Source organism: Clostridium saccharoperbutylacetonicum N1-4(HMT) (genome assembly GCF_000340885.1).
In the GTDB taxonomy this organism is placed as follows: Bacteria; Bacillota; Clostridia; order Clostridiales; family Clostridiaceae; genus Clostridium; species Clostridium saccharoperbutylacetonicum.
Map to the genome: position 1 here is coordinate 1,266,371 of NC_020291.1, position 57,671 is coordinate 1,324,041.

A 57,671-nucleotide genomic window follows, 5' to 3' on the forward strand; every position below is an offset into this window, starting at 1 on the left:
TAAGAGAGTGAATAGACTCTTAGTTTCTATATTTTTTTGATAAAAGTTCTAATATTATATTTATTTTTTGATAAATTGCAAATTGAGAAGGTTTATATTTAATAAATTACTACGATAATTTGTGTTGAATTATAAGATAAAATGTGCTATTCTTAAATAGTAAGATAATTCAAGATTTAATCAATACTGCACATTCGCCTCTGTTTCAGAGATTGGGTCAAGTATCAGGTTATAATCTTTGGAAAAAGGGAGGATTTTTATAATGGAAGATAGAACTTTAGTATGTAAAGATTGTGGAAAGGAATTTATTTTCACAGTTGGAGAACAAGAATTCTACAAAGAAAAAGGATTTGATAACGATCCAGTTAGATGTCCAGATTGTAGAAAAGCTAGAAAGCAACAAAGAAACAATAGAAACTTCGACAGATAGTATGCTATTGGGTCATAAGAGTAATCTTATGGCCCTTTGTTTTTTTTGTGTTGAAATTTAGTAAAAGAATTTAGGTGTTGTTTTATGGAAAGCAGAGTAATTAATAATAAACATTCAATAAAAAAAATACTTGAGGGAAGAAAAAAATTAAAATTTAAATTAGTGATGCAATCAGCAGCTATTGGAATAATAGTTGGATTAATTATAGTATGCAATAGGATTTTGATTTCAAAGTTAAATAGTGTTGCTGAATATTTGTATGAATACGCTACATTTAGTGTGGTGAGATTAATATTTTTATTTGTTGGACTTGCCTTAATAGGAATTGGGATTGGTCATTTAGTTAGAAAAGATCCAATGATTTCAGGTAGTGGGATACCACAGGTTGAAGGTATTTTAATGAAAGAAATTAAAGTTAATCCTCTTAGAGTGTTAGTATATAAATTTATTGGAGGAACTATAGCTTTAGGTGTGGGATTATCTGCGGGAAGAGAGGGCCCATCTGTTCAAATGGGAGCGTGTGTAGGACAAGTCTTTTCTAGGTTTTTTAAGAGGAATACAACAGAAGAGAATTACCTCTTAACAAGCGGAGCTAGTGCAGGGCTTGCAGCAGCTTTTAATGCACCAGTGTCTGGAGTTATGTTTGCTCTTGAAGAAGTTCATAAAAATTTTTCGCCTTTAGTGCTATTATCAGCGATGGCAGCTTCAATAATGGCGGATTTTGTATGTAAGGAATTCCTGGGAATACAACCAGCATTAGATTTTACTGGTGTAAAAGTATTTCCGCTTGCCTATTACTTTTCTCTACCTATTTTAGGTATTATACTTGGGATTTTAGGAAAGATATTTAATAAAGGAATCTTGAAAAGTCAAGAAATATATGCACTGCTTAAAAATATGCCCGTGGAATTAAAAGTTGCAATCCCATTTTTGATTACAGGTATTGTTGGTGTTAATTCGCCAATTTTGCTTGGTGGTGGTCATGAATTAATAATGGCAATGTCAAAAACAAATTTCACGTTGAAGATTTTAATAATTTATTTGATAATTAAATTTATCCTAACATTAGTATGTTTTGGGTCAGGTGCACCAGGGGGAATATTCTTCCCACTTTTATTACTAGGAGCATTAGCTGGAAATATTTTTGGGGTGTTATTTTGCAAAATGAGTAATTTGCCACAAATTTATATTATTAATTTTATAATATTTGCTATGGCAGGGCATTTTGCTGCTACAGTAAAAGCACCAATAACTGGAGTTGTATTAATTACAGAAATGACAGGTTCTTTTGAACATTTACTTGCATTAACCATAGTTGTAATAACGTCATACTTAATTTCAGAATTTATGAATTTAACTCCAATTTATGAAAGTCTGCTTGAACGACTGCTTAAAAAGAATAGTAAAGATAAATCTGAAGAAGAGCTGAAATGGAATGGAAAAACAAAGACTTTATTAGAGATTTCTGTTTGTATGGAAAGCTATATGGAAGAAAAGCTGGTTAAAGAAATACAGTGGCCAGAAAATAGTTTATTGGTTGCTATAAAAAGAGGAGATAAAGAAATAATTCCTAAAGGTGATACCCAAATATTAAATGGAGATTATTTAGTTGTTATGGCAAATGAGTTTGAAGCAGCGGAATGTCTTAGAAAAATTAAGTTATTAGCTGCAGAAGAGGTTTGATGAAATTGAATTCTTAGGAGGGCAGGGAGTATGTCAAATACTTATTTCGGAGGATTAGTAGCATTAATAACAGCTATATGCTGGGCTATTTCACCTATAGCTTTTGAGTATGCAGGAAAAAAAGTAGGATCATTATCGGTAAATTTTATAAGATTAATTGTAGCCTTTATATTTATAGGAATATATACTTACTTTTCACGAGGAATGTTTCTTCCATTAGATGCTACGATGAATAATTGGATTTGGTTAATTATTTCGGGAATTATTGGTTTTGTGCTTGGAGATTTTTTTTTATTTGAAGCGTATGTTCAAATAGGGGCACGTTTGACAATGCTTATAATGGCAACGGTGCCTATTATATCTGCTATAGCTGATTATATTATTGTAGGACAAAGTCTTACATTGAGGGATATAGTGGGCATGCTTATAACTATGTATGGAGTGGCAATTGTAATTTTGGTTAAAAATCAAGATAGTAATACTATTAAGTTTTCTAAACCATTAAAAGGTTTGTTTTATGCTTTAATGGGAGCAGTAGGACAAGCAGTTGGACTTATTTTTAGTAAGATAGGTATGGAAAATTATGATGCTTTTGCCTCAACTCAAATTAGAACTATTGCGGCAATTATAGGATTTTCAATAATAATTACATATTCAAAGGAGTGGGGGAATGTATTTAAGACCTTTAGAAATATAAAAGTAATGAAGTATATAACTTTTGGTTCATTTTTTGGACCATTTCTAGGAGTTTCCTTCTCATTACTAGCGCTTCAATATATTGCTACAGGTATTGCGTCAACTATTATGTCAATTTCACGTATCATAATTATACCAGCTTCAATAATGATATTTCATGAAAAAGTTACTAAAAAAGAAATACTTGGAGCTGTCATTAGTATAGTTGGAGTTTCTATATTATTCATATGATAAATTTAAATAATAGTACTGTCTTAAAGCATATTTTTGTTTTGAGACAGTTTTTTTATTGTATAAAATAGCAACTCAATTGATAGTTTAATATCAAAACTTGAGAAAAAATACAATAAACACGAATCATATAAAAATAATAGCAATATATAATTCGTTAAAACATAAATTAAATCAAATTTTAACACAATATAAGTTGACAATGTCCGTCTTTAATGATAATCTAAAAACATCGATACGAAAGTTAGCGAGATGTTGTTAAAAAGCATTCGCCATTACAAAGAGGTAGTGATTAAGCTAAATCTTATAATATTTTTGGAGGAATCAAGATGTTAGATATTAGAAGCGTATTCGTTGAAAAGAAAAATGGATTTAATGTTGAAGCCCAAAGTTTATTAAATGATTTTAAAGAAAACTTAGGGATTTTTGCATTGGAAGATGTAAGACTTGTAAATAAGTATATTATTTCAGATATATCTGAAGAATATTATAAGAAAGCATTACATACAATTTTTTCTGAAGCAACAGTAGATGTGGTTTATGAATCAAAGTTACCAGTAAATGAGGGAGAAGTTGCTTTTGGAGTAGAATACCTACCAGGTCAATACGATCAAAGAGCAGATTCGGCTTCTGAATGTTTAGCTCTTTTAACAGCTGAAGATAAGGTTGAAATTAAATCAGCCAAGATATTAATCTTAAAAGGAAACCTTTCACAAGAGGATATAGAAAAAATAAAAAAATATTATATCAATCCAGTCGATTCAAGAGAAGTTGATATAGATAGTAAAGAATTATCAGTACCTTCAAGCATACCTAATGATGTTCAAATCTTAGAGGGATTTATCAATAAGACATTAGAGCAATTACAAGCTTTCCATAGTGAACAAGGCTTAGCAATGAGCATTGATGATCTTCTTATGATTCAAGATTATTTTAAAGAAGAAAAAAGAGATCCAAGTATAACTGAAATTAAAGTTATAGATACATACTGGTCAGATCATTGTAGACATACAACCTTCTCTACCATATTAGAGGATGTTCAAATTGAAAATAACATATATACAGCTCCTATAAAAGCAAGTTATGAAGAATATTTGAAATCAAGAGAATATGTTTATGGTGAGAAAGAAAAAAGCAAAACTCTTATGGATATGGCAGTAATTGCTATGAAGGAACTTAGAAAAAGAGGGAAGCTTGATGATTTAGATATTTCAGAGGAAATAAATGCTTGTTCAATAAATGTAAGGATTGAAACTGATAAGGGCTTAGAAGATTATTTGGTAATGTTTAAGAATGAAACACATAACCATCCAACAGAAATTGAACCTTTTGGTGGAGCAGCAACCTGTCTTGGTGGAGCTATAAGAGATCCATTATCAGGTAGAACTTATGTATATCAAGCAATGAGAGTTACTGGGGCAGCTGATCCAACAGTTCCAGTTAAAGATACTTTAGAAGGAAAACTTCCTCAAAGAAAAATAACCCTTGGAGCAGCTCATGGATATAGCTCATACGGAAATCAAATTGGTCTTGCTACTGGACAGGTACAAGAAGTATATCATCCAAATTATGCAGCAAAGAGAATGGAAGTTGGGGCAGTAATCGCAGCAGCACCTAAAGAAAATGTAGTAAGAGAGGAACCAAAACTTGGAGATGTAATTATCTTACTTGGTGGAAGAACAGGAAGAGATGGTGTCGGTGGAGCTACAGGTTCATCAAAGGAACATACAGTAGATTCAATAAATGAATGTGGAGCAGAAGTTCAAAAAGGTAATGCACCTACTGAAAGAAAGCTTCAAAGATTATTTAGAAATGCAACAGTAGCTAAAATGATCAAGAGATGTAATGATTTCGGTGCAGGTGGGGTTTCAGTTGCAATAGGAGAACTTTGCAGAGGTTTAGATATAGATTTAGATAAAGTTCCAAAAAAATATGAAGGTTTAGATGGGACAGAACTTGCGGTTTCAGAATCACAAGAAAGAATGGCGGTTGTTGTAACCAAGGAAAATGCAGATGAATTTATAAGACTTTCAAACGAAGAAAATTTAGAAGCTACTTTAGTTGCAAATGTTACTGATACAGATAGACTTAGATTATTCTGGAGAGGAAAAAACATTGTTGATTTAAGGAGAACTTTCTTAGATACAAATGGAGCTACTCAAAAGACTAATGTTAAAGTTACTGCACCATTAGCTTATCCATATACAGTTGGAGATGTTAAGGTTAATGAAGAATGGATTAATAACTTAAAGAAATTGAACATTTCTTCACAACAAGGCTTATCTGAAAGATTCGATGCAACAATAGGACATGGAACAGTACTTATGCCATTTGGGGGTAAATATGCAAAAACTCCAGCAGAAGGTATGGCAGCTAAGATTCCAGTTCTAAATGGAGAAAGTTCAGATGCAACATTAATGACTTTTGGATTTAATCCAGAACTAGGTACTTGGAGCCCATATCACATGGCATATTATGCAGTGATTGAAAGTATAACTAAACTTGCAGCTATGGGTGGAGATTACAAAAAAGCTAGACTTACTTTCCAAGAATACTTTGAAAAATTAGGTTCAGAAGCTTCAAGATGGGGGAAACCATTTGCAGCATTACTTGGTGCTTATGAAGCTCAAATGGCCTTTGAAACAGCTGCAATTGGTGGTAAAGATTCTATGTCAGGAAGCTTTGGAGATTTAGATGTACCTCCAACTTTAGTTTCTTTTGCAGTAGGAGTTGAAAAAGCTAAACATGTAATATCACCAGAATTTAAGGAAGCAGGATCAAGCTTAGTTTTACTTCAAACAGAAAAGCTTGACGATGGAACTATAAATATAGAAAAGCTTAAGAAAAATTTAGAAGTATTACACAAATTAATTCAAGATGAAAAGGTAATTTCAGCATCAGCTATAAAATACGGCGGAGTTTCAGAAGCAATTACTAAAATGTCACTTGGAAATAGAATTGGTGCAGAGCTTGATAATTTAACAAAGGATGAATTATTTGGGTTTAACTATGGAACTATATTATTAGAAGTAAAAAATAGCATTAATGTAAAAGATGAATTCAAAGAGAGTTTATATAAAGAAGTTGGTAAGACAATAGCTTCAGCATTTATAATTTCAAAGGAATATGATTTAAATTTAGATATTGCAGCTTTAGAAAAAACATATGAAGAAAAATTAAAATCAGTATTCAAGATTAAAACTAAAGATGTACAAGAAAAAGTTGAAACTGTTTTATATGATAAAAAATCAACACTTTCACCTAAAGTTAAAGTTACTAAGCCAAAGGTTGTAATTCCAGTATTCCCAGGAAACAATTGTGAATATGACTGCGCTAGAGCTTTTGAAAAAGAAGGAGCTGAAGTAACTCAAGTAGTATTTAGAAATATTACTAAGGAAGCACTTAATGAATCAATAGAAAGACTTGCAAAAGAAATCAGTACAGCACAGATTCTTATGGTTCCGGGAGGATTTTCAGCAGGAGATGAGCCAGATGGTTCTGGTAAATTTATTGCAAATGCTCTTAGAAATGAACAGATTAGCAATTCAGTAATGGAACTTCTTAAAAATAGAGATGGATTAGCATTAGGAATTTGTAACGGCTTCCAAGCTTTAATTAAATTAGGTTTAGTTCCATATGGTGAAATAGTTGATATTAAAGAAGATATGGCGACATTAACTTATAACAATATAAATAGACATATGTCTTCAATAATAAGTACAAAAGTAGTTTCTAATAAATCGCCTTGGTTTAGCGAAGTTAATTTAGGAGATATTCATTCAGTTGCGATTTCTCATGGAGAAGGAAGATTCGTTGCACCTGAAAGCTTAATTAAAGAATTAATTGCAAATGGGCAAGTAGCTACTCAATATGTAGATTTTGATGGAAATGTATCATTAAATATGCCATTTAATCCAAATGGATCGATGTACGGAATTGAAGGTATAACTAGCCCTGATGGAAGAGTTCTTGGTAAGATGGCACACAGTGAAAGAATAGGAACTGACCTTTATAGAAATATTCCTGGAGACTTTGATCAAAAGATCTTCAAAGCAGGAGTTGGATATTTTAGATAACAGTTTATGCCCTTTAGGGTACCCAGTGGGCAATTTACAGCTATTGATAATTGAAAGGATGTTAGAAAGAAATGCAAGTAGCAATATTTTTTGGAAGTAAATCTGATACAGAAGTTATGAGAGGAGCTGCAAATGCTTTAAAGGAATTTGGAATTGAATATAAAGCTTTTGTACTTTCAGCTCATAGAGTACCAGAAAAGTTAGAAGAAACATTAGAAGAAATACAGGCTCAAGGATGCCAAGTTATTATAGCAGGTGCGGGTCTTGCAGCACATTTACCAGGAGTCATTGCTTCAAAGACAATACTTCCTGTAATTGGAGTTCCAGTTAAAGCAGCTCTTGAAGGTGTTGATGCATTATATTCTATAGTACAAATGCCAAAATCAATTCCAGTTGCGACAGTTGGTATAAACAACAGTTATAATGCAGGAATGCTAGCAGTTCAAATGTTATCAGTTAATAATAATGAATTAAAAAATAAATTAAAAGAATTTAGATTAAATATGAAGAAAAAATTCATAGAGGAAAATGCGGAAGGAGTAGAACTATAATGGAAAAATTAGAAATGATGTATGAGGGAAAAGCAAAGAAGATTTACGCGACAGATAAGGCTGATGAAGTAATTATATATTACAAAGATGATGCAACAGCATTTAATGGAGAAAAGAAAGGCCAAATAGAAGATAAAGGTGTTATGAACAATGAAATCACTGCTATTTTATTTGAACTTTTAGAAAAGAAGGGGGTCAAAACTCACTTCATTAAAAAATTAAATGATAGAGAACAATTATGTAAAAAGGTTGAAATTGTACCACTTGAAGTTATTGTAAGAAATGTGGCTGCAGGAAGCATGGCTAAGAGATTAGGGCTTGAAGAAGGATATAAGCTTAAGACTACAGTATTCGAATTTTCTTATAAGGATGATGAATTAGGAGATCCATTAATTAACAGTTATCATGCAGTAGCAATTGGAGCTGCAACTTTTGAAGAAATAGACGTTATTTTAAAAATGACAGCTACAGTTAATGATGTATTAAAAGAAGTATTTGCAGCACAGAATATTAACTTAATTGATTTCAAGATTGAATTTGGTAGATGTGCAGATGGAACAATAGTATTAGCAGATGAAATTTCACCTGATACATGTAGATTCTGGGATGCAACAACTGGTGAAAAATTAGATAAAGATAGATTTAGAAGAGACTTAGGCAATGTTAAAGATGCTTATGTTGAAATCTTAAAGAGAATTTCTAAATAATAATTCACAATTATTCAATGCACAATGTACAATTTATGAGGAAAAATAAAATTTTATCAATAATTGTGCATTGTGCATTCTCAATTATTAATTGTAAGTCTTAAATGTTAATGCACTGACCATTAATAATTGACAACTGGGCATTGATTAAAAAATTAAAAGACGAAAGGATTGTATAAATGAATAATTCAAATTTTGAATTAATAATGGATCCAAGTAATGATAAATTTAAAGATGAATGTGGAGTTTTTGGTGTTTATGCCAATCAGCCAATAGATGTTGCAACTATGACCTATTATGGACTTTATGCTCTTCAACACAGAGGACAAGAAAGTGCTGGAATAGCTGTTGCAGATGGTGAAAAAATAGATATTCACAAAGGTTTAGGTCTTATTACAGAAGCTTTTAAACCAGAAGATCTAAGTAAACTACAAGGTCATATAGCTGTAGGGCATGTTAGATATTCAACTGCTGGAGGAAAGGGTATAGAAAATGCTCAACCTATAGTAAGCACTTCAAAAATCGGATCAATTGCTATGGCTCATAATGGAAATCTAGTAAATGATGATGTTATAAGAGAATTGCTTGAAGATGCTGGACAAATTTTTCATACATCTACAGATTCAGAAGTAATTGCTTGTCTTATAGCAAGAAGTGCAAAAAAGGGGCTTGCAAAGGCAGTTGTAGATGCAATGTCAGCTATTAGAGGGTCTTTTGCATTAACTATTATGTCAAAAGATAAGTTGATCGGGGCTAGAGATCCACACGGAATAAGACCATTGTCATTGGGGAAAATTGAAGAAGGTTATATACTAACTTCAGAAAGTTGTGCTTTAGATGCAATAGGCGCTGAACTTATTAGAGATATTGAACCAGGGGAAATAGTAATAATAGATGCAGATGGAATACAATCATATAGATATTCTGAAAACACTAAGTGTCAAACCTGTGCATTCGAATATATATATTTTGCTAGACCAGATTCAAGAATTGATGGGCTTGAAGTTCATACAACAAGAGTAAAAGCTGGTGAACAATTATTTAAGGAACATCCATTAGATGCAGATATAGTTATAGCAGTTCCAGATTCAGGAATACCAGCAGCTATAGGATATGCAAAGGCATCTGGAATACCTTTTGATACAGGATTTATAAAAAACAGATATGTTGGAAGAACTTTTATATCTCCATCACAAGAAATAAGAGAAAGAGCAGTTGCGGTAAAATTAAATCCATTAAAAGTAAACTTAGAAGGTAAAAGAGTTATTCTTATTGATGATTCTATAGTTAGAGGAACTACTTCAAAACATTTAATTGAATCACTTAGACGTGCAGGAGTAAAAGAAGTTAACTTTTTAATTGCATCACCAAGTGTTAAATATCCATGTTATTTTGGAATAGATACTCCTTATAGAAGCGAGCTTGTTGCTGCTAATCATACTGTTGAAGAAATTAGAGATATGATTGGAGCAGATTACTTAGGATACTTAAGTGAAGAAGGGGTTTATAGAAGCTGCGGCGATAGAGACGGATTCTGTATGGGATGCTTTAATGGCATTTACCCAGTAGCAACACCAATAGAAGAAATATCAAAAGATCTTGAAAGGTAGGTTTAATAAATGATTACTTACAAAGAAGCTGGAGTTAATATTGAAGAAGGATATAGATCAGTTAAATTAATAAAGGAATATGCAGCAAAAACTATGAGTCAATATGTATTAAATGGACTAGGTAGCTTTGCAGGTATGGTTGAATTACCATCAGGTTATGAAAAACCAGTTTTAGTTTCAGGAACTGATGGAGTTGGAACTAAGCTTGAAATAGCATTCAAAAATAAGAAATATGATACTGTTGGAATTGATTGTGTAGCTATGTGTGTAAATGATATTTTATGCCATGGAGCAAAACCATTATTCTTTCTAGATTATATAGCTTGTGGAAAACTTGAAGCAGAGGTTGCTTCGGATTTAGTTAAAGGAATATCAGATGGTTGTATAGATTCTGATTGTGCTTTGATTGGTGGAGAAACTGCTGAAATGCCAGGTTTTTATTCAGAAGGTGAATATGATATGGCAGGCTTTGCGGTTGGTATTGCTGATAAAGATAAGATTATTAATGGAAGCAATATTAAAGAAGGAGATAAATTAATTGGGATAGCTTCTTCAGGGGTTCATTCTAATGGATATTCATTAATTAGAAAAGTATTTCCTGATTTAAATGAAGAATTTAAAGGAGAGGAAGTATGGAAGACATTAATTACTCCTACAAAAATATATGTAAAACCTGTGCTTAAGCTATTAGAAAGCTATGAAATAAAAGGAATGGCACATGTTACTGGTGGAGGTTTCATTGAAAATGTACCAAGAATGTTTAATGGAGGAAACTTCACAGCAGTAATTAATAAAGATTCATATCCACTTCCAGCTATATTTGAAAGAATTATTGAAAAGGGTGTAGATAAAGAGCATATGTATAATACTTTTAATATGGGAATTGGATTTGTGCTTGCTGTTAACGAAAAGGATGTTGCACCTATTATAAAAGCATTAGTAGAAATGGGCGAAAAGGCTTATGAAATAGGATATGTAACATCTGGAGGTGAAGGTATTTGTTTAAAATAGCGGTCTTGGTTTCTGGGGGAGGAACTGACCTTCAATCTGTTATAGATGCCGTAGAAAATAAAGAACTTAATGTAAAAATAGAAATGGTTATTGGAAGTCGTGATAATATTTATGCTTTAGAGAGAGCAAAAAAGCATGGTATTGAAACTTTTGTTATAAGTAGGAAAGAATATGGGGAAAAAGCTTCAGATAAAATATTAGAATTAACTAAAGGAAAGGTTGATTTAATAGTTCTTGCAGGATTTTTAGCAATTTTAGATGGAGATATATTAAAGGAATTCGATAACAAGATAATTAATATTCATCCATCTTTAATTCCTTCTTTTTGTGGGGCTGGTATGTATGGATTAAAAGTTCATGAAGCTGTAATAAAAAGTGGTGTTAAATTTTCAGGATGCACTGTTCATTTTGTAAATTCAGAAGTAGATGGTGGAGCAATACTTCTTCAAGAAGTAGTTCCAGTATATTTTGAAGATGACGCGGAAACACTTCAAAAAAGAATTTTAGAAAAAGAGCATTTAATATTGCCAGAAGCTATTAGATTAATCAGTGAAGGTAAAGTTGAATTTGTAAACGGAAAAGCGAAGATCAGTTAACTGAGAAAGGTGATTTTATGAAAAAGAGAGCTTTAATAAGTGTATTTGATAAAGATGGAGTTTTAGATTTTGCTAAATTTTTAGTATCTAAGGATGTTGAAATTGTATCAACAGGAGGGACTTATAAATATTTAAAGGAAAATGGAGTTGAAGTTATTGAAATCAATGAAGTAACAAATTTTCCTGAAATGCTAGATGGTAGAGTTAAGACTCTTCACCCATTAGTTCATGCAGGTATTCTTGCTATAAGAGATAATGAAGAGCATATGAACACATTAAAAGGAAGAGATATTCATACTATTGATTATGTTGTTGTAAATTTATATCCATTCTTTGAAAAAGTTAAAGAAGATTTAGAATTTGAAGAAAAGGTAGAGTTTATTGATATTGGTGGTCCTACAATGCTTAGAGCTGCTGCTAAGAATTTCCAAGATGTAGTAGTGATTTCTGATAAAAACGATTATAATGTTGTTATGGAAGAAATTAAAACAAATGGGGAAACCTCTTTAAAAACTAAGAAGAGATTAGCAGGGAAAGTTTTTAATCTTATGAGTGCTTATGATGGAGCTATTTCAAACTTTTTACTAGCTGATGATGAAGAAGAATATCCAGAGTATCTTTCAGTTTCATATAAGAAAATGCAAGGACTTCGTTATGGTGAAAATTCACACCAAACAGCAGCAGTTTATTCAGCAACAATGCTTGATGGGGCTATGAATACCTTTGAAGTATTAAATGGTAAAGAATTATCTTATAATAATTTTAAGGATTGTGATATAGCTTGGAAATGTGCTAATGAATTTGATGAACCAGCTTGTTGCGCATTGAAGCATAACACACCATGTGGTGTTGCTGTTGGGAAAGATTCCTATGAAGCTTATATGAAGGCATATGAAGTGGATCCAACTTCAATATTTGGTGGAATTATTGGATTTAATAGGAAAGTTGATAAGAAGACAGCAGAAGAAATGGTTAAAATTTTCTTAGAAGTTATTGCAGCTCCAGAATATGATGAAGATGCTTTAGAGGTGTTAAAGACTAAGAAAAATTTAAGAGTTCTTAAATTTAATAACAAACCAAAAGCCGACAAATACATGGTTACGGTTGATGGGGCAATGCTTATTCAAGAAGAAGATAATAAGTTAATAGAAGAAATCAAAGTAGTAACTGATAAGAAACCAACTGATGAAGAAATGAAAGATTTATTATTTGGAATGAAAGTTGTTAAGTATGTTAAATCAAATGCTATCGTTGTTGCTCATAACGGAATAGCACTTGGAATTGGTGGAGGTCAAGTTAATAGAATCTGGCCAACAGAAGATGCTTTAAAGAGAGGAAAAGGAGCTACAATCTTAGCTTCTGATGCTTATTTCCCATTTGGAGATGTTGCAGAAACAGCAGCAAAGGCTGGTATAAAAGCAATAATTCAACCAGGTGGATCTATTAGAGATCAAGAATCAATAGATGTTTGCAATAAATATGGAGTTGCAATGGTATTTACAGGATATAGACACTTTAAACACTAAAAACCAGTTTACAATTTACAAGGCACAGTTTACAGTTAAGGAATAAACGCCAACGGCGTTTAAATATAAAAAATTCCGTAGGAATTTTATCCACAACTGTAAACTGTAAATTGTGACCTGTAAACTGAACAAATTGGAGGTATGTAAATGAAACTTCTTTTAATTGGTTCAGGCGGTAGAGAACATGCTTTAGCTTGGAAATTGGCTAAAAGTGCAAAAGTAGAAAAAATATTTGTTGCGCCAGGTAATGGCGGAACAGCGATTGAAAATAAATGTGAAAATGTAAACATAACTGATATTGATGAATTAGTTAAATTTGCACAAAAAGAAATTATAGATCTTACAATAGTTGGACCAGAAGATCCTTTGACAAATGGAATTGTAAATAAATTTAAAAAAGAAGGCTTGAAAATCTTCGGACCAGCTGAAAGTGCTGCACAGCTTGAAGGTAGTAAAAGTTTTTCTAAAGAATTTATGAAAAAGTATGGAGTTAAAACTGCTGAATATGAAACCTTTACTAATGTAGAGGAAGCGCTAAAATACCTTGAAAAATGCCCATATCCAACAGTTGTTAAGGCTGATGGCTTAGCTGCTGGAAAAGGTGTTGCAATTTGCGAAAATAAAGAAGAAGCAGTGACAGCAGTAAAATCGTATATGGTAGATGATATATTTAATGGAGCAGGACAAAAAATAATAATAGAAGAATTCCTTGAAGGTGTTGAAGCTTCAATTCTTTCTATTACAGATGGAAAAACAATTATTCCGTTTATATCAGGAAAAGACCATAAGCAAATATTTGATGGTGGAAAAGGCCCTAATACAGGTGGAATGGGAGTATTAGCGCCAAATCCTTACGTTACAGAAGATGTAATGAAAGATTTTGAAGATAACATAATGGCTAAGACTCTAACTGGAATAAGAGAAGAAGGTTTTGATTATAAAGGAATTATATTCTTTGGTATTATGATTACTAAGAAAGGAACTTATCTTTTAGAATATAACGTTAGAATGGGAGATCCAGAAACACAATCAGTTCTTTACTTAATGGAAAGTGATTTTGTTGAAGTAATAGAGGCGGCACTTCACGAAGAATTAGATAAGACTATTATCAAGTGGAATGATGGGGTATGTATAAATGTAGTTTTAGCTTCAAAAGGATATCCAGGAGAATTCACTAAAGGTCATGAAATTACTATTGATGAAAAAGTAAAAGATAAGGTATTTTTAGCTGGAGCAAAGGCAGAAGATGGTATTTTAAAAACAAATGGTGGTAGAGTATTATCAGTTATTGGTTTAGGAAAAACTTTAGAAGAAGCTAGAGAAGATGCTTATGAAAATATAAAATTTGTTACTTTTGAAGGTGCTTATTGGAGAACGGACATAGGAACACATAAATAATTTTAGATATAGAGTTGTTGCAAAGCAATATGATAGTTTTGTAACAGCTCATTTTTTTATATAATTAATGTGAGTTCTTAATTGAATTCACATTAATTATATAAGATAATATATTTGTATTAAGTGGAAATCTATTGCTTCAAAATACGTTCTTTAGCTATTAACTGAATAATAATTTATTCAGCATCAGTCATTACATAGGATTCTATATTTTGGCTCTTTATTAAATCATAGCTAATCCAGCCATAACCGTTGATTCCCCAGCTTGTACCCCATGAATTTATTATTTTTACTGCTCTTTTACTATCATCATAGCCGATTACACATAATGCATGGCCGCCTCTGCTTCTTCCATAAATTTTATCATAAATTGGATTGCTAGCACTCAAGTTATCAAAATCGGGATATACTTCTATACCAATAACGACAGGATTACCGCTTGCTAGTTGTGCCTTTATTGCACTATAATTACCATCTGGAAGCTGGCTCCAGTCTGCAGCTTTATATTTAGCAGCATTAGCTTTTTGGCTAGCTGTAGGAGTAGTTTCCCATGCATATTCGCTTCCGTCATAAGGCATATCAGTTAATGTAGTGCAGCCTTGTGTCTCTAAAATATTAAATGCATCTGAAAAATCAGAACCACCACCATCTGCTGAATTATCTGCATGTATTTGACTATATATATATGCAGGACTAAAGATATGTGAGTTTGTGTTTAGAGACCATTTCCATTCTTGTCCTTCTTGATAAGACTTATCAGCATATCCAGTTGCCCAGGTAACACAACTTCCTAAATCTCCTTGATTACCTACTTTAGGAAATTGATTTGTTAAGTCAACTTTAGCAGGTAATTGCACTTTGCTATCTGAATTCACAACCATTTTAATTCCTGGTATTTTTTCATGTAAGTGATTTAATCCAGTTGGATGCAAAGTAGCTGCATATGAATTTTGATTTGGAATTAAAGCCCCTAAAATTGCAAGTGAACATGCTAAAAATTTGATACTAGTTTTGTTAAATTTCATTTTTATCCCTCCCAATTTTTTTATTATCAATAGTTATCTTATGCCTAGCCACTGTAACGTGTAATTTTAAATTTAGATGGAAGATGATAGTAGGCCACTGCATAAATAATTTATAATAAAAGTCTCACTATATACTGCTTGGACAAAGTTTACTTATTGTACATTTCACCTCATTTCGTGTAAAGAAATATATCCAACTTAGGAAATAGAAACTTTTATTCTATAAATTTTTAATTATGGTAAAATATTATTGTAATTGTAGTTTGATTCAATTAAAAAAACAATATTAAATGATCTAAATGTCTATTTTAGAGCATTAAAAGATTATTTTTATTAAAATATTTCTTTTTAATGCAGATTTTATATGTTTTAAGACTTGCCTTTCAGGAAAGAAATTGAGAAGGAAGCACTTAATAAAAGATTATTTTAGATTAGTTCAATTTAGGTTATAATGAAATTAGGCAAAAGAAATGGAAGTGTATTTTAGAGAGAATGAGGTAAGAGAAATATGATTAAAAAATTAGTTTGTAGTGTTATTGCTACAATATCAATAATTATGCTAATACCAATTGGAGCTTCTGCAGAATGGAAAAGTGATAATCATGGCTGGTGGTATACTGAAGGAAGTTCATATATAACTGGCTGGAAGCAAATTAATAATTTGTGGTATTATTTTGGGGCTGATGGTTATATGCAAAAGGGTTGGATTAAAGATGGAGCTTGGTGGTATTACTTAAAGGATAATGGAGTTATGGCCACTGGAAAAATTTCAATTAAGGATAAGACGTATGAATTTTATGACAATGGAAGATGGAAAAATAATTATCTTCCTAGTAGAGAATCGTTAAAAGATAATAGTATGAAGCCATCAGCAAAAACATTAGAAGAAACTTCTGATTTTAGCTGGTTCGAAGAGCATGGAAATAAATATTTCAAAATTTTAGGTGGTATTTATGCCTATGGCGGATGGAATATAGATGGTGATTTGTATGTATTTGATAAAAATGGAGTGTTACAGAAAGGTGAATACACTGGACAAAGCGGAAACAAATATCTTTTAGGTGAAGATGGTAAATTTGTAAAGGGAATTACTTATCCAGAGGATGAATTGTGGGTTGAAACTGCGTTAACAACTAAGTCGACCACAGATAAAAATGATGTTAAATTAGATGATAGTAATATGATGAATTTAAATGATCCATATTCTAAAGATCTCGCCGCAGGAAATGGAACAACAATTTTACAAGCACTAGATTACAAGCTAGAGAATAAAAAATCAAAACCTAAAATTGAAGGTAAAACTTTATACTGCAAGGTTAAACAATCTATATATTTGGGAAATATTAAAGTTAGCAGTGAAAATTCTAAAAGTTCAGCACTTCCAAACTTAATGGTAATGGCAAGTAGTACAGATGAGAATGTTGTTTATTCAGCAGTTGATTTAGGTTTAGAAGATGGATTCTATAAAAATATTTATCCAAAAATAGAGGCATATAAAGCAGGTAAAGCAACTATAACAATAAGCGTAAATGGAGCAAAAACCACATTTGATGTTATTGTAACTGAATAAAAATGCAATTATTATATGAAGATAAAATTAGGAAGAGATCTTGGAGAAAAGCAAGATCTCTTTTTTGCGCAGAAATATTTTTGAGAGGGAGAAAATTATAAAAACTAGACATTGACAATATATTCTACAAGTTGTAGTATGAAAATATACTACAGTTTGTAGAATAAGTTTGAGGAGGCGATATTCATAAGAATTGGAAAGATTTCAGATGCTGAAATGGAAATAATGAAAATTATTTGGAATAAGAATAGGCAAGTTACTACAGCAGATATTTTAGAAGAATTGCCGAAAGAAAATTCATGGAAGATAACAACAGTGATGACTCTTATATCAAGGTTGACTGATAAGGGGATTTTAAAAGTAGCTAAATTAGGAAAGTTAAATAATTATTCAGCCAAAATTACTGAAGAAGAATATAAAGCAATTCAAGCCGATAATTTTCTTGAAGATATGCATAACGGTTCTGTTAAAAATTTTATAGCAACTTTGTTTAATAATAAAAAAATAAGCAAAGAAGATATATCAGATTTAAAAAAATGGCTTAAGGATGTGTAGAGGCTATGGATATTTTTAAGATTCTCTTGCAAATTACCTTAACTGGAAGCTTATTGTCTTTAATATTATGCTTATTTAAGCCATTTACTAAAAAAGTTTTTAGTGCAACTTGGAATTATTATATGTTAGTTATAACATTATTATTTTTTATTATACCAATAGGAAGTTTTATTAAATTTCCAGAAATAGTAGTTTACAAGGGAACAGTTCCTATTGAAACTACAAGTAAGACATTACAGTTAGATAATAAAAAGATTTCACAAGGTGAGAATAAAGATGATATACGAGTATTAAATGATAAGAATGAATTGGTACCTCTAAATACAAATGAAATTACTTTACGAGAAGCAAAACCAATTAATGAGATACTAAAAAAAGAGATATTAATTTATATTTGGGCTATAGGTATAATAATATTTATAGCTAAGGAAGCTTATAATTATAGATCCTTTTATAAAAAGCTTAACATTGCAAGTAATATGATTGAGGATGAAATAATTATTAATGCTTTAGAGACATCTAAGAAAAATTTAAATATAAGTAAAAAAATAATTTTTTGTGAATGTTCATGCATTAAAAGCCCTATGATTACAGGAATATTGAAACCTACAATAACTATACCTAAAAGGGAAGAAAATTTGGACAAACTAGAGATAATTCTTACTCATGAATTACTTCATTTCAAAAGAAAAGATTTATGGATAAAAATAATGGCGCTTGTAGTCAATATAATTAATTGGTTTAATCCTATTGCTTATATTATTAGAAGTAAAATAAATGTTGAATGTGAATTATCTTTAGATGAGCATTTAATTAGGAATATGGATAAATCAAAAAGAAAGTACTATGGAGAAATTATTTTAGAACAAATAGAATACTCTCAAAATAAATCTTTAAGTTTAGGAGCATCAGTTTGTAAAGGTAGAAAGGAGCTTGAAACAAGATTGAAAAATATAATATTTTTTAAAAAATCAAGAAAATTAATTGTAGGTATATCATTTATAGCAGCTATGTTTTTCACGTTTACCAGCCTATTTACTGCAAATGCAGTTTTTGCTGATAATAGTAACTTGGAAAAGAATAATAAAACAGCAGAATTTGCTGCTTTTGTAGCAAATGATGGCTTATATATGTCAGAATTGAAAGAAAATAATTCAATTCTTCTTGATAAAAGCCAGAAGATTAAAAAACCATTAATATCAAAGAATGGATTGTTTGTTGCATATACAAAGGAAGAAAATTTATATGTATGTAATATAAAAACTCGTGAAATAATGGAAGTATCTAAAAATATAGAGTCATACGATTGGAATAATTCAGGTGATTTAATTTATTATAGTAGTAATTCTGGAATATCCATGTATAATGCTGAAGATAAAAATTCAAAAACACTTATAAGTAATGAATATGATTATTACAACATTAACTGTGATAGCAAAGGGAAAATATATGCGAATAAAGAATTAAAGTATTCTGAAGGAAATGACAAAAAAATAAAAACTATGGGCATAATTTGTTATGACTTAAATACTAAAGAAGAAAAGGTTATTTTAGCAAGTAAAGAAGGTACCAATAAAGAAATTAATGAGAAATATACAATTTCTGAGTTATTTGAATCAATTGGTTCAACACCTAATGTTTCAAAGGTTTCAACCGATGATAAATACTTGTATATCTGGAATGGACCTAAGTCAGGGTCATTGTCAGCTGATGCTACTGAATTTTCAGTATATGATATTTTAAATAATAAATTTATAGAAAATAATAATATGATAGCATTAGCTTATAGAGATAATATTTCACAAAATCCAGTAGATAGCAATCTTGTTGCAGTAAATAATGGTGAATATAGAGATATGTATTATAATAAAACATTAGGTATTTATAATGTAGATAATAATAGTTTTACAAATTTACTTCCGCAAGATCAAGTTTCTATGACACCAGATTATTCTGCTGATGGAAAAAACATAGTATATTCAGGAACCAATAGCATAAAAGATTCTAAATTGATAAGTAATAAAGAATGGGAAAACCAAGCGCACCATATTTATGCAGTAAATACAGATACAAAAAAAGTAATACAAATAACAAATAGTAAAGCTTTCGATTTTATGCCTAAATATTTATTAAATAATGAAATATTATTTGTACGAGAAGATGGTAATTCTTATAGTCTGTGGAAGACAAAAGATGGAGTAGAAACAAAGCTTGCAGATAATTTGAATTTTAAATCTAATTCATATACTAATACTTGGTACTATGGTCATTATGAAACTGAGCAAGTTGTAGATTTGTTTTTGGGATAATAGGTTACTATATATAATTGTAGTAAAAATGTATTAAAGTTGTGGATAAAAACTTCACTAAATTAATAATTTAGTGGAGTTTTTATTTTAAGGATAGGTCATATAGGATATAATATTAGATGGTTAGTGTAGACTTTGATATTAAAAATTATGATAAACGTATATTATAGAAAATTGAAAAGAGATAATTAATTTGAGATAAGAAAAATGAATGGATGAAATGATAATATGGAAAATAAAAATTATTTGTATAATAACTATTTAAATATGGCAAGGAACTTAAGAACTGAAAACAACTTATTAAAGGCCATGAGTTTCTATAAAAAAGCATATGCGCTAGATATAGGCAAGTTTGATATAGAGTTACTTATGGATATGGCATTGCTATATGATCAAATTGGACTTTCAAGTGAGGCAGAAAGTAAATACTTAGAGATTATTAAGCTAGATAAAGATGAAGCCATAGCATATTATGGTTTGGCTATTATATATAATGAAAATGATGAATTAGAGAAAGCTAAAACATTTTATAAAAAAGCAATAGAAAAAAATCCTAATTATGATAAAGCATATTTCTTTTTAGCAAATATATATGATGAAATTGGGCAAAAAGAGAAGGCAATACTTAATTATAAAAAGGTTATTGATATAAATCCTTATGATTTATGGGCCTATGCAAACACTGCATGTATTTTAGAAGAACAGAATAAGAATAGTGAAGCTTTGGAATATATAAATAAAGCATTGAAAGTAGATAGGAGACACTACAAGATACTTTTTAATAAAGCCGTTATTTTAAATAAGCTTGGAATGATAGAGGAAAGTAAAGAATACTATAATAAATCAATTAAAGAAAATCCAAGATATCCATTTAGTTTTCTAAATTTAGCGGTTATATATAGGGAAGAAGGAAATTTTGAAAAGGCTATTGAGATAATAACGGATGGAATAAATGAAAATATGGAAGAAGGATTTTTATATTATAATAGGGCTTGCTTTTATGTAAATATAAATGAAAATTTAAAGGCTATTAATGACATTAAAAAAAGTATACAATTAAATGAAGATTTTTTGGGGTATATGAAAAAGGATAGGGAATTAGATCCAATACGAGGAATTAAAGAATATAAAGAAATTGAAGGTACTTCAAAACAATAAAAATACAAAAGAGTTAAAGAAAAATATTTAGGAGGAACCAAAATGGAATTTATTATTGACAAGGTTAAAAGAGAGGATTTTGATGAAATAGTTAAAATATATGAACAAGGAATAAAAACTGGAATTTCAACGTTTCAAACTAAATCACCAACATATGAGGCATGGGATGAAGGACATATTAAAGAATGTAGATTAGTAGCAAGAAGTGGTGATAGAGTGTTAGGTTGGGCTACTTTAGCTAAAATATTTCAAAGACCTGTATATGATGGTCTTTTAGAATTAAGCTTATATATTGCTGAAGATGCTAGAGGTAAAAAGGTTGGACAAACATTGCTTAATGCATTGATAGAAGAATCAGAAAAACATGGAATCTGGTCAATTCAATCACTTATAATTAAGGAAAATAAAGCCAGTATTGCACTTCATGAAAAATGCGGATTCAGGCATGTAGGATATTGGGAAAAAGCAGGAAAGATGTCACATGATAATTTATGGTATGATGTTGTTATTATGGAAAGAAGAAGCACAATAATATGAACTAATAAGTAAACAAAGTTCATATAAAATAATTTTAATACTAAAAACTTAATAGAAGCTTGTCCGATGTTTGCTTACTAAAACTTTATGTTTAGAGCAAGCTAAAGGGTGAACAAGCTTCCATTTAATATTTTATGTAGTTTTTTATAATCAATGCTTTTACTTTTATAGATTGTAAAATTAGTTTCTATATTGAACTTCAGATAGATTTGATACATGTTCGTATTCTATTTTTTCATTGTTATATAAGAATTTTACCCCATCTATCCATTCGCCTCTAGATTTATTATTAGATTGAAGAAAATTCTCAATTAAAGTACCAGAAGTCACAGAACCACCAGTGGAACCTTGGAATTTTGATATCCATTTCTTATTGTTAGCGTCAGCTAAATTTATGGTGGCAACTTTTTTACCGTTAACAGTATCTATAGATTTAACTTCAATAGGTAGGTTATCAAATTTCTTTTCTGATAATGCTTTTGATAATTGTTTTAATTTATCTTCTAAGGTCGAATTTTCGTTTACTTCAATATTGCCTGATTGGTCAGGTTCTAAAGAATTTTCATCAATACTATATATATTAATTTTAATTTTATTTACCTTTGGCTCACTTTTTGATTGAGTATCATTTGATTTAGTAGCATTGGAGTTATCTTTATTTTGTTCCACAGTAGTGTTGCTGTCTGCTTTTGAAGTTGTGGTATCATTTGCTTTTTGAGTACAAGAAACCATTACAATGCTTAATAATAATACTGTAGATAAAATTAATTTTCTGATCATAATATGTACACCTCCTGAGTCTATAATTAATATACACTATATTACAATTATAAATTTACAAATAGGATTTTTTATTCTTTAGGAATTTATAGTAAAGTTAAATCTGTGGATAACTTGTTGAAAAGGCCAATTAAGTAAGTTTTATGTGTCAAAAAGAATAAAAAATAAATCTTATTCGCCTGCATAAAATGTTCTCATATGCAGCATAGCTGCTCTTTATAAGGTGCAGATTTTTCTCACATGCGTTCGAAAAGGCAGATGCGCACCTATAAAAAGAGTGCGAAGCACAATACGGAACTTAATATTAAAAATCTCCGGCTCCACAGTCGCTTGCGATTTTTTTATTAATTAATTGTAAATATATATTATTAATTGAGTAAATTATATCATATCATAGTATGTTTTTAAAGCATATGATAAAATGGGAAAAAATGAAAAAAGTTTGACATTATATTTTTGTTATAGTATATTTTGATTATCAAACTATTTGATTTTAAAACTTTTAATTCCATATATATTCAAAAGATAAACTAATTAAAAAGCTATTTTTTTAATTAGTATTGAATTTCTATGGGTATTTTTTGTATGTCAAGGTGGAGAGTGCAGATGAATGGATAGTACACTTATAATGATCAATGAACTTTTAGTACAGTTGTTTAATGATGTTATACAAATAGAAGAACAGAGTTTAAAAAATGGCGTACTTTCAGATATTTCAATTACTGAGATTCATACGATCGAAGCTATTGGAATGTATAAGGAAAGTACAATGTCTGAAGTAGCACAGAAGTTAAAAATTACTGTAAGTACTTTAACGACGGCTATTAATAAATTGATAAAAAAAGGATACGTAGAAAGAAAAAGAATAGAGGAAGATAGAAGAGTTGTTTTAGTTAAATTAACGAAAAGAGGAAAGTTAGCCTTTAGGCTTCATGAAAGATTTCATAGGGAAATGGTAAACACAGCTATAGACGGATTAAATTTGGAAGAAGAAGAAATTTTGATTTCGTCTTTAAATAAAATAAATCACTTTTTTGTGAAAAAATATAAATTGGAATAATGAAGGAGAAAATTATGAACAATGTTAAGATTGCTAGTATTGGGGCATATTTACCACCTTTAGTAGTTACAAATGATAAAATAAGTGAATTTGTTGATACAAATGATGAATGGATAGTACAAAGAACAGGAATAAAGGAGCGAAGAATTTCGGAGGGAGAAAATACATCTGAAATCTCTACTAAAGCAGCCCGAATTGCTCTTGAAAGAGCTGGAGTTGATCCAAAAGATTTAGATTTAATAATAGTTGCAACTATTAGTCCAGACAAATTTATACCATCAGTTGCTTGTTTAGTCCAAAGCAATTTAGATGCTGATAAGGCTGCTTGCTTTGATATAAGTGTTGCATGTTCAGGGTTTGTATATGGATTAGAAATAGCAAGAGCACTTATGAATACAATGAACTATAAGAATGCACTAGTTATTGGTGCAGAAGTTCTTTCAAAAGTAATGGATTGGTCAGATAGAAGTACATGTATACTATTTGGGGATGGAGCAGGCGCAGCTGTATTAAAACAAGATGAAAAACAAGGAATAATCAAATCATATTTAAGATCCGATGGAAAAAAAGGGGAAGCATTGACTATAGGTGCTACTGATTTTGATACACCTTTTACTAAAGAAAAAACAGTAAGTGATAGAATTATCAAAATGAATGGTAGAGAAGTACTTAGATTTGCAGTAGGTGCAATTGATGATGCTGTTAAAGAAGTTTTAAAGGATACCGATATTTCAATAGATGAAATTAAATATGTAGTACCTCATCAGGCAAACTATAGAATTATAAAATTGGCAGCAGAAAAATTAAATTTAAGTGAAGATAAATTCTATTTGAATTTAGATAGAGTAGGAAATACATCAGCAGCATCAGTTCCTATAGTTTTAAATGAAATGTATGAGAAAGGTTTATTTAATAAAGGAGATAAAATCATTTTAGTTGCATTTGGTGGTGGCTTAACTTATGGTGCGACATTAGTTGAATGGTAAAAAACAAGGTTTAATAACAAGGCATTATAAAAATAACAATTATTTATATAAATATGAACTTATTTTTAACTTTTAGGTTATTTCATTGATAACTAAATACTATATATAGTAAAATTATTTATCATGTTAAAGTTATTTGTCTACAATTGATTCCAAAAGAGTTTATTGATGGGCATAAAGATGATTAAGGATTTGATTATGCTGGGAGGAAATTATTGTGAAAAAAAGTAGAGTGTGTGAACTATTAAAAATAGAGTATCCTATATTTCAAGGTGCAATGGCGAGAATTGCAGATGCATCTTTAGCTTCAGCTGTAAGCGAAGCAGGAGGACTTGGAATAATAACAGGAGCAGCACCAACTGAATGGGTAAGGGAACAAATACAAAAAACTAAGAAGTTAACTGATAAACCTTTTGGAGTAAATATAATGTTAATGTCAGAAAATGCTGAAGAAATAGCTGAGTTAGTTTGTGAAGAAGGAGTAGCAGTAGTTACAACTGGGGCAGGAAGTCCAGGAAAGTATATGGAAAAGTGGAAGGCTCATGGGATAAAAGTTATACCAGTAGTAGCTTCAGTAGCTTTAGCTAAAAGAATGGAAAAGGCAGGTGCTGATGCTATTATTGCAGAAGGAACTGAATCAGGAGGACATGTTGGGCAGTTGACTACAATGGCATTAGTGCCACAAGTTGTTGATGCAGTTGAAGTCCCAGTTATAGCAGCAGGTGGTATTGGTGATGGAAGAGGCGTAGCTGCATCATTCATGCTAGGAGCTGAAGGAATTCAAGTTGGAACAAGATTCTTAGTAGCTAAAGAATGCACAATACATCAAAATTACAAAGACAAGGTATTAAAAGCTAATGATATAGATACTGAAGTTACAGGAAGACCAACTGGTCATCCAGTTAGAGTTCTTAGAAACAAACTTGCAAGAACTTATTTGAAGTTAGAAAAAGAAGGAGCATCTGTTGAAGAGTTAGAAAAACTTGGAGCAGGCGCGTTGAAAAAAGCTGTTGTAGATGGTGACGTTGATAATGGATCACTTATGTCGGGGCAAATTGCAGGTCTTATTAATAAAGAAGAGACTTGTAAGGAAATGATTGAAGAATTATTCAATGAAGCGAATGAATTATTTGGAAAATTTGGAGGAAACCATGAATAGTACTAAAACTGCATTTCTTTTTCCAGGTCAAGGGGTTCAAACAATAGGTATGGCAAAAGAACTTTATGAGAACATACCAGAATGTAAAGAAATTTTAGATAGAAGTGAAGAAATTTTAAAAATGCCAATTAAGCAAATGATGTTTGAAGGACCAGAAGAAGTTCTTACAGCAACAGAAAATGCTCAACCTACAATTCTTGTAGCATCCCTTATGGCATTAAAAGCTCTAGAGATAAATGGAATAGAAGCTGATTATACAGCTGGTCTTAGTTTAGGTGAATACGCATCTCTTATATATGGAGGAGCTCTTTCTTTGGAAGATGGATTATTGCTTATAAAAGAAAGAGGAAGAATAATGGGAAGTGCATTACCTGAAGGGTTAGGTACAATGGCTGCAATATTAAAATTAGATGATGAAAAGTTACAAGAATTATTAAAAAGAGCAAGTGAATTTGGAGTTATAGAAGGTGCTAATTTTAATTGCCCTGGGCAAGTATCGGTTTCAGGAGAAAATAAGGCTGTAGCTGAAGCAGTAAAAATAGCTAAGGAACTTGGGGGACTTGGAATTCCATTAAAGGTAAGTGGGCCATTCCATAGTTCACTTCTTGAGCCAGCAAGTGAAGAATTCTTTGATACAATAAAGGAAGTAAACATTAAAGAGCTTAATAAAACAGTATATTCGAATGTTAAAGGTCTTCCATATGAACCACAAGATGATATTAGAGAATTATTAAAGAAACATATAAGATCATCTGTGCTTTTTGAAAAGACTATAAAGCATATGTTAGATAATGGAGTAGATACATTTATAGAAGTAGGTCCAGGAAAAGCACTTAGAGGATTTGTTAAGAAGATTGATAAGACTGCAAAACTTTTAAATGTTGAAGATATAACTTCATTAAATAATGTGATTGACAATAATCAATAAGCAATAGTTGATTATTAATACACTGCCAAGCATTGATAGCTGATTATTAAAAATTGACAATTGAATGGAGGGAATTATATGTTAAAAGGAAAATGTGCAATTATTACAGGTGCATCAAGAGGAATAGGAAAAGCAGTAGCGTTAAAGCTTGCATCTCTTGGAGCTAACATTGTTATAAATTATAGAAGTAATGAAAAAGAAGCTTTAGAAGTTGAAAAGGAAATACAAAACATGGGAGTTGACACGTTGTGTGTTAAAGGAGATATTTCTAAAGCAGAAGAAGTGGAACATCTTATTACATGTGCTAAAGAAAAGTTTGGAACTATAGATATTATGGTTAATAATGCTGGAATTACAAAGGATACATTAATACTTAGAATGAAAGAGGAAGACTTTGATAGTGTTATTGATGTAAATTTAAAAGGAGTATTTAATTGTTTAAAGGCGATTACTCCAATTATGGTTAAACAAAAGCAAGGAAAGATAATAAATCTTTCATCAGTGGTTGGTATTTCAGGAAATGCTGGTCAAGTTAATTATTCAGCATCTAAGGCTGGGGTTATAGGAATGACAAAGTCACTAGCTAAAGAAGTTGGATCAAGAGGAATCACAGTAAATGCTGTAGCTCCAGGATATATAGAAACAGATATGACGGAAACTTTAGGAGAAAAATATAAAGAAGAAATGAAGAAGAATATTCCACTTAAGAGACTTGGAACAGCAAAAGATGTGGCAGAAGTTATAGCTTTCCTAGCAAGTGAAAGTGCTGATTATGTTACAGGTCAAGTTATCCAAGTTGACGGCGGAATGTTAATGTAATGGAGGAAGAATAGGGTTATGGAAAAAAGAGTAGTTATCACAGGTATGGGGGCTTTAACTCCAATTGGAAATGATGTTAATTCATTTTGGGATAATGCTAAGAGTGGTAAATTAGGGATAGATTATATTACTTTAATTGATACAGAATTGGTTGATGTAAAAATTGCAGCTGAAGTTAAAGATTTTGATGCTGATACGTTAGTTGGAAAGAAAGAAGCTAAGAGATTAGATAGATTTGCACAATTTGCTTTGGTTGCATCGGATGAAGCTATAAAAGATTCAGGAATAGATTTGGAAAAAGAAGATTTAGAAAGATTTGGCGTAATGTTAGGCTCTGGAATAGGTGGATTCCAAACAATAGAAGACGAATGCTCAAAACTTGCAACAGGAAAATCAAAAAGAGTATCTCCATTTTTCGTGCCAATGGCAATTATAAATTTAGGAGCAGGAAATGTTGCTATTAAGTATGGCTTAAAAGGTCCATGTACATCAGCTGTAACTGCATGCGCAACAGGAACAAATAACATTGGAGATGCATTTAGAGCAATAAAGCATGGATATGCTGATGTTATGCTTGCTGGTGGAGCAGAAGCACCAATAACTAGACTTGGGGTTACAGGTTTTAATAGTATGAAAGCTTTAAATACTGACAATAATCCAACTAAAGCTTCTATTCCTTTTGATAAGGATAGAAGTGGATTCGTTATGGGAGAAGGTGCAGGAGTTGTAATTCTTGAATCTTTAGAACATGCACAAGCTAGAGGAGCTAACATACTAGGTGAAATTGTAGGATATGGTTCAACTTGTGATGCATATCATATTACATCCCCAGATCCAGAAGGAACTGGAGCAGCAAGAGCTATGAAGGAAGCTATACAAGAAGCTGGAATTACGCCAGGAGAAGTTTCTTATATAAACGCTCATGGAACTTCAACACCATTAAATGATAAATTTGAAACATTGGCAATCAAAAAAGCATTTGGAGAAGATGCATATAAAGTTCCAATATCATCAACAAAATCTATGACTGGACATCTTTTAGGTGCAGCAGGCGCAATTGAAGCTATAATATGTGCAAAAGCACTACAAGAAGGTTTTATTCCGCCAACAATTGGATATGAAACAAAGGATGAAGAATTAGATTTAGATTACGTGCCTAATGAAGGAAGAAAGAAAGAATTAGAATATGCATTAACTAATTCATTAGGTTTCGGTGGACATAACGCGACTTTATTATTAAAAAAATGGAAATAACATCAGTTTGCAGCTAACAACGAACAATTAACAACTACAGTTTTAGAGAGAAATTCTTTTAGAATTTCTTCTGTAAACTGTAAATTGTAAACTGTAACCTGACACAAGGAGGATTATTATGGACTTTGAGAAAATTAAAGAGCTTATTAAATTAGTAGATGCTTCAAGCCTAGCTTTTTTTGAGCTTCAAAATGGCAATGATCACATAAAAATGGATAAATCATTAGTTAGAGGGATAGCTGATAATACTGTTAAATCAAGCGGTATTAATCAAGTGACTAATATTCCAGCAAGTGCTGAAACTACTGTTATTAAAGAAAAAACTGAAACTCATATAGTCGAAAGTGAAGAATTAAAAACTACAGAAAAGGAAACTATTGTAGATGATAAAGATATTAGTGTTATAACTTCACCTATGGTAGGAACATTTTATTCAGCAGCTTCACCAGATAGTGCACCTTTTGCGCAAGTGGGAGATACAGTTGCTAAAGGTAAAATTATATGTATAATTGAAGCTATGAAACTAATGAATGAAATAGAAAGTGAATATAATGGAGTAATAGTTGAATGTTTAGCTAAAGATGGTGATATGGTAGAATACGGTCAACCATTATTTAAGGTTAAGGGGGAATAATAAATGCTTGATACTAATCAAATAAAAGAAATTATACCTCATAGATATCCAATGCTATTAATAGACAGAGTTCTTGAAATGGATATTGAGGAAAAATTATTTGTTAAAGGGTATAAAAATGTATCTGCTAACGAAGCATATTTTCAAGGACATTATCCACAAGAGCCAATTATGCCAGGAGTTTTGCAAATTGAAGCATTAGCTCAAACAGGAACAGTGGCTATTCTTTCTATGGAAAAATTTAAAGGTAAAACTCCTTTATTTGCAGGAATTAATAAAGCTAGATTTAAAGGAAAAGTTGTGCCTGGTGATAGATTAGATTTATTTTGTGAAATAATAAAAATCAAGGGGCCTATAGGGATAGGTCACGGAATAGCATCAGTTGATGGAAAAACAGTTTGCGAAGCAGAAATACTTTTTGCATTGCAGTAGGATAGGTGAGAATAATGTTAAAGAAGGTACTAATTGCCAATAGAGGCGAAATTGCAGTTAGAATAATTAGAGCTTGCAGAGAAATGGGAATAAGTACAGTTGCAGTTTATTCAGAAGCAGATAAAGAAGCTCTACATACTCAATTAGCTGATGAAGCTGTGTGTATTGGTCCTGCAATGCCTAAAGATAGCTATTTAAATATAACAAATATTTTAAGCGCATGTGTTTTAACAGGAGCTGATGCTATACATCCAGGCTTTGGATTTTTATCTGAGAATCCAAAATTTGCAAAGATGTGTAGACAATGTAACATAAAATTTATTGGGCCTGATTATGAAACAATAGAAATGATGGGAAACAAAGCAGAAGCTAGAAAGATAATGAAAATATCAGGAGTTCCTGTTGTTCCTGGATATGAGGGCGAAATAAGAGATGAAAATCATGCCTTAGAAATAGCAAAAGAAATTGGATATCCAATAATGATAAAAGCATCAGCTGGTGGTGGTGGAAAAGGAATAAGAATTGCTCATAATGATGAAGAATTTTTATTAGGCTTTAAAACTGCTAAAGCAGAAGCAAAGGCTTGTTTTGGGGATGATTCTTTATATATAGAAAAATTTGTTCAAAAACCAAAGCATATTGAATTTCAAATATTAGCAGATGAACATGGAAATGTAATTCATTTGTGTGAAAGAGAATGTTCTATGCAAAGAAAAAATCAAAAGGTTTTAGAAGAAGCTCCATCTAATGTACTTACGCCAGAATTAAGAGAAAAGATGGGTGAAATTGCAAAAAAGGCAGCTCTTGCAGTAGATTATAAAAATGCAGGAACTATAGAATTCTTATTTGATAAAGATAATAATTTTTATTTTATGGAAATGAACACAAGAATACAAGTAGAACATCCAATTACAGAAATGATTACAGGTATTGATTTAGTTAAGCAACAACTAAAGATAGCAGCAGGAGAAAAACTTGAATTTACTCAAGATGATATAAAAATTAAAGGTCATGCAATAGAATGTAGAGTTAATGCAGAAGATCCAGACCATGACTTTAGGCCTTGTCCAGGAAAAATAGAAGAACTTTGCATTCCAGGTGGAATGGGAGTTAGAATTGATTCGGCAATATTCTGTGGTTATAAAATACCCCATTGTTATGATTCTATGATGGCTAAGGTAATTACCTTTGGAAATGATAGAAATGAAGCTATTGTCAAAATGAATAGGGCATTAGCAGAATTTGCAGTAGGTGGAGTAAAAACAAATATTGATTTTGAATTATCAATACTAGAAAGTAAAGAATTCTTAGAAGGGGATTATGACACTTCATTTTTAGCAGAAAAGATGGTGAAGAAGAATGCTTAAGGATTTATTTAAAAAGAAGACATATGCAACTGTTAAGTCTTCAAGCATAAAAAAGAATATTTCTGAAGAAAAACCTAATATTCCATCAGGTATGTGGGTTAAGTGTGACAAATGTAATGCCATGATTTATGGCGAAGATTTGGAAAATTCTAAATATGTTTGCTCGACTTGTGGGTATCATTTTAGATTAAATGCAAAACAAAGAATAAGAATGTTTTTAGATAAGGATACTTTTAAAGAATTTTGGAGAGAATTAAAGACAACGAATCCTTTAGAATTTGAAGGCTATGAAGAAAAATTAAAAAGTGGAAAAACTACTAGTACTGAAGCAGTTGTTACAGGCGTTGGACAGTTAAATGGCTTAAGTGTCGCATGTGCTGTTATGGATAGTTTTTTTATGATGGGAAGTATGGGAACTGTAGTAGGAGAAAAAATTACGAGACTTGTTGAATATGCTACTGAAAATAAACTTCCAATAATAATTTTTACAACATCAGGTGGAGCTAGAATGCAAGAAGGTATATATTCTCTTATGCAAATGGCAAAAGTGAGCGCAGCTCTTGCAAGACATGATGAAGCTGGTCTTTTATATATTACTGTATTAACAGATCCGACAACAGGAGGAGTAACAGCAAGCTTTGCTATGGAAGGTGACATTATATTAAGTGAACCAAATGCTTTGGTTGGATTTGCAGGAAGAAGAGTAATTGAAAATACAATTAAAGAAAGTCTTCCAGACGATTTTCAAAAGGCAGAGTTTTTACTTGAAAAAGGATTTATAGATGCTATTGTAGAAAGAAAGAACATGAGGGCTTGTATATACAAAATTCTAGTTTTACATGGGGTGAGAAATAATGGATAAGGACTTTATAAAAATTAATACGACACCATGGGAAAATGTTGAAATTGCAAGGCATAAAGATAGGCCAACTGGCAAGTATTATATAGAAACTATTTTTAATGACTTTATTGAATTTCATGGAGATAGAAGCTTTGGAGATGATAAATCCATAATTGGAGGAATTGCATCAATTGGTGATACAAATGTGACAGTTATAGCAATCACTAAAGGTTCAAACACTAATGAAAATATAGAAAGAAATTTTGGAATGCCAAATCCAGAAGGATATAGAAAAGCATTAAGACTTATGAAGCAAGCTGAAAAATTCAAAAGACCTGTGGTTTGTTTTATAGACACGCCAGGTGCATTTCCAGGAATTGGAGCAGAAGAAAGAGGTCAAGGGCAAGCCATAGCTAATAATCTCTTTGAATTAAGTAGATTAAAGACGCCAATAATATCTATTTTAACAGGTGAAGGTGGAAGTGGTGGAGCTTTAGCACTAGCAGTTGCAGATAAAATTTTCATGTTAGAATATTCTATATACTCAATTCTTACTCCAGAAGGGTTCGCATCTATTTTATGGAAAGATGCTAGCAGAGCAAAAGAAGCAGCATCAGTTATGAAAATTACAGCTAAAGATTTAAAAGATTTTAATATAATTGATGATATTATAAAGGAACCTAGAGGTGGAGCACATAGAAACCCAGGTAGAACAGCGGGATTGATTAAGAAAGTTATTTTAGACTCATTACAAGAATTAAAAGATAAAAATTTAAATGAATTAGTTCAAGATAGATACAATAAATTTAGACAAATGGGAAATTTTTATTAATGGAATTATAGTTTTGGATTTTTCTAATATATAAACTCAAAAGATATATAAATGTATAGACTATAGAGTAAAACTCTTTAGTCTTATTTTTTTTGTTTAATTGAGATAAGTTATGGGATATAATATAATAAGTAAAATAAAAATTGGTGATAAATATAGAGTTAAGGGTAAAATACTTAATAGTATATGGGATGCGCTTATAGAAAACATTATATTTAAGTTAATGCATAGAGGTGAAATATGGAGAGTAATAGTACAAGAGTTGCAAAGATTGCAACAAAGATGGCTATATGTGATAGACATGAAGAAGAGCAATTAAAAAAGTATTACAGCGAAAAAGGAATAAAAGTAACAGCAGTAAATATTGGTGGAAATATTAATTCATCTATAACGAAGATACTTGAAAGTGCTTTAGTTGCTGCAAAAAGAAATGAGTTAATAAGAGAAGAGCATTTACATGAAGGGGCTGTTATAGGAGCAACAAGAGATGCAATAATGCAGATTGCCAATAGAGCAAATGGATTGAATGTAGGTGGAAAAATAGGAATAGCAAAGAGAGGGGAGCATATATCTGTTTGCATATTTCTAAATATAGGATTGTTACATTTAGATGAAGTAGTTATAGGAATAGGACATAGGTCTTTGCCACAGTAATAAAATATCAGATGTATTCATAGGTTTTGAAAAATTCCTATGAATTTTTTTATTAATATTTAAAGCTTTATAATTGGAACGCATATTTTATATAATTTTTGTAGTGAAATATTAAAGAATTATTCAAAAATAAGGATGATCAACTTTACAAAAAATATAAAATATGATATTATAACTTAAAAGTTTTATAATTTATTATCAATTTTATTAAGTAATTATCATAAATATATTTGTATATTTATAAAATTAATTATAGAAGGTTAAAAGAGATCAAGTAGTATAGTAGGAAATTGATAATAGCAAATAACAGGAGGATAGAATTATGGTAGGAAAAAGAAAATTAGCTATTTTGTTATGTACGGTTTTAGTTGGAGGAATTCTTGGAGGCTGTGGAAATGGGGGAGCAGATTCTAATAAAGGAAGTAATGCTTCAGCACAGGTTAAGAATATCGGTATTTTACAATTAGTTCAACATGATGCACTAGATGCTGCTAATAAAGGATTTGTTGATGGTCTTAAGGAAAAAGGTTTTGAAGATGGAAAGAACATCAAGATAGAACAACAAAATGCTCAAGGAGATCAAGGTAATGCGCAAACTATAGCAAAACAATTTGCAGATTCTAAAAAAGATTTGATTTTTGCAATTGCTACACCAGCTGTACAAGCTGCATATAATTCAACAAAGGATATTCCAATAGTATTTACTGCAGTAACAGATCCAGTTAAGGCAGAAGTTGCAAAAGATTGGAAGAGTTCAGGTACTAATGTTACTGGTACATCAGACAAGGTTCCGGTGGACAAGCAAATAGAATTATTGAAAAAATTAATTCCAAATGCAAAAACAGTAGGAGTAATTTATAATACTTCTGAAACAAACTCTGTAATTCAAGTTGATGAGCTTAAGGCAGCAGCAGAAAAGGCTGGCTTAAAAGTAAAAGAAGTTGGCGTTACTAATGTAAATGAAATTAATCAAAATTTATCAAATGCTTTGGGTGAAATGGATGTATTGTATACACCAACAGATAACACAGTAGCTTCAGGTTATTCTTTAGTAGGAAAACTTTGCTTAGATAAAAAAGTTCCTATAATAGGAGCTGAAGAAGCAATTGTAAGTAAAGGTGGTCTTGCATCAATTGGAATAGATTACTACAAATTAGGTAAGGAAGCAGGGGCTAAAGCGGCAGATGTATTAAATGGAAAGAAGCCTTCAGAAGTTGAAATAACTACTTTAAGTGATATGGCATTTACTATAAACACAGACACTGCTAAAAAATTGAATGTAACTATACCAAAGGAAATAGAAGATAAAGCTAAGAAAGTGACTGGAGGCGCTGAATAGTGGATGTTTTAATTAATGTTTTAGAACAAGGGTTACTATTTTCACTTGTAGCAATAGCAGTTTATATAACCTATAAAATATTGGACTTTCCAGATATGTCTGTTGATGGTACTTTTCCAATGGGAGCAGCTATTTCTGCAGCTCTTTTGATCCAAGGTGTAAATCCTTGGATTAGTCTTATAGCAGCAGCTATTGGAGGTGGAATAGCTGGGTCAATAACAGGCTTTCTGCATGTTAAATTTAAAATTGATAATTTAATGGCTGGTATACTTATGATGATAGGTTTATATTCTATAAACTTAAGAATAATGGGAAAAGCTAATATTCCTTTATTTAATGCTAATCATGTCTTTAAATTAGGAATACCGGCTATGGGAATTATTATTGCAATGCTTGTAGTAGTTAAGATTTTATTTGATTTATATATGAAAACAAAGTCTGGATTTTTACTTACAGCTGTAGGAGATAATGAACAAGTGGTTTCTTCTCTTGGGGTAAATAAAGATATGATTAAAGTTTTAGGACTTGCTATAAGTAATGCATTAGCAGCATTAGCAGGAGCATTAACTGCTCAATATCAAGGATTTAGTGATGTTGGAATGGGAACTGGTACTGTTGTAATGGGACTTGCAGCTGTAATTATTGGGACTTCTTTATTTGAAAAGATATCTTTTATAAAAGCAACTACATTATCAATAATTGGAGCAGTTATTTATAAATGTGCAATTGCTATAGTATTAAAATATGGATCAGTAGTTGGAATTACGCCTAATGATTTAAAGCTAATGACAGCAATAATTGTAATTATTGCGCTATGTTCTAATAATGGAATTTTTAAATTTAAAAAGAAAAAGACTATTGTGGAAGGTGGTGCAGTTGATGTTAAAAGTCAAACAACTATCCAAAGTATTTAATTCTAATACTATAAATGAAAATAGGGTTTTTGATGGATTGTCTTTATCAGTTAATCAGGGGGATTTTATAAGTATTATAGGCTCTAATGGGGCAGGAAAGTCGACTTTACTAAATATGATATCTGGAACTTTAGAAGCTGATTCGGGATCGATTGTATTAGATGGAGATGAAGTTGTTAAGAAACCAGAATATATTAGATCTAGATCAATAGGAAGAGTGTTTCAAGATCCATCAAAAGGTGTATCACCTAATATGACAATTTTAGAAAACATCGCATTAGCTGATAATAAAGGTAAGAAATTTGGACTTAGCTTTGGAATAAATAAGAAAAGAATAGAGTACTATAAAGAAATGGTAAGAGAATTAAACTTGGGATTAGAAGATAAACTTTATAATAAAGTATTGTTATTATCAGGAGGCCAAAGACAAGCCCTTACATTGCTTATGTCAGTGATGTCTAAACCTAAATTGCTATTATTAGATGAGCACACTGCTGCTCTAGATCCAAAGACTTCAGAAAAAATCATGGATATAACAAGAACAATTGTAAAAGATAGTGGAATAACAACTTTGATGGTTACGCACAATCTTAAACATGCTCTTGAAAATGGAAATAGACTTTTTATGATGCATAGAGGAGAAATCCTATATGATGTAAAAGGCGAAGAAAAAGAAAAATTGGATACTAGTAAGCTTCTTGGACTTTTTGAAAAAGCTAATGGAGGAGAAGCACTAAGTGATAGAACTTTATTTGGATAAAAGTATAAAGAATATAGTTGATAGATACATTAGATTCGGGTAGAATTATTTTTATTTTAAAAATAACCTGTTTCATGCTGCATATAGTATGAAGCGGGTTTTATTATATTTCAGATATTTGATTTCTTCAAGCTATGAATATAACGGTGTTGATTTAGTATAAAGAAAAGCTTTTTGTAAATACTAAAATCTGAAGAGAAAAATAGTATTGCGGAGAGTTTGAGAAATGAATGAAGAATATATTAAGAATGAAGAAATTATAAAATTTGAAGATATTTTTGATATACTGATTAAGAGATGGAAAATGATACTTCTAATAACATTAAGTATAGCTTTGATAGCTGTAGGTATAAATTTTTTTTTGGTTGCACCTAAATATAAAGCAAGTGAAAAAGTATTTATAGGAAAGGAAGATACCAAAGATCAAAGTTATAATACTAATGACGTTCAAATGTATCAGAAGCTTATAAAGACATATGCAGAATTAATGATGACTGATGATTTAGTTGATAGAGCAATTAAATCAGACGGTTTAAATATAACATCAGAAAAAGTACTTAGCAGTTTGACAGTTACTCCAAGAACTGATACTCAAATTATAGAAATTCAATATATAAGTACAGATAAAGCATTAGCTAAAGATGTAGTAAATTCAATTACAAATGAATTTATAAAATCATCTAAAGAACTTATACCCAATGGTAAGGTGAAAGTAATAGAAAGTGCAAAAGTTCCTGAAAGTCCGTCTAGTCCTAACAAAGCTATGAATATATTTATTGCATCTTTAGTTGGCTTTATTATTAGTATTGGATTAGCATTTTTGTTAGAGTTTATAGATAATACATTTAAGACAAAAGGTCAACTGGAAGAAGCACTAGGGATACCTGTTATTGGTGTAATTCCTGATGATGTTGAATAAAGGGGGGGAAAGTTATGTTGGAGTCGAGAAGAATTAAAAAAGCAATAGAACTTCAAGAATATAAAGGTTTTGTAGTAGAGCAAAACCCAAAATCAATAGCAGCTGAGTCATATAGAACCTTAAGAACGAATATACAATACTCATCATTTGATAAACAAATAAAAACAATAGTTATTACAAGTGCAGAAGCAGCAGAAGGAAAATCTACAGTATCAGGTAATCTTGCATTATCATTTGCTCAAAATGAAAAGAAGGTTATATTAATAGATTGTGATTTAAGAAAACCTTCAATGCATAAAAAATTTAAGATATCAAATTTAATTGGCTTGTCAGAAGTGCTTATAGGTAAAGAAGAATTAGAAAATGCAGTAGAAAAGCGTAATGATAATTTGGATATTTTAACATCAGGTAAAATTCCACCCAATCCATCAGAAATGTTATCTTCAACAGCTATGAGTGCATTGATAGGAAGACTGAGAGAAAAATATGATATTATTATTTTAGACAGTGCACCACTTAAAGCAGTTACAGATGCTCAAATACTTTCAACGAAAGTAGATGGGACTATTCTTGTAACACGAGCTAAAAGAACTAGTAAAGAATCCGTAATTGAGGCTAAGAGTCTTTTGAATAAGGTAGGTGCTAATATAATAGGTACAGTTTTACATGCAGTTGAAAACACTAGAGGAAAATATTATTACTATTATGGAAGTGGCGATGAGAATAAGGATTAAAAATAATAAAAAGAGTATTTTAAAATGAAATTAAAGAAACTTTCAAGAAACAGATTATAGAAAAGTTAGCTAGGAGCAAATATGATAGTAGATATTCATTCACATATAATACCGGGAATTGATGATGGAGCAAAAAATATGGAAATTACCCTAGAGATGTTAAGGAATGCAGAAAAAGATGGAACTAAACAAATCATTGCAACACCTCATTATCTTTTGGAATATGGTGAAGCTATGATTTCAGAAGTGAGGGAATTTGTTAATGAGATTAATGAAATACTGACTCGAGAGGGGGTAGATGTGAAAGTATATAGTGGACAAGAGGTGTATTATACTGAAAATATAATACAATATTATATGGAAGGGAAAATTGGAACATTAAATGATTCAAAATATATGTTAATTGAATTTCCTATGAGAAAATTTGATGATAATATTATAGATATAATTTATGAACTTCAAGTTAGACATATTATTCCAATAATAGCTCATCCAGAAAGATATAAGCCTATTATTGAAAAAACTTCATATATTAATAGGTTTATTAACGAGGGATATCTATTCCAAATGAATACTGGAAGTTTAGAAGGGAAGTTTGGGGCAGATGTAAAAAAAACTGCAGAGATTCTTTTAAGGAATGGAATATATAATTTCATTGGATCAGATGCACATGATACTAAAAATAGAAATACAGGATTATCTGCTGCAATAACATTAATAAATAAGTATGATAGTAATCTTGAAAAAATATTTAATGATAGTTCAGTAAAAATTCTAAACTGTGAGCAGGTTGACTTTTTTGGTGAAGAAATTAAAGAGAAGAAATCAATATTCTCATTTTTTAAGAAATGAATTTATATAAAATGTATATGGGACAATTCTGAATAATATTAATATATAACTTAATTAAAGGGCGTTAAACATTTTGAAAATAAAATGTTTGGCGCTCTTTTTTAGTGAATAAGATCAGGTGATATTATTACTTTTTAGTTATCATTTGCCTATTATTTTAGAAGAAAGATTTTACTTTTAATTGTAGCTAAAAATATTTATATAGACTTAATTAAATCTGATTATATTTATTTCATACAATAAATATTGCGACACAATATGACAGAAAAAAATATAAATGTCGTATTATACATATTCTACAAAAATAGCAAACAATTATTAATTAACAGGGTATATAGATTGTGTTATAATAAATTATGTAAAAAAAATACTAAAATATTTTTGAAATTTGTATTGGATTAAAATATGAATTTAAAGAAATAATAATTTAGGAATGAGAATTAGGGGGGGTATGCTTGCAACAATTGGATCTAGAACGACAAGAAGCTTTGTTTATGGAGCAAATTGAAACAAAAAGAAGGTATTGTTTTTTCAAGAGAATGATGGATATAATATGTTCATTGATTGGGCTTATAGCATTAGTTCCAATATTTCTTATAGTAGCAGTTGCAATTAAGATTGAGTCAAAAGGACCAATAGTTTTTATTCAAAAGAGAGTTGGGAAGGATGGTAAAACTTTTGGTATATATAAGTTTAGGTCCATGGTGGTAAATGCAGAAGAATTAAAAGACAAGCTATCTGATAAAAATGAGATAAGTGGGCCAATGTTTAAGATGAAAGAAGATCCAAGAGTAACAAAGGTTGGTAAATTTATTAGAAAGACAAGCATAGATGAGCTTCCTCAATTAATTAATGTATTAAGAGGGGAAATGAGTCTGGTAGGACCAAGACCGTCGCTTCCAGATGAAGTTATGAAGTTTGAAAATTGGATGATGCAGAGATTAAGTGTTAAGCCAGGTCTTACTTGTTATTGGCAAGTGTCCGGAAGAAATGATATTGGATTTAGAGAATGGATGAGACTAGATATTAAGTATGTAGAGGAGAGAAGTTTACTAGTTGATATACAATTAATATTTAAAACATTTTTTGTACTCTTCGGAGATGAGCATGCAAGTTAAGGGAGGGAACAATGAAATGAAGATATGTTTTGTAACATCAAGTGGAGGTCATCTAACACATTTAATACAATTAAAGGAATGGTGGAAGGATAAAGAGAGATTCTGGGTTACTTTTGATAAGGAAGATTCAAGATCAATATTAAATGGTGAGCGTAAATACTGGTGTTATTTCCCTACCAATAGAAATATTAAGAATCTTATTAAAAATACATTTCTATCTATAAAAGTTTTAATTAAAGAAAAACCAGATTTAATTATCAGTACAGGGGCTGCACCTGCTATTCCATTCTTTTATATAGGAAAATTATTAGGTGCAAAAGTAGTGTATATAGAAGTATATGATAGAATTGATAAACCGACTATAACTGGAAAAATTGTTCATCCAATAAGTGATTTATTTATATTGCAATGGGAAGAACAAAAGAAATTCTATTCTAAAGGTCAAGTTTTAGGAGGGATATTTTAATGATATTTGTAACTGTAGGAACACACGAACAGGGATTAGATAGATTGTTAATCGAGTTAGATAGATTAGTAGAAACTGGTGAAGTAAAACACAAGGTGTTTGCTCAAATAGGATACAGTAAATATATTCCTAAAAATTATAAATATAAAGAATTACTTGGATATGAAGAAATGGAGCTATATGTAAAGAAGAGTGACATAATTATAACTCACGGTGGTCCTGGAAGTATATTTCAAGCATTACAACATGATAAAATACCAATAGTAGTACCAAGAAATTCAGAATTTAAAGAGCATGTTGATAATCATCAAATACTTTTTACAAAAAGGTTAGAGAATTCAGAAAAGATTTTAGCAGTTTATGATATTGATGAATTAGCTTCAAGAATTAATAATTATGAAAATCTGATATTGGGATGTAAAATTGGTGATTCTGAAAAAGATAATTTTATTAGAAAATTTGATAAATTGATTATGGGCTTATAATTTACAATTACAGATAAGCAAAATAGAAACGAGATCAATGAAAAGTGATTTTTTATTGGTCTCATTTTTTATTGAATATATTAATAAAAAATTTCTATGTGGAAAATAATTCATTTTACATAAAAGCGTGATATATGGGAAATAATTTAGTAGAAACTTAATTGAGAAGGAGCTTAAATTACATAATATATGTTGCAATTGATGATGCTTAATTTATATTTTAGATAAAAATTGAAGTTGTGACTGCAATACTTATAGAGAAAGTTTGAGGAGTGAAAAATGAATATATTATATATTAACAGGGGAATGGGTGTAGGTGGAGTTGAAAAATGTATCATTGAATTGACTAGATTATTTATGAATGACAATAAAATTGTAGTAGCAAGTATGGGTGGAGAATTAGTAAAAGAATTAATGGATATGGGAATTAAGCATTATAAGATAATAAATACTGATTCTAAAAATATTTTAGACATATTAAGAAATGTAAAAATTATAAATAAGATAGTTAAAGAGGAGAAAATAAATATAATACATAGTCACCATAGAATGACAACATTGCTTGCGAAAGTAGTATCAAAAATTACTAAAGTACCAATTATTCATACTCAGCATTTATGTATTGACGATAAATTTAAATTTACTAAGATGACTTTAGAAGGGGTGAGTATTATAACAGTGAGCAATGGTGCTAAAGAAGCTTTAGTGAATAAGTGTGACTTAGACGAAGGTAGAATAACTACTATTTATAATACTGTTAATATTGAAAATGCGAATGAAGAAATAGATAAAATACTGCTCAAATTAAAGGCTGAGAACAGATTTGTAATAGCACAGATTAGTAGGCTGGTTGATTATAAGGGTGTATATGATTTTTTAAGCATTGCTAAAAGCATTAATGAAGAAGGAAGTAATATAAGATTTATACTTATTGGTGATGGGGAAGAGAAAGAAAATATTAGAAATTTTATTAAAAAAAATGCATTGGATGATTTTGTATTTATTTTGGGAAATAAGGATAATGTAATTAATCAATTAAAATATATAAATTTGGTATTATTATGCTCTTATATTGAAGGATTGCCATTAACACCTTTAGAAGCATTTTCGCAAGGAGTGCCAGTTATAGCAACCAACATTCCAGGAACGAAGGAAGAAATTGAAAATGGAATAAATGGTTATTTAGTTGAAATGAAAGATATTGATGGATTTAAGGAAAAAATAATGAATATATATCAGAATAAAGAGAAATATATAATAATGAAGAAAAGATGTGTAGAAATATTTAATAGGAAATTTAATAGTGAAATATATTTTAATTCTTACTTAGATGTATATAAGGCAAATTTAAAAAATAGCAGGTTCATGAAGTAGGTAAAAAAATGATAGGTAAAATTGTTAAGTATTTAAAATCTTTTATAAGAATTATTATACTCAAATTAAAGTTCGGAAAAAAGATAAAATTTAAATTGGCCAATATAAAATCTTTGTATATAGGTAAAAATGTAAAAATCAACATAAATATGGGATGCAAATTATGTTTTGGGGAGAATGCATATATTGAAGACTTTTGCAGAATAGAATGTCTAAAGGGGAATATATATATTGGAGGTAATACTTTTCTTAATACAAATTGTAATTTAATAGCTTTAGTTGGAATAAACATAGGTGAAGATTGTCTTTTGGGATCTAATATAGGAATTTATGATCACGACCATCGGTATGATATGAAGGATTTACCTATTACAAAACAAGGTTTTACAATGGGGAAAATAAAGATAGAAGATAATGTTTGGATAGGAAGTAATTGTACTATAACAAAAGGTGTAAATATAAAAAGTACAGTAATTGTAGCTGCAAATTCAGTTGTTACTAAAAATTTAGAAGCGAAAGGTATTTACGGAGGGGTTCCTAGTAAGTTAATAAAGAAGTTATAAAACTTTTTTCGAAAGGAGAAAAGGATGTTTTTCTTTTTTAATGTTTTGTTTGAAATATTTTTATTTCAAAATTGTTTTGTTTACATCTTTCCAATCTTTAATAATATAGATGAAGCATGCACTCTTTTATTACTAATTTTAACGATTTGTGCTTTAATGAATAAATTTCGTAAAAAAGCACTTTTTTCAATAGAAAAGAAAATTACATGGTTTATGTTTATTTTCATGATTATAGGGGCGTTGAGTACAGTAATTTTTAAAATTCAACCTGAAAAAAGTGCAATTTATAAAGATGCATTTAATATAATAAAATTTCCTGTTTTCTATATATGTGCTTTAGTATTGTCAAATGGATTGAATAAAGAAAGGCTGTTAACTAGCGTAGCTAATAGATCACGGATTTACATAATGATTATATTCATATTCTCAATTATTAATATTTTTTTTGAAATAGGAATGAATATTGATGTAAGGTATGGTTTAAGAAGCTATAAATTTTTATTTAGTCATTCGACGTATTTGGTTTCATCTATGGTAATTATGATGTGTGTAATAATAGCAGATCAACATAAAAAGAGTGATCTAATATTCATTATTGAGTCAATAATCATATTGATTTTAACCTTCAGAAACAAAGCATTTGTGTTTATATTGGCATATTTCTTTGAAAAGCTAATGTTGAAATATTTTAAGAAAATAAAATTAAAATATATTTTTATACTCGGAATATTTGGGATTTTAATAACCTATAAAAAGATAGTAGAAGTTGCATCCTATGGGATTATAGCTGCAAGACCTGCGCTTTATATTGTTGGATTTAAGTTAGCATGTGATCATTTTCCATTTGGATCAGGCTTTGGAACATTTGCATCTTATTTGTCTGGCCAATATTATTCACCAGTATATGATATGTATTCAATTAGCACTGTAATAGGATTAACAAGGGATATGTATGATTATATGGCTGATACGTTTTGGCCATATATATATGGCCAGTTTGGTTTTGTTGGATTTGTACTCTTTGTTGCCGCAATAATATCTATATTTATATCAATAAAAAGACGGTATTATCTAAATAAAAAAAATATGCTGGCAGCATTTTTGCTGTTTTCATACATTTTAATTGCAAGTACGGCAGAAGCTATTTTTACGGATGTTACTGGAATATTCATTTTTATGGTAATGGCTACTTATCTAGGTGAAAATAGAATATAGACTAAAATTAAAAATGATAAAAATTATGATAATAATACTATAGATACACGGAGGATAATATGAATACTATACCTAAAGTAATACATTATTGCTGGTTTGGAGGAAAAGAAAAACCACAGTTAATTAAAGAATGTATAAATTCATGGAAAGTAAAATTACCGGATTATAAGATAATAGAATGGAGTGAAAAAAATTTTAAGATAGAAGAATTTGATTTTACTCAAAAAGCATATAAAGCTAAAAAGTGGGCATTTGTAGCAGATTATTGTAGAATTTGGGTTTTGTACAATTATGGTGGTATTTATTTAGATACTGATATGGAAGTTTTGAAAACTTTAGATGAATTCATAACAAATGAAGCTTTTGCAGGAATAGAAAGAGACAAAATAATAAATGCTGCTATTTTAGGTGCTAAGGCTAAAAATGATTTTATAAAAAATGTAATTGATTATTATAATAATATAAATTTCATAGATTATTTAGACGATTTAGGAAAGATGGCTATACCACTTATTATTACTGAATTAGCTACTCATGAAGGATATAAAGGAAATAAGAAAATAGAAAATGTAAGAAATATTATTACAATTTATCCAAAGGAATATTTTTACCCTAAAAATCATTCCTGGGAAAGAGCTAATGTTACTAAAAATACATATACAATACATCATTATGAGGGATCATGGAGGAGTAAAAGTAAGATAGGAAAATCAAAGTTGAAACAAATTTTAATTAATATATTTGGATATGAGAGAATTATTAAGTTAACAGATCAGTTAAAAAAATAATTGTTACATATGGCTGAGGAGGTATGGAGTTGGACTTAAGTATAATAATACCTGTGTATAATTCAGATAAAACTATATCTAAATGTATTGAAAGTATATTAGAGCAAGATTTAAAGGAAAAAGAGATAATATTAATCGATGATGGATCCATGGATAATTCACTACATATATTATTGGAATATGAAAGAAAATATAATTGTGTTAAAGTAATAGCCCAAGATAATATGGGACAGGGAGTGGCTAGAAATAATGGGATTAAAATTGCAGCAGGAAATTATATTACTTTTGTTGATAGTGATGATTATATATCAGGAATTAGCTCATATTCTAAATTTATAGATAAGTGTTATAAAAATGATTTAGATTTATTAATTTTTAATTATATGATAGTTCAGGACAATGTAAATCATGATATAGCTACATTTACGGAAAATGTGATTTTTTCTAGTGAAGAAGTATTGAGTAAGTTTTTATTAAGCAATGAAGTAGAGGGGTACAGTTGCAATAAAATATTCCAAAGCAAGCTTTTTAAAGAAGATGGAATTAGATTTATAGAAGGAAAAAAGTATGAGGATATTCCATTAGTAGTAGATGCAATAATTCTGAGTAATAAAATAGAATTTGATAATACCAAAACCTATAATTATGTAATAAATAATTTATCAACAACTAGAAATATAAATATTAATACATTACATGATGAAGTGGATTCTATGGAACTTATTATAGAAAAGGTAAAAAAATTAAATTCTACGAAAATGAATTTGAATTTGCAAACTTATATTAAGAAAAGAATAAAAACGTATTCAATATATCGATTAAAGAATTTGCTGAAATTTAAATTAAGCTTCAAAGAATTTTGGGTTATTAACAAAAGGTATATTGAGTTATTAAGAAAGGTTGTGTGATCATGGGGAGAAAAATTAGAATAGAGCACGCAAGTAACCCTTTAAATTATGGAACAAATATGATGGTTACAAATTTTATGTATTATTTAGATAAACATTTAGGAGAAAAAAATGAATATTTCTTAGATGTATTTAATGATAAGGATTTACAAAATTTTAGAAATCAATACAAAGAAGGAAATATAAAAAGAGAAACAATTGATTACACATTAACTCACTCTAATAATATTGTGGAAAAAGCTATAAATAAGGTGAAAAGAAAAGTTGCATTTAATTATTTTTATAATAATCAGGTGAAGAAATTAAAAAAGAATACAGATAGGTTAGTAATATTAGGTGGAGATGATTTATCTGAATATTATCAAATTGATGCTCTTAAAAGGGAATTATCGCGTATTAAAGACATTAAAAAGACTATTAAGACATTTTTAGTTGGCCAGACAATAGGGCCATTTCACAAGGAAAGGATGGAATTAGCTAGAGGATCATTAAAAGATATACCAATCTATTCAAGGGATCCATGGACTACAAATTATATAAAAAATAATCTTAAGATTTCAAAATGTAAAGAATCGGCAGATTTAGCATTATTACCACTGCCTTATCAAGATGATGTAAAAATTAAAGAAAATATATTACATAAGTATGAATTAAAGGGTGAAGAATACATAACCTTAGTTGTATCGGGATTATATCATAGTTACTGCGAAGATAAGCAGCTATATTTGGATAACTGGATTAAAATTATCACCTACTTAAAAGATAAATTTAAAGATAAAAAAATAGTATTTTTACCCCATGTCCTTAGAAACTCACAATATGATGATAGAAATATGATAGGGGAATTACAACAAAGATTAGGTGAAGGAAAAGAATATGCGTATATATATGATGAAATGATGCCATTAGAGGCAAGATTTATACTTGGAAATGGTATGTTCACTATTACTGGAAGAATGCATGGCTCAATATCCACTTTTCAATCAAGAAAGCCAGCCATAAGTATATCTTACAGTGTTAAATATAATGGAGTAATAGGTGAAGGTCTTAAACTAGGTAATACTATTGTTGATGGATTAGGGATGTCTAAATGGAATAATTATGGAGTTGCTAATGAAGTAATTAGGAAGGTTGAATATGTATTAAAGAATGAATCGCAAATAAAGGATCAAATAAATAGATCGGTATCTAAGGCGGAAATTAGCATTCGGAATATGATTGAAGAAATAGGAATGAAGATTAAGTAAGATGCCTTATTTTATAAATGGAGTTGCAGTATTATGCGAATAAAAAATTCTCTAAAAAACTTTGGATCAGGTTTGGCAATTAATTTAATAACTAACCTGTTAGCATTTTTTTCAAGAACTATATTTATAAATGTTCTTGGAAAATCATATTTAGGAGTTAACGGATTACTTACTAATGTGCTTTCTATGTTATCTTTGGCTGAATTAGGTGTTGGAACTGCTATTAATTTTAGTTTATATAAGCCAGTAGCAGAAGGCAACAAAAAAAAGATAACATTGCTTATGAATTTTTATAAAAGAGTTTATAGATGGATTGGATTATTAGTTTTTTGTGTTGGACTAATGTTGATGATGTTTTTAAATGTAATTATAAAAGATCCTGGAGATGTTAAAAATATAAAATTAATTTTTTTTATATATCTTGTTAATACGTCATATTCATATCTTATGAGCTACAAAAATACCTTATTAAGTGCAAATCAAAAAGATTATATGTTAACTTCAATTAATATAATTTTTAGTGTGATGATTACAGCAGCGCAAATTATAGTATTATTAATAGCTAAAAATTATATTATGTATTTATTAACTAATATGCTTGTGCTTTTTATTCAAAGGCTTTACATAAATAATAAGATTACTAAAATGTATCCATTGCTAAGAGAAAAAATCACAGAAAAGCTGTCCGAAGAAGATTTTAAAGCAATAATTAAAAATGTAAAAGCAGTGATGTTTCATAAAATTGGAGATTATTGCATAAATGGAACAGATAATATAGTCATTTCTGCATTTATAAGTGTAAGTATGGTTGGATTGTATTCAAATTATTCAATGATAATTGCCATGGTAAATGGAATAATAGTAATGTTTTTTAATAGTATGACTGCAAGTCTTGGTAATTTAATAGCAACAGAGTCAGATGAAAAGAAAATTGAAATTTTTGAAATAATAAATTTTATTGCATTTTGGTTATTTGGTTTTGCAACAATTTGTTTTTATAATTTGTTGAATCCATTTATAGAACTTTGGCTGGGAAAGGAATTTTTGATTTCCAGTGCAATATTGATTATCGTTTTATTAAATTATTACCTTACAGGAATGAGGGTACCTATATATGCCGTTAAGACAGCAGCTGGAATTTATGATGAGGATAAGTACACACCATTAATTCAATCAGTAGTAAATTTAGTTCTATCCATAATATTGGTACAAAGCTGGGGATTAGCAGGAGTATTTATGGGAACATTAGTTTCAAGTATAGTATTACCATGCTGGCAGAGACCTTATATTGTTTGCAAATATGCTTTAAAAACTTCGTCTAAAGGATATTTTGCAAAATATACGCAATATTTAATTACGATATTAGGAGTTACCTTCGTGATATCCAAAATATTAAATGTATTTTACTTAGAAGGCAAGGTTATTAATTTTATAATTAAAATTTTAATATGCGCGGCTATTCCTAATCTAGTATTTCTACTACTATTTAGAAAGACAAAAGAATTTCAGCAGGTATTAAGCATGGCAGATAGGGCTTTAGGAGGAAAAATAAAATGGATAAAATGGTTAGCATAATAACTCCATGTTTTAATGGAGAGAAATTTGTAAGCAGATACCTAGAATCTATATTAAATCAAACCTATAAAAATATAGAGATGATTTTTGTAAATGATGGTTCGGCTGATAAAACAGAAAGTATTGCTAAATCTTATATTTCGAAATTTAAGGAAAAAGGAATGAAGTTCAAATATATTTATCAAGAAAATGGAGGTCAGGCAAGTGCTTTGAATAAAGGTCTTGAAATTTTTGAAGGAGACTATTTAACATGGCCTGATTCTGATGATGTATTGACAATCGACAGCATAGAAAAGAAAATGTTGTTTTTAGAAAAGAATAAGGAATATGGATTAGTAAGGACTGATGCTGCTATAGTTATAGAGAATAACTTAGATAAAATTCAAGGACGTTTTGCAAAAAATAATGCTAATAAGTTAAAAGAAGACTTATTTTTAGATTTAATTACAGAAAATAGAGTTTGGTTTGCGCCAGGTTGCTATATGGTGAGGGCAAAATCATTCTTAGATGTAAATCCGAGTAGAACAATATATGAAAGCAGGGCAGGACAAAATTGGCAAATGTTACTGCCTATTACTTATAAATATAAATGTGGCTTTATTGATGAAACGTTGTATTTATATGTGATTAGAGAAAATAGTCATTCCCATAGAAAAATAGATTATAGAAAAATGCTAGAGCGCTGTGATGATCATCAAGATATATTGGTAAATACAATTGAAAATATGGATATTCAGAAAGATGAAAAAATGAGGTACTTAAATATAATAAAAGAAAAATATATAAGAAAAAAATTGTATATTGCTAGCGAATTTAAAGACCATAAGTTAGCTGATAAACAATATAGTATATTAAAGAATAATAATATAGCCAATGTCAATGATTTTATTCAATGCTTAAGTTGTAAAAATACAATATTAAATATTGCAATCAAAGGATTTATAAAAATAAAGAGGTGTTTAACATAATGATTGATATAGTTAAAAAATCAGATTGTTCAGGATGTTATTCATGTGTCAATATATGTCCTAAAGAATGTATAAATATTGAAGTCGATGATGAGGGGTTTGGATATCCAGTAATTAATAATGGGGAGTGTACAAAATGTAATTTATGTGAAAAAGCATGTCCTGTAATTAATGATCCTAAAGCTTAAAAGATAGAAATTATAGCATATGCCTGTAGAAATAAGAATGAGGATATTAGAAAAAGCAGCTCATCAGGAGGTGTATTTACATTACTATGCGAGGAAGTAATTAAAAAAGGCGGTGTAGTATTTGGAGCTGCCTTTGATGAGAATTATGAGGTTAAACATATAGGAGCAGAAACTATAGAGGAATGTGAAAAACTGCGAGGGTCAAAGTATGTACAAAGTAAAATAGGAAATACATATAAGCAAGCTAAAGATTTTTTAAATAATGGAAGATTAGTTTTATTTAGTGGAACTCAATGTCAGATAAAAGGCTTAAATTTGTTTCTGAATAAGAGCTATGATAATTTGATTACTTCAGAAATAATTTGTCATGGGGTACCAAGTCCTAAAATTTTTAAATTGTATAAGGAAAATCTTAAAAATAAATATAATTCAAACATCAAAGATATACGATTTAGAGATAAAGCATTAGGTTGGAATAAATTTAGTTATGTCACAGAGTTTGAAAATAATAAAATTTACTCAAAAACTTTACATGAGGATATATATATGAAGGGGTTTTTGCATGATTTATATTTAAGACCATCATGTTATGAATGCAAAGCAAAGAATTTTACAAGTAATAGCGATATTTCATTAGCAGATTATTGGGGCGTAGAAAAAAAGCATTCAGAATTTAATGATGATAAGGGTATATCATTAGTTTTAGTAAACACAGAAAAAGGAAAAGAAATATTTGAAAAAATATCTTGTGGCATGGAAGTAGTAAAAAGTGATATAGGATATGCTATAAGTAATAATCCATGCATTGTTAGGCCAGTTAAATATAATAAAAAACGAGAGAAGTTTTTTAAAGAAGCGGAAGGGAAAAATTTAGAACATTCTATAATGAAGTATACAAAAACTACTTTAGGTAAAAGAGTAAAAGGTAAAATACAATCAAGTTTAGGGAAGTTAAGGGAACGTTGAATTAAATTGTATTTTAAGTATTGATTTTTATTACAAAAGATGGATAGAAGGTGAAAACATAAATGTATTTATTGGAGTTAAAGAATATTAATAAGTACTATAAATTAAATGGAAACAAAAAAGTTTATGCATTAAATAATATCAACTTGAATTTTCATAAAGGTGAATTAGTATCTGTTATTGGGGAATCAGGTAGTGGAAAATCAACATTAATGAATTTAATAGGAGGATTAGATTCTGAGTATTCTGGAGAAGTAATTGTAGATGGAAAAAATATAAAAAAATATGAAATAAAAGAACTTGATAAATATAGAAAAAATACAGTTGGATTTATTTTTCAAAGCTTTAATTTAATATCACATCTATCTATTTTAGATAATGTAACAATAGCTATGACTTTATCTAATGTTAGAAAAAAGGAACGAGTTACACGTGCAAAAGAAATATTGAATGAACTTGGATTAATAAATCACATATATAAGAAGCCCAACCAATTATCTGGTGGACAAAAACAAAGGGTAGCTATTGCAAGAGCTTTAGTTAATGATCCAGAAATGATTATTGCTGATGAGCCTACAGGCAGTTTAGATTCTAAGACATCAATGAAGGTTTTGGAAATACTTAGGAAGATTGCTGAAAACGGTAAACTTGTGATTATGGTTACTCACTCCGAGAAGGTGGCTTCTTACTCCAGCAGAGTGATTAGTATAGCAGATGGAATGATAATTGAAGATAGAGAAATTTTTAAATTAGAAAGCAGCGTTAATGAAGAAAAAGTAAAGGTTAATAAAAAAGGTCAAAAATTAAGTATTATTTCTTCTATAATGTTAGCTATTGTTAATATGAAAAGAAAGTTAATACGCAATATACTTATTTCTATAGGAGCCAGTATTGGAATAATGGGAGTTATTTTAATGCTATCCTTTGGAAATGGAGTTAAAGCTTATTTTAATAATACAATGAATAGTTATGTAAATCCTTTGGTAATAGAAGTTAATATGTCCAGTGATGATACAGAAACGGTTAACTTGGATATTGCTGCTGTACAAAAACCAAATATTAATACACAAAAAACATTCGAAGAAGAAGATATACAGGCTTTATCAAAAATAGAAAATGTATCTTCAATAGAAAAAGGCTATAATATAATTTCTATGGGAGTTAATTCCCTAACTTATAATAATAAAACAAGTAATTTAATGAGATTATCAACGGTGTCATCAAATATAATAAACTCCAATATTAAAGAGGGAGCATTGCCTAAAGGTGGAGAAATATTAATTAATAAGTCTGCAAGTGACAAACTTGGAGATGATGTTATTGGTAAAAAAATTAGTATGCATATATTGGTCAATCAAAAAATCATAGATAAACAATTTGTTGTCAGCGGAATATATACTGCGGTTGGTGGGGATTTAACCTCAATAATGAAATCTGCTTTTTTGAATTACTCAGATTTAGAAAACTTGTATTCAGAAAATAAATATACATTAAAACCAAATGCAGTTTATATTAATACGAGTAGTGAAAAATATACAACTGCAATTAAAGATAAAGTTAGGGAAATGGGATATTCGGTTTCTTCGCAAGAGGAAATGATGAAACTATTTGACCAAATGATAAGTATTTTAACATATGTACTATCAGGGATCGCAGCAATATCTTTGGTAGTATCAGCAATTATGATAATAGTAGTTATGTATATTAGCGTTGTAGAAAGAACAAAAGAAATAGGGATAATTAAAGCCATTGGTGCAAGAAGAAAAGATATAAGAAGAATTTTTGTTTGTGAAGCATTTTTAATTGGAGTTTTTAGTGGTATTATAGGACTCGCTTTTGCATTCTTATTTATGAGGGGGATAAATATCATCTCAAATAAATTGTTTGGGATTAAATTAGTTTTAATAAAAAAGTCCTATGAAGTATTTGGAATAGTGGTAAGTATAATTATAAGTACAATGTCGGGATTGTTACCAGCCAATAAAGCTGCTAGGTTAGATCCGGTGGAATCATTAAGAAGAGAATAGCTTAAGTACATAAAAATTTGAATATATTTAAAATATGAGAGTAGCTTAAATATTGTTTCATCACAAATATCATCAACTAAATATTTAAAGTTTTAAGAAAATAAAACAATGCTTTTTTAGATTTAATTGTAAGGGGGTGCCTATCAAGGTGATTGAATTTTGTTAGAGTTTTTATATAAAATTTAACTATCATAACGCAATATTATATTATGTAGCTCCAAATACATGATGGTAGCAAGTGTAAACTTGCAAAAAATAGACGATTAAGAGTAAAGATTGCTCATATTTTTGTTATAGATGAAGTGCATAATTTTTCGCGGAATATACTTTTTTATGCTATAATACAATGATATTAGTGAAAACTAACGAATAGAGTAAAGAAACAAGGTGGAAGTTATGATAGATATTCACTCACATATAATACCAACCATTGATGATGGTTCTAAAAATGTTGAAATGACACTAGAAATGCTAAGAAATGCAGAAAGAGATGGCACAAAAGAAATAGTTGCAACTCCCCATTATTTGTTAGAGTATGGAGAATCAACAATTTCAGAAGTTAAGGTATTCGTTAAAGAAATAAATTCTATTATAAAAAGTGAAGGAATAAATTTAAAAGTATATGCTGGACAAGAAGTTTACTATACTGAGAATATAATACAATATTATATGGAAGGCAAGATTGGAACAATAAATGGTTCGAGATATATGTTAATTGAATTTCCAATGCATAAATTAAATAAAAATATATCTGATGTACTATATGAACTTCAAATTAGAGATATTATTCCGATAATAGCTCATCCAGAACGGTATAAAGCTATTATAGAAAAACCTTCAAGAATTAATAGATTCATTGATGAAGGATATTTATTTCAAATGAATGCCGGAAGCTTAGAAGGAAAATTTGGAACAAATGTAAAAAAGACAACAGAAATCTTTTTAGCTAATAGAATATATAACTTCATTGGCTCAGATGCTCATAATATAGAAAATAGAACTACAGGATTATCAAAGGCGAAAACAATATTAAACAAAAAGAAAAAAAATAAAGATATGGGAAGAATATTTGAAGAAAGTTCAAAAAAGATGCTAAACAATGAGCAGGTTGATTTTTTTGGAACAAAAATTGAAGAAAAGAAATCAATATTTTCATTATTAAAAAAATAAACACAAAGTTTAATATTTAAATAAGCAAAGGCTATAAATTTTGGAACTATAACTTCCCAAATTTATAGCTTTTTATTCTAATACAGGAAATTATAATAAAGTCAAATCAGTGAACATTGTGCCATTTGAGGGGATAACTCTGAGAGGTAGAAGAAATACATAGTTTGCGAAACAGATGAGTAAATTTTCAGATAAATGTGCAAAAGAAGAGATTTATTGGGAAATATAACATAATTATTATTTTCTTTGTCACATTTTAAAATGATATTACGAATTATATTATATGAAAAAAATGTATTAGAAAGAAGGTGCACTTTGATTTCTGATAGTAAATTATTAAATTTAGAGTTGATATGTTTGATGATACAAAATTTAAAATGATAGATACGAAGCATGAAAGAGATCTTATTCATTATGTTTGGACTAGATTTGTCACTTTAACTGGAAAGGTTAATTTAGAAGTGGATTTGCATATTTCTAAAAATATTCCATATACAATAGAAACTTTAGTAATAAAATTTAATAGAGGTATTGATCAAATTAAATTAGGATTAGATATATTAATAGAATTAGAAATGATTAAACTTACTGAAGATAATATTTATAGAGTGAAAAAGAATAAGAAGGTAAAGAAAAATAAGAAAAAAGAACAGAATATTGATGCTATTGATGAAGATGTTGAAGATATTAGAATTGTTTGTTTTTATGATGGTGATGAAGAAAGACCTTTAGGAGTGGGAGAACGTGTTGTCCAGAAGTGGTCTTTTTGATTGCTTAATGTAGATATAGTAACAAATCTAGGGAAGGTAAATCACTATATGCAATAAAATAAAATATAATGTAATGTAGCAATATTTTTACTATAAATAATAAGTTTCACATATTAGTGTAGACAAATAATGTCGAAGACTGTAAAATGGAAAAAGAAATCTTCTACAGTAGGAATAGGATAAAAAGAAACACAAAATAGACTAGCATACTGAATTGTTATTTTTTTGATTATGCCTAACTAAAGTAGATAATAAATCTATTTGAGAGGTAAACAATGCATATATTAATTTTTATTATAGGCTTAATTATATGAAGTATATTAAATTTTATAATAGAGAGAATATCATATAGCATAATTAAAAATAAGAGAAAAACCGTGAATGTTTTTATTCCTATTATTTGTGGATTGACATTTGAAGTTTCAGCCTTACAATTAGGGTTTATAATTATATTAGCTAAGGCAATAGTTATGACAGCAATTTTAATCATAATTTCTTTTATTGATTTGCGACATAGAATTATACCGGATTTTATGGTTGCTATAGCTTTAATTATTGGAATTATATTTTCTTTTATAGTTAGAGCTCCGCTTATAGATGCAATACTTGGAATGATATGTGGTATAGGAATACTATTTTTATTAGCTCTTATTCCTAATGCCATGGGTGGGGGAGATATAAAGCTTATGTTTGCCATTGAAGCCTTTTTAGGACTAAATAGAACCTTATGGGCACTCCTTTTAGCGTTTATTATTTCTTCAATAATCAGTATTGCTTTAATATTATTAAAAATAAAGGGAACTAAGGATTATATCGCATTTGGTCCATTTTTATCATTAGGAAGTTTCATTTCATTACTGATTTTTATATAAAGTTGAACTTAAGTTGTATTTTGAATGAAGGCGAGGATGTGATAAACAATATGGACTTAGATGTTAATGCTATCAGTAAAATAATCAACAATATAATAGGGGAGATAGATTCAAGCAGAGGGCAAATACTTAATATTGTTGAAAACATAAGAAAAGATAAGGAAAAATTGAAGCTTGAGATTAAGAAAGTTAAGGAGGATGTTGTTAGGGTTATAGGTGAGGTTGATGAACTGGAAAGGCAAGATAAGGCTAGTAGAAAAAGACTGGCTCGGGTCTCTGCAAATTTTAAAAAATATTCTGAAAGTGATATTAAGAAGGCTTACGAAAGAGCAGAGGATACAAGGGTTAAATTTTATACAAAGAAAAACGAAGAAAAATTACTAAGAGATAAAAGAGATAGTCTGGAAATAGCCCTAAAGAAAACAATGGTAAATATTGAGGGTGGTGAAAAAATAATTAATCAAATAAGTATCGCCATGGGTTATTTAGAGGGAGATATTCTTTCGGTTTTAGAAGGAGCTGATAAAAATTCGGAAATGTTTATTGGTATAAAAATTTTAGAAGCTCAAGAAAATGAAAGAAAGAGAATTGCAAGAGATATTCATGATGGACCTGCTCAGCATATGGCTAATGTAGTTATGAAGGTGGATATTTGTAAGATGGTTCTTCAGAAGGATTTTGAAGAAGGACTTAAGGAATTGGAAGATTTAAAGGGATGTGTTAAAGTAGCCTTAAAGGAAGTAAGAAGTATTATATTTGATTTAAGACCAATGTCTTTAGATGATTTGGGGTTAATTCAAACTATACAGCAAACAGTAAATACTATTTCAGAGGAGTCTAATATTGATATAAAGATAAAATTAAAGCCCATTGAGACAGAAATAGAATCCATTATTCAGGTTGCAGTATATAGAATTATTCAGGAAATATTCAATAATATTAAAAAGCATTCTAAAGCAAAGAGTGCAGAGGTAAAGATGGATTTCGGAGTAAAATATTTAATATTAATTATAACTGATGATGGTGTTGGATTTAATATAGAAGAAACTTTAAAGAGGGTAAAAACCAAAGGAACTTCCTATGGACTTATTAGTATTTTTGATAGAGTAAATCAGCTTCAGGGGGAAGTTTCAATCAAATCCTCGAAGAAAACAGGTACAACTTATACTGTTAAGCTTCCTATTAATCGAGAGGTGGCAAAAGATGAAAGACGAGGTAATTAAAATATTGATCGCTGATGATCATGATATAATAAGGCAGGGTTTAAAGAGAATTATTAGTTTTGAAGAGGATATGAATATTGATTTTGAGGCAGAAAATGGTGAGAAGGCACTGAAGCTTTTAAATATGCATGAGTTAGATGTTGTTATATTAGATTGCAATATGCCAATTATGAATGGCATTGAAATTCTTAGAAGTATAAAGGTGCAAGGAGACAAAATTAAAGTCATAATGTTAACTGTTGAAAATGATAGAAATACTATTAATACAGCTATAAATATTGGAGCAGATGGCTATATGCTTAAGGATTCAGCAGGAACAGAGATCGTAAATGCAATTAGAACAGTACATAAGGGTGAAAAATATATTGATAAATCATTAGTTTCCATACTTTTTTCAGACATGAAAATTAAGGATAAGAAAGTAGCAAGTGTTTTAGATAAGCTTTCAAGAAGAGAGGTTGAAGTGCTGATTAAAATCTCGAAAGGGCTTAGTAATAAGGAAATTGGAGAACAACTGTATCTTTCGGAAAAGACAATTAAAAACTATGCTACAAATCTTTTTAGAAAGATAAATGTGGAGGATAGAGTTAAGGCTACAATTTTTGCAATAGAAAATAATATCAAGGAATATTACATAAGTAAATATGAGGATTAATCAAATAGGGGCTTTAGTCCCTATTTTTTTGTGACTTTTGCAATCTGCCAAAGTAAAGTTGAGAGTATTATAATTAAGTCATGAAGAAAAGAAAAAACACAATATATTTGCAGTCTTTAAAATCACCAAATCAAATAATAAAAGACATAACTGTTTTAGG

The 57,671-nt window shown here is 29.7% G+C and carries 56 protein-coding genes and 1 pseudogene (2 of these 57 running past the window's edge); 55 read left to right on the plus strand and 2 right to left on the minus strand.

Features of this window, described 5'->3' with window-relative positions:
- The 12 genes from CSPA_RS05600 to purD all read left to right on the plus strand — a co-directional run.
- A protein-coding gene (locus CSPA_RS05600) for an amino acid ABC transporter ATP-binding protein (RefSeq protein WP_015391243.1) crosses the window boundary here: on the plus strand, positions 1 to 3 show its 3' end. 684 nt of this gene lie to the left of the window's left edge; only the last 3 of its 687 coding nucleotides appear in the window; its start codon lies off the left edge, out of view; its stop codon occupies positions 1 to 3.
- Between the two features lie 259 nt (positions 4 to 262).
- Complete coding sequence (locus CSPA_RS05605; protein ID WP_015391244.1) at positions 263 to 430, plus strand: zinc-ribbon domain-containing protein; 168 nt, start codon at positions 263 to 265, stop codon at positions 428 to 430.
- Positions 431 to 514: 84 nt separating this feature from the next.
- On the plus strand, positions 515 to 2,113 hold the full coding sequence (locus tag CSPA_RS05610) for a ClC family H(+)/Cl(-) exchange transporter (RefSeq protein WP_015391245.1): 1,599 nt from the start codon (positions 515 to 517) through the stop codon (positions 2,111 to 2,113).
- Positions 2,114 to 2,143: 30 nt separating this feature from the next.
- A complete protein-coding gene (locus CSPA_RS05615) occupies positions 2,144 to 3,040 on the plus strand; it encodes a DMT family transporter (RefSeq protein ID WP_015391246.1) in 897 nt (298 codons plus the stop codon).
- A gap of 329 nt (positions 3,041 to 3,369) precedes the next feature.
- Positions 3,370 to 7,116, plus strand: coding sequence for a phosphoribosylformylglycinamidine synthase (locus tag CSPA_RS05620; RefSeq protein WP_015391247.1), 3,747 nt, complete (start codon positions 3,370 to 3,372; stop codon positions 7,114 to 7,116).
- A gap of 71 nt (positions 7,117 to 7,187) precedes the next feature.
- Entirely contained in the window at positions 7,188 to 7,667 is a 480-nt protein-coding gene (gene purE / locus CSPA_RS05625) for a 5-(carboxyamino)imidazole ribonucleotide mutase (protein ID WP_015391248.1), read from the plus strand.
- Positions 7,667 to 8,374, plus strand: a complete 708-nt coding sequence (gene purC, locus CSPA_RS05630) for a phosphoribosylaminoimidazolesuccinocarboxamide synthase (RefSeq protein WP_015391249.1) — start codon at positions 7,667 to 7,669, stop codon at positions 8,372 to 8,374. The genes purE and purC overlap by 1 nt, the downstream gene beginning before the upstream one ends.
- 179 nt (positions 8,375 to 8,553) lie before the next feature.
- A complete protein-coding gene (purF, locus tag CSPA_RS05635; protein WP_015391250.1) occupies positions 8,554 to 9,984 on the plus strand; it encodes an amidophosphoribosyltransferase in 1,431 nt (476 codons plus the stop codon).
- A gap of 9 nt (positions 9,985 to 9,993) precedes the next feature.
- On the plus strand, positions 9,994 to 10,995 hold the full coding sequence (purM, locus tag CSPA_RS05640) for a phosphoribosylformylglycinamidine cyclo-ligase (RefSeq protein WP_015391251.1): 1,002 nt from the start codon (positions 9,994 to 9,996) through the stop codon (positions 10,993 to 10,995).
- Positions 10,983 to 11,591 (plus strand): phosphoribosylglycinamide formyltransferase, encoded by a 609-nt coding sequence (gene purN / locus CSPA_RS05645; RefSeq protein ID WP_015391252.1) that lies wholly within the window; start codon positions 10,983 to 10,985, stop codon positions 11,589 to 11,591. Before purM ends, purN begins: the two co-directional genes overlap by 13 nt.
- A gap of 17 nt (positions 11,592 to 11,608) precedes the next feature.
- Positions 11,609 to 13,117 (plus strand): bifunctional phosphoribosylaminoimidazolecarboxamide formyltransferase/IMP cyclohydrolase, encoded by a 1,509-nt coding sequence (purH, locus tag CSPA_RS05650; RefSeq protein ID WP_015391253.1) that lies wholly within the window; start codon positions 11,609 to 11,611, stop codon positions 13,115 to 13,117.
- Between the two features lie 147 nt (positions 13,118 to 13,264).
- Complete coding sequence (purD, locus tag CSPA_RS05655; RefSeq protein ID WP_015391254.1) at positions 13,265 to 14,515, plus strand: phosphoribosylamine--glycine ligase; 1,251 nt, start codon at positions 13,265 to 13,267, stop codon at positions 14,513 to 14,515.
- 176 nt (positions 14,516 to 14,691) lie between these two features.
- Here the strand turns inward: purD and CSPA_RS05660 are convergent, their stop codons facing one another.
- On the minus strand, positions 14,692 to 15,540 hold the full coding sequence (locus CSPA_RS05660) for a C1 family peptidase (RefSeq protein WP_015391255.1): 849 nt from the start codon (positions 15,538 to 15,540) through the stop codon (positions 14,692 to 14,694).
- A 508-nt stretch (positions 15,541 to 16,048) separates the two neighbouring features.
- Here CSPA_RS05660 and CSPA_RS05665 point away from each other — a divergent pair.
- The 5 genes from CSPA_RS05665 (at position 16,049) to CSPA_RS05685 (ending at position 21,669) form a co-directional block, all read left to right on the plus strand.
- A complete protein-coding gene (locus tag CSPA_RS05665; protein ID WP_015391256.1) occupies positions 16,049 to 17,110 on the plus strand; it encodes a cell wall-binding repeat-containing protein in 1,062 nt (353 codons plus the stop codon).
- A 201-nt stretch (positions 17,111 to 17,311) separates the two neighbouring features.
- The gene (locus tag CSPA_RS05670) at positions 17,312 to 17,665 is read left to right on the plus strand and encodes a BlaI/MecI/CopY family transcriptional regulator (protein ID WP_278248787.1); all 354 of its coding nucleotides are present in this window, start codon (positions 17,312 to 17,314) and stop codon (positions 17,663 to 17,665) included.
- 5 nt (positions 17,666 to 17,670) lie between these two features.
- The gene (locus CSPA_RS05675; protein ID WP_015391258.1) at positions 17,671 to 19,974 is read left to right on the plus strand and encodes a M56 family metallopeptidase; all 2,304 of its coding nucleotides are present in this window, start codon (positions 17,671 to 17,673) and stop codon (positions 19,972 to 19,974) included.
- A gap of 228 nt (positions 19,975 to 20,202) precedes the next feature.
- Positions 20,203 to 21,132, plus strand: a complete 930-nt coding sequence (locus CSPA_RS05680) for a tetratricopeptide repeat protein (RefSeq protein ID WP_015391259.1) — start codon at positions 20,203 to 20,205, stop codon at positions 21,130 to 21,132.
- A gap of 42 nt (positions 21,133 to 21,174) precedes the next feature.
- Positions 21,175 to 21,669, plus strand: coding sequence for a GNAT family N-acetyltransferase (locus tag CSPA_RS05685; RefSeq protein WP_015391260.1), 495 nt, complete (start codon positions 21,175 to 21,177; stop codon positions 21,667 to 21,669).
- Between the two features lie 180 nt (positions 21,670 to 21,849).
- Here the strand turns inward: CSPA_RS05685 and CSPA_RS05690 are convergent, their stop codons facing one another.
- Positions 21,850 to 22,449 (minus strand): hypothetical protein, encoded by a 600-nt coding sequence (locus tag CSPA_RS05690; protein ID WP_015391261.1) that lies wholly within the window; start codon positions 22,447 to 22,449, stop codon positions 21,850 to 21,852.
- A 610-nt stretch (positions 22,450 to 23,059) separates the two neighbouring features.
- Between CSPA_RS05690 and CSPA_RS05695 the strand changes: the two genes are divergently transcribed.
- From CSPA_RS05695 to CSPA_RS05875, 38 genes and pseudogenes are all read left to right on the plus strand, one after another.
- On the plus strand, positions 23,060 to 23,509 hold the full coding sequence (locus tag CSPA_RS05695; protein WP_015391262.1) for a MarR family winged helix-turn-helix transcriptional regulator: 450 nt from the start codon (positions 23,060 to 23,062) through the stop codon (positions 23,507 to 23,509).
- 14 nt (positions 23,510 to 23,523) lie between these two features.
- Entirely contained in the window at positions 23,524 to 24,495 is a 972-nt protein-coding gene (locus tag CSPA_RS05700; RefSeq protein ID WP_015391263.1) for a beta-ketoacyl-ACP synthase III, read from the plus strand.
- A gap of 217 nt (positions 24,496 to 24,712) precedes the next feature.
- Positions 24,713 to 25,654 (plus strand): enoyl-[acyl-carrier-protein] reductase FabK, encoded by a 942-nt coding sequence (gene fabK / locus CSPA_RS05705; protein ID WP_015391264.1) that lies wholly within the window; start codon positions 24,713 to 24,715, stop codon positions 25,652 to 25,654.
- Positions 25,647 to 26,582 (plus strand): ACP S-malonyltransferase, encoded by a 936-nt coding sequence (gene fabD, locus CSPA_RS05710; protein WP_015391265.1) that lies wholly within the window; start codon positions 25,647 to 25,649, stop codon positions 26,580 to 26,582. The genes fabK and fabD overlap by 8 nt, the downstream gene beginning before the upstream one ends.
- Positions 26,583 to 26,660: 78 nt before the next feature.
- Positions 26,661 to 27,401 (plus strand): 3-oxoacyl-[acyl-carrier-protein] reductase, encoded by a 741-nt coding sequence (fabG, locus tag CSPA_RS05715; protein WP_015391266.1) that lies wholly within the window; start codon positions 26,661 to 26,663, stop codon positions 27,399 to 27,401.
- Between the two features lie 18 nt (positions 27,402 to 27,419).
- A complete protein-coding gene (fabF, locus tag CSPA_RS05720; protein ID WP_015391267.1) occupies positions 27,420 to 28,655 on the plus strand; it encodes a beta-ketoacyl-ACP synthase II in 1,236 nt (411 codons plus the stop codon).
- Between the two features lie 118 nt (positions 28,656 to 28,773).
- Positions 28,774 to 29,289 (plus strand): acetyl-CoA carboxylase biotin carboxyl carrier protein, encoded by a 516-nt coding sequence (gene accB, locus CSPA_RS05725; protein ID WP_015391268.1) that lies wholly within the window; start codon positions 28,774 to 28,776, stop codon positions 29,287 to 29,289.
- 3 nt (positions 29,290 to 29,292) lie between these two features.
- Positions 29,293 to 29,721 (plus strand): 3-hydroxyacyl-ACP dehydratase FabZ, encoded by a 429-nt coding sequence (gene fabZ / locus CSPA_RS05730; protein ID WP_015391269.1) that lies wholly within the window; start codon positions 29,293 to 29,295, stop codon positions 29,719 to 29,721.
- Positions 29,722 to 29,735: 14 nt separating this feature from the next.
- The gene (locus tag CSPA_RS05735) at positions 29,736 to 31,088 is read left to right on the plus strand and encodes an acetyl-CoA carboxylase biotin carboxylase subunit (protein WP_015391270.1); all 1,353 of its coding nucleotides are present in this window, start codon (positions 29,736 to 29,738) and stop codon (positions 31,086 to 31,088) included.
- Positions 31,081 to 31,950 (plus strand): acetyl-CoA carboxylase, carboxyltransferase subunit beta, encoded by an 870-nt coding sequence (gene accD, locus CSPA_RS05740; RefSeq protein ID WP_015391271.1) that lies wholly within the window; start codon positions 31,081 to 31,083, stop codon positions 31,948 to 31,950. The genes CSPA_RS05735 and accD overlap by 8 nt, the downstream gene beginning before the upstream one ends.
- Positions 31,943 to 32,761, plus strand: a complete 819-nt coding sequence (locus tag CSPA_RS05745; RefSeq protein WP_015391272.1) for an acetyl-CoA carboxylase carboxyltransferase subunit alpha — start codon at positions 31,943 to 31,945, stop codon at positions 32,759 to 32,761. Before accD ends, CSPA_RS05745 begins: the two co-directional genes overlap by 8 nt.
- A 240-nt stretch (positions 32,762 to 33,001) precedes the next feature.
- Positions 33,002 to 33,415: a HutP family protein gene (locus tag CSPA_RS05750; protein ID WP_015391273.1), complete on the plus strand. Its 414-nt coding sequence runs from the start codon at positions 33,002 to 33,004 to the stop codon at positions 33,413 to 33,415.
- A gap of 322 nt (positions 33,416 to 33,737) precedes the next feature.
- On the plus strand, positions 33,738 to 34,754 hold the full coding sequence (locus CSPA_RS05755) for an ABC transporter substrate-binding protein (RefSeq protein WP_015391274.1): 1,017 nt from the start codon (positions 33,738 to 33,740) through the stop codon (positions 34,752 to 34,754).
- Entirely contained in the window at positions 34,754 to 35,668 is a 915-nt protein-coding gene (locus tag CSPA_RS05760; RefSeq protein WP_015391275.1) for an ABC transporter permease, read from the plus strand. Before CSPA_RS05755 ends, CSPA_RS05760 begins: the two co-directional genes overlap by 1 nt.
- Positions 35,634 to 36,428 (plus strand): ABC transporter ATP-binding protein, encoded by a 795-nt coding sequence (locus tag CSPA_RS05765; protein ID WP_015391276.1) that lies wholly within the window; start codon positions 35,634 to 35,636, stop codon positions 36,426 to 36,428. The genes CSPA_RS05760 and CSPA_RS05765 overlap by 35 nt, the downstream gene beginning before the upstream one ends.
- Positions 36,429 to 36,654: 226 nt before the next feature.
- The gene (locus tag CSPA_RS05770; RefSeq protein ID WP_015391277.1) at positions 36,655 to 37,347 is read left to right on the plus strand and encodes a YveK family protein; all 693 of its coding nucleotides are present in this window, start codon (positions 36,655 to 36,657) and stop codon (positions 37,345 to 37,347) included.
- A 14-nt stretch (positions 37,348 to 37,361) separates the two neighbouring features.
- Entirely contained in the window at positions 37,362 to 38,081 is a 720-nt protein-coding gene (locus CSPA_RS05775; RefSeq protein ID WP_015391278.1) for a CpsD/CapB family tyrosine-protein kinase, read from the plus strand.
- An 81-nt stretch (positions 38,082 to 38,162) separates the two neighbouring features.
- Positions 38,163 to 38,933, plus strand: a complete 771-nt coding sequence (locus CSPA_RS05780; RefSeq protein WP_015391279.1) for a tyrosine-protein phosphatase — start codon at positions 38,163 to 38,165, stop codon at positions 38,931 to 38,933.
- Positions 38,934 to 39,388: 455 nt separating this feature from the next.
- On the plus strand, positions 39,389 to 40,051 hold the full coding sequence (locus CSPA_RS05785; RefSeq protein WP_015391280.1) for a sugar transferase: 663 nt from the start codon (positions 39,389 to 39,391) through the stop codon (positions 40,049 to 40,051).
- A 16-nt stretch (positions 40,052 to 40,067) separates the two neighbouring features.
- A complete protein-coding gene (gene pssD / locus CSPA_RS05790; protein WP_026106437.1) occupies positions 40,068 to 40,517 on the plus strand; it encodes a PssD/Cps14F family polysaccharide biosynthesis glycosyltransferase in 450 nt (149 codons plus the stop codon).
- Positions 40,517 to 41,002, plus strand: coding sequence for a PssE/Cps14G family polysaccharide biosynthesis glycosyltransferase (pssE, locus tag CSPA_RS05795; protein WP_015391282.1), 486 nt, complete (start codon positions 40,517 to 40,519; stop codon positions 41,000 to 41,002). Before pssD ends, pssE begins: the two co-directional genes overlap by 1 nt.
- A 279-nt stretch (positions 41,003 to 41,281) precedes the next feature.
- The gene (locus CSPA_RS05800; protein WP_015391283.1) at positions 41,282 to 42,376 is read left to right on the plus strand and encodes a glycosyltransferase; all 1,095 of its coding nucleotides are present in this window, start codon (positions 41,282 to 41,284) and stop codon (positions 42,374 to 42,376) included.
- 8 nt (positions 42,377 to 42,384) lie between these two features.
- Positions 42,385 to 42,939 carry an acyltransferase gene (locus tag CSPA_RS05805; RefSeq protein WP_015391284.1) on the plus strand — a complete coding sequence of 185 codons (555 nt, stop codon included), beginning with the start codon at positions 42,385 to 42,387 and terminating at the stop codon, positions 42,937 to 42,939.
- 156 nt (positions 42,940 to 43,095) lie between these two features.
- Positions 43,096 to 44,154: a hypothetical protein gene (locus CSPA_RS05810; RefSeq protein ID WP_241393470.1), complete on the plus strand. Its 1,059-nt coding sequence runs from the start codon at positions 43,096 to 43,098 to the stop codon at positions 44,152 to 44,154.
- Between the two features lie 50 nt (positions 44,155 to 44,204).
- Positions 44,205 to 44,942: pseudogene (locus CSPA_RS05815) on the plus strand (glycosyltransferase family 32 protein); the annotation flags it as partial.
- A gap of 23 nt (positions 44,943 to 44,965) precedes the next feature.
- Positions 44,966 to 45,850: a glycosyltransferase gene (locus CSPA_RS05820; RefSeq protein WP_423219809.1), complete on the plus strand. Its 885-nt coding sequence runs from the start codon at positions 44,966 to 44,968 to the stop codon at positions 45,848 to 45,850.
- 2 nt (positions 45,851 to 45,852) lie between these two features.
- Positions 45,853 to 47,097: a polysaccharide pyruvyl transferase family protein gene (locus CSPA_RS05825; protein WP_015391288.1), complete on the plus strand. Its 1,245-nt coding sequence runs from the start codon at positions 45,853 to 45,855 to the stop codon at positions 47,095 to 47,097.
- Between the two features lie 33 nt (positions 47,098 to 47,130).
- Positions 47,131 to 48,672, plus strand: coding sequence for a lipopolysaccharide biosynthesis protein (locus CSPA_RS05830; RefSeq protein WP_015391289.1), 1,542 nt, complete (start codon positions 47,131 to 47,133; stop codon positions 48,670 to 48,672).
- A complete protein-coding gene (locus tag CSPA_RS05835; protein WP_015391290.1) occupies positions 48,651 to 49,640 on the plus strand; it encodes a glycosyltransferase family A protein in 990 nt (329 codons plus the stop codon). Before CSPA_RS05830 ends, CSPA_RS05835 begins: the two co-directional genes overlap by 22 nt.
- Positions 49,640 to 49,828: a 4Fe-4S binding protein gene (locus tag CSPA_RS28950; protein WP_017810798.1), complete on the plus strand. Its 189-nt coding sequence runs from the start codon at positions 49,640 to 49,642 to the stop codon at positions 49,826 to 49,828. Before CSPA_RS05835 ends, CSPA_RS28950 begins: the two co-directional genes overlap by 1 nt.
- Positions 49,829 to 49,840: 12 nt before the next feature.
- Positions 49,841 to 50,794 (plus strand): Coenzyme F420 hydrogenase/dehydrogenase, beta subunit C-terminal domain, encoded by a 954-nt coding sequence (locus CSPA_RS28955; RefSeq protein WP_423219812.1) that lies wholly within the window; start codon positions 49,841 to 49,843, stop codon positions 50,792 to 50,794.
- A 62-nt stretch (positions 50,795 to 50,856) separates the two neighbouring features.
- On the plus strand, positions 50,857 to 52,821 hold the full coding sequence (locus CSPA_RS05845) for an ABC transporter ATP-binding protein/permease (RefSeq protein ID WP_015391291.1): 1,965 nt from the start codon (positions 50,857 to 50,859) through the stop codon (positions 52,819 to 52,821).
- A gap of 396 nt (positions 52,822 to 53,217) precedes the next feature.
- Entirely contained in the window at positions 53,218 to 53,991 is a 774-nt protein-coding gene (locus CSPA_RS05850; RefSeq protein WP_015391292.1) for a tyrosine-protein phosphatase, read from the plus strand.
- Between the two features lie 335 nt (positions 53,992 to 54,326).
- Complete coding sequence (locus CSPA_RS05855) at positions 54,327 to 54,761, plus strand: phage replisome organizer N-terminal domain-containing protein (RefSeq protein WP_278245703.1); 435 nt, start codon at positions 54,327 to 54,329, stop codon at positions 54,759 to 54,761.
- 377 nt (positions 54,762 to 55,138) lie between these two features.
- Positions 55,139 to 55,633 carry a prepilin peptidase gene (locus CSPA_RS05860; RefSeq protein WP_015391294.1) on the plus strand — a complete coding sequence of 165 codons (495 nt, stop codon included), beginning with the start codon at positions 55,139 to 55,141 and terminating at the stop codon, positions 55,631 to 55,633.
- Positions 55,634 to 55,671: 38 nt separating this feature from the next.
- Complete coding sequence (locus tag CSPA_RS05865; protein WP_242838574.1) at positions 55,672 to 56,856, plus strand: sensor histidine kinase; 1,185 nt, start codon at positions 55,672 to 55,674, stop codon at positions 56,854 to 56,856.
- The gene (locus tag CSPA_RS05870) at positions 56,837 to 57,511 is read left to right on the plus strand and encodes a response regulator (RefSeq protein WP_015391296.1); all 675 of its coding nucleotides are present in this window, start codon (positions 56,837 to 56,839) and stop codon (positions 57,509 to 57,511) included. The genes CSPA_RS05865 and CSPA_RS05870 overlap by 20 nt, the downstream gene beginning before the upstream one ends.
- A gap of 80 nt (positions 57,512 to 57,591) precedes the next feature.
- A protein-coding gene (locus CSPA_RS05875; RefSeq protein ID WP_015391297.1) for a hypothetical protein crosses the window boundary here: on the plus strand, positions 57,592 to 57,671 show its 5' end (the start). The gene runs 103 nt beyond the window's last position; only the first 80 of its 183 coding nucleotides appear in the window; the start codon lies at positions 57,592 to 57,594; its stop codon lies off the right edge, out of view.

What these genes read in the sequence shown, in the direction of transcription:
- CSPA_RS05805 (WP_015391284.1), top strand. Translation starts at nt 42,385, where the DNA reads ATGATAGGTAAAATTGTTAAGTATTTAAAATCTTTTATAAGAATTATT.
- CSPA_RS05775 (WP_015391278.1), top strand. Translation starts at nt 37,362, where the DNA reads ATGTTGGAGTCGAGAAGAATTAAAAAAGCAATAGAACTTCAAGAATAT.
- fabF (WP_015391267.1), top strand. Translation starts at nt 27,420, where the DNA reads ATGGAAAAAAGAGTAGTTATCACAGGTATGGGGGCTTTAACTCCAATT.
- CSPA_RS05700 (WP_015391263.1), top strand. Translation starts at nt 23,524, where the DNA reads ATGAACAATGTTAAGATTGCTAGTATTGGGGCATATTTACCACCTTTA.
- CSPA_RS05660 (WP_015391255.1), bottom strand. Translation starts at nt 15,540, where the DNA reads ATGAAATTTAACAAAACTAGTATCAAATTTTTAGCATGTTCACTTGCA.
- CSPA_RS05845 (WP_015391291.1), top strand. Translation starts at nt 50,857, where the DNA reads ATGTATTTATTGGAGTTAAAGAATATTAATAAGTACTATAAATTAAAT.
- CSPA_RS05850 (WP_015391292.1), top strand. Translation starts at nt 53,218, where the DNA reads ATGATAGATATTCACTCACATATAATACCAACCATTGATGATGGTTCT.
- CSPA_RS05835 (WP_015391290.1), top strand. Translation starts at nt 48,651, where the DNA reads ATGGATAAAATGGTTAGCATAATAACTCCATGTTTTAATGGAGAGAAA.
- CSPA_RS05610 (WP_015391245.1), top strand. Translation starts at nt 515, where the DNA reads ATGGAAAGCAGAGTAATTAATAATAAACATTCAATAAAAAAAATACTT.
- accB (WP_015391268.1), top strand. Translation starts at nt 28,774, where the DNA reads ATGGACTTTGAGAAAATTAAAGAGCTTATTAAATTAGTAGATGCTTCA.
- purE (WP_015391248.1), top strand. Translation starts at nt 7,188, where the DNA reads ATGCAAGTAGCAATATTTTTTGGAAGTAAATCTGATACAGAAGTTATG.
- CSPA_RS05755 (WP_015391274.1), top strand. Translation starts at nt 33,738, where the DNA reads ATGGTAGGAAAAAGAAAATTAGCTATTTTGTTATGTACGGTTTTAGTT.
- CSPA_RS05765 (WP_015391276.1), top strand. Translation starts at nt 35,634, where the DNA reads ATGTTAAAAGTCAAACAACTATCCAAAGTATTTAATTCTAATACTATA.
- pssE (WP_015391282.1), top strand. Translation starts at nt 40,517, where the DNA reads ATGATATTTGTAACTGTAGGAACACACGAACAGGGATTAGATAGATTG.
- CSPA_RS05780 (WP_015391279.1), top strand. Translation starts at nt 38,163, where the DNA reads ATGATAGTAGATATTCATTCACATATAATACCGGGAATTGATGATGGA.
- CSPA_RS05690 (WP_015391261.1), bottom strand. Translation starts at nt 22,449, where the DNA reads ATGATCAGAAAATTAATTTTATCTACAGTATTATTATTAAGCATTGTA.
- CSPA_RS05685 (WP_015391260.1), top strand. Translation starts at nt 21,175, where the DNA reads ATGGAATTTATTATTGACAAGGTTAAAAGAGAGGATTTTGATGAAATA.
- CSPA_RS28950 (WP_017810798.1), top strand. Translation starts at nt 49,640, where the DNA reads ATGATTGATATAGTTAAAAAATCAGATTGTTCAGGATGTTATTCATGT.
- CSPA_RS05735 (WP_015391270.1), top strand. Translation starts at nt 29,736, where the DNA reads ATGTTAAAGAAGGTACTAATTGCCAATAGAGGCGAAATTGCAGTTAGA.
- CSPA_RS05825 (WP_015391288.1), top strand. Translation starts at nt 45,853, where the DNA reads ATGGGGAGAAAAATTAGAATAGAGCACGCAAGTAACCCTTTAAATTAT.
- CSPA_RS05820 (WP_423219809.1), top strand. Translation starts at nt 44,966, where the DNA reads ATGGAGTTGGACTTAAGTATAATAATACCTGTGTATAATTCAGATAAA.
- CSPA_RS05830 (WP_015391289.1), top strand. Translation starts at nt 47,131, where the DNA reads ATGCGAATAAAAAATTCTCTAAAAAACTTTGGATCAGGTTTGGCAATT.
- CSPA_RS05800 (WP_015391283.1), top strand. Translation starts at nt 41,282, where the DNA reads ATGAATATATTATATATTAACAGGGGAATGGGTGTAGGTGGAGTTGAA.
- pssD (WP_026106437.1), top strand. Translation starts at nt 40,068, where the DNA reads ATGAAGATATGTTTTGTAACATCAAGTGGAGGTCATCTAACACATTTA.
- purM (WP_015391251.1), top strand. Translation starts at nt 9,994, where the DNA reads ATGATTACTTACAAAGAAGCTGGAGTTAATATTGAAGAAGGATATAGA.
- purH (WP_015391253.1), top strand. Translation starts at nt 11,609, where the DNA reads ATGAAAAAGAGAGCTTTAATAAGTGTATTTGATAAAGATGGAGTTTTA.
- CSPA_RS05750 (WP_015391273.1), top strand. Translation starts at nt 33,002, where the DNA reads ATGGAGAGTAATAGTACAAGAGTTGCAAAGATTGCAACAAAGATGGCT.
- accD (WP_015391271.1), top strand. Translation starts at nt 31,081, where the DNA reads ATGCTTAAGGATTTATTTAAAAAGAAGACATATGCAACTGTTAAGTCT.
- purC (WP_015391249.1), top strand. Translation starts at nt 7,667, where the DNA reads ATGGAAAAATTAGAAATGATGTATGAGGGAAAAGCAAAGAAGATTTAC.
- CSPA_RS05675 (WP_015391258.1), top strand. Translation starts at nt 17,671, where the DNA reads ATGGATATTTTTAAGATTCTCTTGCAAATTACCTTAACTGGAAGCTTA.
- CSPA_RS05615 (WP_015391246.1), top strand. Translation starts at nt 2,144, where the DNA reads ATGTCAAATACTTATTTCGGAGGATTAGTAGCATTAATAACAGCTATA.
- purD (WP_015391254.1), top strand. Translation starts at nt 13,265, where the DNA reads ATGAAACTTCTTTTAATTGGTTCAGGCGGTAGAGAACATGCTTTAGCT.
- CSPA_RS05605 (WP_015391244.1), top strand. Translation starts at nt 263, where the DNA reads ATGGAAGATAGAACTTTAGTATGTAAAGATTGTGGAAAGGAATTTATT.
- CSPA_RS05695 (WP_015391262.1), top strand. Translation starts at nt 23,060, where the DNA reads ATGGATAGTACACTTATAATGATCAATGAACTTTTAGTACAGTTGTTT.
- fabD (WP_015391265.1), top strand. Translation starts at nt 25,647, where the DNA reads ATGAATAGTACTAAAACTGCATTTCTTTTTCCAGGTCAAGGGGTTCAA.
- fabG (WP_015391266.1), top strand. Translation starts at nt 26,661, where the DNA reads ATGTTAAAAGGAAAATGTGCAATTATTACAGGTGCATCAAGAGGAATA.
- CSPA_RS05870 (WP_015391296.1), top strand. Translation starts at nt 56,837, where the DNA reads ATGAAAGACGAGGTAATTAAAATATTGATCGCTGATGATCATGATATA.
- CSPA_RS05810 (WP_241393470.1), top strand. Translation starts at nt 43,096, where the DNA reads ATGAATAAATTTCGTAAAAAAGCACTTTTTTCAATAGAAAAGAAAATT.
- CSPA_RS05620 (WP_015391247.1), top strand. Translation starts at nt 3,370, where the DNA reads ATGTTAGATATTAGAAGCGTATTCGTTGAAAAGAAAAATGGATTTAAT.
- CSPA_RS05770 (WP_015391277.1), top strand. Translation starts at nt 36,655, where the DNA reads ATGAATGAAGAATATATTAAGAATGAAGAAATTATAAAATTTGAAGAT.
- fabZ (WP_015391269.1), top strand. Translation starts at nt 29,293, where the DNA reads ATGCTTGATACTAATCAAATAAAAGAAATTATACCTCATAGATATCCA.
- CSPA_RS05745 (WP_015391272.1), top strand. Translation starts at nt 31,943, where the DNA reads ATGGATAAGGACTTTATAAAAATTAATACGACACCATGGGAAAATGTT.
- CSPA_RS05665 (WP_015391256.1), top strand. Translation starts at nt 16,049, where the DNA reads ATGATTAAAAAATTAGTTTGTAGTGTTATTGCTACAATATCAATAATT.
- CSPA_RS05680 (WP_015391259.1), top strand. Translation starts at nt 20,203, where the DNA reads ATGGAAAATAAAAATTATTTGTATAATAACTATTTAAATATGGCAAGG.
- purF (WP_015391250.1), top strand. Translation starts at nt 8,554, where the DNA reads ATGAATAATTCAAATTTTGAATTAATAATGGATCCAAGTAATGATAAA.